General features: G+C 71.4%; 49 protein-coding genes (2 of these 49 cut by a window edge). 26 read left to right on the top strand and 23 right to left on the bottom strand.

From position 1 onward, the window contains the following. A protein-coding gene (locus PKF00_RS19400; protein ID WP_271218973.1) for a threonine synthase crosses the window boundary here: on the top strand, positions 1-1170 show its 3' portion. It extends 36 nt beyond the left edge of the window; only the last 1170 of its 1206 coding nucleotides appear in the window; its start codon lies beyond the left edge, outside the window; the stop codon is at positions 1168-1170. 51 nt (positions 1171-1221) lie between these two features. On the opposite strand, the gene PKF00_RS19395 is transcribed toward PKF00_RS19400, so the two are convergent. Further along, complete coding sequence (locus PKF00_RS19395; RefSeq protein ID WP_271218972.1) at positions 1222-2094, bottom strand: alpha/beta fold hydrolase; 873 nt, start codon at positions 2092-2094, stop codon at positions 1222-1224. Between the two features lie 121 nt (positions 2095-2215). Between PKF00_RS19395 and PKF00_RS19390 the strand changes: the two genes are divergently transcribed. Both PKF00_RS19390 and PKF00_RS19385 read left to right on the top strand, forming a co-directional pair. Next, complete coding sequence (locus tag PKF00_RS19390; protein ID WP_271218971.1) at positions 2216-4198, top strand: AfsR/SARP family transcriptional regulator; 1983 nt, start codon at positions 2216-2218, stop codon at positions 4196-4198. A 274-nt stretch (positions 4199-4472) separates the two neighbouring features. Next, positions 4473-6641 (top strand): sensor histidine kinase, encoded by a 2169-nt coding sequence (locus tag PKF00_RS19385; protein ID WP_271218970.1) that lies wholly within the window; start codon positions 4473-4475, stop codon positions 6639-6641. Positions 6642-6673: 32 nt separating this feature from the next. Here PKF00_RS19385 and PKF00_RS19380 read toward each other — a convergent pair whose 3' ends face one another. Next, positions 6674-7282 carry a response regulator transcription factor gene (locus tag PKF00_RS19380; RefSeq protein WP_271218969.1) on the bottom strand — a complete coding sequence of 203 codons (609 nt, stop codon included), beginning with the start codon at positions 7280-7282 and terminating at the stop codon, positions 6674-6676. Between the two features lie 98 nt (positions 7283-7380). Between PKF00_RS19380 and PKF00_RS19375 the strand changes: the two genes are divergently transcribed. The 7 genes from PKF00_RS19375 to PKF00_RS19345 all read left to right on the top strand — a co-directional run bounded on the left by PKF00_RS19375 (position 7381) and on the right by PKF00_RS19345 (position 16025). After that, the gene (locus tag PKF00_RS19375; RefSeq protein ID WP_271218968.1) at positions 7381-7869 is read left to right on the top strand and encodes an FtsE family protein; all 489 of its coding nucleotides are present in this window, start codon (positions 7381-7383) and stop codon (positions 7867-7869) included. A 232-nt stretch (positions 7870-8101) separates the two neighbouring features. Beyond that, positions 8102-9163, top strand: coding sequence for a right-handed parallel beta-helix repeat-containing protein (locus PKF00_RS19370; RefSeq protein WP_271218967.1), 1062 nt, complete (start codon positions 8102-8104; stop codon positions 9161-9163). Between the two features lie 382 nt (positions 9164-9545). After that, the gene (locus tag PKF00_RS19365; RefSeq protein WP_271218966.1) at positions 9546-10409 is read left to right on the top strand and encodes a class I SAM-dependent methyltransferase; all 864 of its coding nucleotides are present in this window, start codon (positions 9546-9548) and stop codon (positions 10407-10409) included. Positions 10410-10747: 338 nt separating this feature from the next. Then, a complete protein-coding gene (locus PKF00_RS19360; protein ID WP_271218965.1) occupies positions 10748-11632 on the top strand; it encodes a glycosyltransferase family 2 protein in 885 nt (294 codons plus the stop codon). A 111-nt stretch (positions 11633-11743) separates the two neighbouring features. Further along, a complete protein-coding gene (locus PKF00_RS19355) occupies positions 11744-12325 on the top strand; it encodes a hypothetical protein (RefSeq protein WP_271218964.1) in 582 nt (193 codons plus the stop codon). A 459-nt stretch (positions 12326-12784) separates the two neighbouring features. Then, positions 12785-14440, top strand: coding sequence for a fibronectin type III domain-containing protein (locus PKF00_RS19350; RefSeq protein ID WP_271218963.1), 1656 nt, complete (start codon positions 12785-12787; stop codon positions 14438-14440). A gap of 319 nt (positions 14441-14759) precedes the next feature. Further along, positions 14760-16025, top strand: a complete 1266-nt coding sequence (locus tag PKF00_RS19345; RefSeq protein WP_271218962.1) for a PP2C family protein-serine/threonine phosphatase — start codon at positions 14760-14762, stop codon at positions 16023-16025. Positions 16026-16414: 389 nt separating this feature from the next. Here the strand turns inward: PKF00_RS19345 and PKF00_RS19340 are convergent, their stop codons facing one another. The 3 genes from PKF00_RS19340 to PKF00_RS19330 all read right to left on the bottom strand — a co-directional run bounded on the left by PKF00_RS19340 (position 16415) and on the right by PKF00_RS19330 (position 19682). Further along, the gene (locus PKF00_RS19340; protein WP_271218961.1) at positions 16415-17320 is read right to left on the bottom strand and encodes a glutaminyl-peptide cyclotransferase; all 906 of its coding nucleotides are present in this window, start codon (positions 17318-17320) and stop codon (positions 16415-16417) included. A 160-nt stretch (positions 17321-17480) separates the two neighbouring features. Continuing rightward, a complete protein-coding gene (locus PKF00_RS19335; RefSeq protein ID WP_271218960.1) occupies positions 17481-18302 on the bottom strand; it encodes a hypothetical protein in 822 nt (273 codons plus the stop codon). A 180-nt stretch (positions 18303-18482) separates the two neighbouring features. Beyond that, on the bottom strand, positions 18483-19682 hold the full coding sequence (locus PKF00_RS19330) for a cytochrome P450 (RefSeq protein WP_271218959.1): 1200 nt from the start codon (positions 19680-19682) through the stop codon (positions 18483-18485). A 163-nt stretch (positions 19683-19845) separates the two neighbouring features. On the opposite strand from PKF00_RS19330, the gene PKF00_RS19325 reads away from it, so the two are divergent. Next, positions 19846-20514 carry a GbsR/MarR family transcriptional regulator gene (locus PKF00_RS19325; protein ID WP_271218958.1) on the top strand — a complete coding sequence of 223 codons (669 nt, stop codon included), beginning with the start codon at positions 19846-19848 and terminating at the stop codon, positions 20512-20514. Between the two features lie 130 nt (positions 20515-20644). On the opposite strand, the gene PKF00_RS19320 is transcribed toward PKF00_RS19325, so the two are convergent. Together PKF00_RS19320 and PKF00_RS19315 are read right to left on the bottom strand one after the other, a co-directional pair. Beyond that, positions 20645-21187, bottom strand: a complete 543-nt coding sequence (locus PKF00_RS19320) for a YdeI/OmpD-associated family protein (RefSeq protein ID WP_271218957.1) — start codon at positions 21185-21187, stop codon at positions 20645-20647. Then, positions 21184-21588 (bottom strand): VOC family protein, encoded by a 405-nt coding sequence (locus tag PKF00_RS19315; protein ID WP_271218956.1) that lies wholly within the window; start codon positions 21586-21588, stop codon positions 21184-21186. The genes PKF00_RS19320 and PKF00_RS19315 overlap by 4 nt, the downstream gene beginning before the upstream one ends. 89 nt (positions 21589-21677) lie before the next feature. On the opposite strand from PKF00_RS19315, the gene PKF00_RS19310 reads away from it, so the two are divergent. Next, positions 21678-22628 (top strand): helix-turn-helix transcriptional regulator, encoded by a 951-nt coding sequence (locus PKF00_RS19310; RefSeq protein ID WP_271218955.1) that lies wholly within the window; start codon positions 21678-21680, stop codon positions 22626-22628. 72 nt (positions 22629-22700) lie between these two features. On the opposite strand, the gene PKF00_RS19305 is transcribed toward PKF00_RS19310, so the two are convergent. Together PKF00_RS19305 and PKF00_RS19300 are read right to left on the bottom strand one after the other, a co-directional pair. Further along, positions 22701-23165 (bottom strand): hypothetical protein, encoded by a 465-nt coding sequence (locus PKF00_RS19305; RefSeq protein ID WP_271218954.1) that lies wholly within the window; start codon positions 23163-23165, stop codon positions 22701-22703. After that, on the bottom strand, positions 23162-25681 hold the full coding sequence (locus tag PKF00_RS19300) for a molybdopterin oxidoreductase family protein (protein ID WP_271218953.1): 2520 nt from the start codon (positions 25679-25681) through the stop codon (positions 23162-23164). The genes PKF00_RS19305 and PKF00_RS19300 overlap by 4 nt, the downstream gene beginning before the upstream one ends. A gap of 166 nt (positions 25682-25847) precedes the next feature. Here PKF00_RS19300 and PKF00_RS19295 point away from each other — a divergent pair, with 166 nt between their 5' ends. The 4 genes from PKF00_RS19295 (at position 25848) to PKF00_RS19280 (ending at position 30117) form a co-directional block, all read left to right on the top strand. After that, complete coding sequence (locus PKF00_RS19295; protein ID WP_271218952.1) at positions 25848-26432, top strand: YciI family protein; 585 nt, start codon at positions 25848-25850, stop codon at positions 26430-26432. Between the two features lie 421 nt (positions 26433-26853). Next, positions 26854-27447 carry a TetR/AcrR family transcriptional regulator gene (locus PKF00_RS19290; RefSeq protein WP_271218951.1) on the top strand — a complete coding sequence of 198 codons (594 nt, stop codon included), beginning with the start codon at positions 26854-26856 and terminating at the stop codon, positions 27445-27447. After that, entirely contained in the window at positions 27444-28970 is a 1527-nt protein-coding gene (locus tag PKF00_RS19285) for an MFS transporter (RefSeq protein WP_271218950.1), read from the top strand. The genes PKF00_RS19290 and PKF00_RS19285 overlap by 4 nt, the downstream gene beginning before the upstream one ends. A 235-nt stretch (positions 28971-29205) precedes the next feature. Continuing rightward, positions 29206-30117 (top strand): hypothetical protein, encoded by a 912-nt coding sequence (locus PKF00_RS19280; RefSeq protein WP_271218949.1) that lies wholly within the window; start codon positions 29206-29208, stop codon positions 30115-30117. 106 nt (positions 30118-30223) lie between these two features. Here PKF00_RS19280 and PKF00_RS19275 read toward each other — a convergent pair whose 3' ends face one another. After that, complete coding sequence (locus PKF00_RS19275) at positions 30224-30526, bottom strand: hypothetical protein (RefSeq protein WP_271218948.1); 303 nt, start codon at positions 30524-30526, stop codon at positions 30224-30226. A gap of 358 nt (positions 30527-30884) precedes the next feature. Between PKF00_RS19275 and PKF00_RS19270 the strand changes: the two genes are divergently transcribed. Both PKF00_RS19270 and PKF00_RS19265 read left to right on the top strand, forming a co-directional pair. Next, entirely contained in the window at positions 30885-32249 is a 1365-nt protein-coding gene (locus PKF00_RS19270; protein WP_271218947.1) for an acyltransferase family protein, read from the top strand. Between the two features lie 155 nt (positions 32250-32404). Beyond that, complete coding sequence (locus PKF00_RS19265) at positions 32405-33472, top strand: pentapeptide repeat-containing protein (RefSeq protein ID WP_271218946.1); 1068 nt, start codon at positions 32405-32407, stop codon at positions 33470-33472. 18 nt (positions 33473-33490) lie between these two features. Here PKF00_RS19265 and PKF00_RS19260 read toward each other — a convergent pair whose 3' ends face one another. The 3 genes from PKF00_RS19260 to PKF00_RS19250 are packed head-to-tail and all read right to left on the bottom strand — an operon-like array spanning position 33491 to position 36308. Further along, positions 33491-34969 carry a dihydrolipoyl dehydrogenase family protein gene (locus tag PKF00_RS19260; protein ID WP_271218945.1) on the bottom strand — a complete coding sequence of 493 codons (1479 nt, stop codon included), beginning with the start codon at positions 34967-34969 and terminating at the stop codon, positions 33491-33493. A gap of 41 nt (positions 34970-35010) precedes the next feature. Then, positions 35011-35451 carry a VOC family protein gene (locus tag PKF00_RS19255; protein WP_271218944.1) on the bottom strand — a complete coding sequence of 147 codons (441 nt, stop codon included), beginning with the start codon at positions 35449-35451 and terminating at the stop codon, positions 35011-35013. 29 nt (positions 35452-35480) lie between these two features. Further along, positions 35481-36308, bottom strand: coding sequence for an alpha/beta fold hydrolase (locus tag PKF00_RS19250; protein ID WP_271218943.1), 828 nt, complete (start codon positions 36306-36308; stop codon positions 35481-35483). A 399-nt stretch (positions 36309-36707) separates the two neighbouring features. Between PKF00_RS19250 and PKF00_RS19245 the strand changes: the two genes are divergently transcribed. The 3 genes from PKF00_RS19245 to PKF00_RS19235 all read left to right on the top strand — a co-directional run bounded on the left by PKF00_RS19245 (position 36708) and on the right by PKF00_RS19235 (position 39398). Further along, a complete protein-coding gene (locus tag PKF00_RS19245; protein WP_271218942.1) occupies positions 36708-38327 on the top strand; it encodes a DUF6351 family protein in 1620 nt (539 codons plus the stop codon). Positions 38328-38357: 30 nt separating this feature from the next. Continuing rightward, a complete protein-coding gene (locus PKF00_RS19240) occupies positions 38358-38915 on the top strand; it encodes a DUF308 domain-containing protein (protein ID WP_271218941.1) in 558 nt (185 codons plus the stop codon). A 279-nt stretch (positions 38916-39194) separates the two neighbouring features. Beyond that, entirely contained in the window at positions 39195-39398 is a 204-nt protein-coding gene (locus tag PKF00_RS19235; RefSeq protein WP_271218940.1) for a hypothetical protein, read from the top strand. A 69-nt stretch (positions 39399-39467) separates the two neighbouring features. On the opposite strand, the gene PKF00_RS19230 is transcribed toward PKF00_RS19235, so the two are convergent. Beyond that, the gene (locus PKF00_RS19230; protein ID WP_271218939.1) at positions 39468-40073 is read right to left on the bottom strand and encodes a TetR/AcrR family transcriptional regulator; all 606 of its coding nucleotides are present in this window, start codon (positions 40071-40073) and stop codon (positions 39468-39470) included. 265 nt (positions 40074-40338) lie between these two features. On the opposite strand from PKF00_RS19230, the gene PKF00_RS19225 reads away from it, so the two are divergent. Further along, positions 40339-42594: a transglycosylase domain-containing protein gene (locus tag PKF00_RS19225; RefSeq protein WP_271218938.1), complete on the top strand. Its 2256-nt coding sequence runs from the start codon at positions 40339-40341 to the stop codon at positions 42592-42594. 33 nt (positions 42595-42627) lie between these two features. Here PKF00_RS19225 and PKF00_RS19220 read toward each other — a convergent pair whose 3' ends face one another. Genes PKF00_RS19220 through PKF00_RS19205 form a run of 4 tightly spaced genes read right to left on the bottom strand, consistent with a single transcriptional unit; the run spans position 42628 to position 47328 of the window. Then, the gene (locus tag PKF00_RS19220; protein ID WP_271218937.1) at positions 42628-43803 is read right to left on the bottom strand and encodes an acyl-CoA dehydrogenase family protein; all 1176 of its coding nucleotides are present in this window, start codon (positions 43801-43803) and stop codon (positions 42628-42630) included. A 60-nt stretch (positions 43804-43863) separates the two neighbouring features. Further along, positions 43864-45195 carry a dihydrolipoamide acetyltransferase family protein gene (locus tag PKF00_RS19215; RefSeq protein ID WP_271218936.1) on the bottom strand — a complete coding sequence of 444 codons (1332 nt, stop codon included), beginning with the start codon at positions 45193-45195 and terminating at the stop codon, positions 43864-43866. 46 nt (positions 45196-45241) lie between these two features. Further along, the gene (locus PKF00_RS19210) at positions 45242-46201 is read right to left on the bottom strand and encodes an alpha-ketoacid dehydrogenase subunit beta (protein WP_271219150.1); all 960 of its coding nucleotides are present in this window, start codon (positions 46199-46201) and stop codon (positions 45242-45244) included. A gap of 8 nt (positions 46202-46209) precedes the next feature. Further along, complete coding sequence (locus PKF00_RS19205; protein ID WP_271218935.1) at positions 46210-47328, bottom strand: thiamine pyrophosphate-dependent enzyme; 1119 nt, start codon at positions 47326-47328, stop codon at positions 46210-46212. A 166-nt stretch (positions 47329-47494) separates the two neighbouring features. On the opposite strand from PKF00_RS19205, the gene PKF00_RS19200 reads away from it, so the two are divergent. Further along, positions 47495-47932 (top strand): Lrp/AsnC family transcriptional regulator, encoded by a 438-nt coding sequence (locus tag PKF00_RS19200; RefSeq protein WP_271218934.1) that lies wholly within the window; start codon positions 47495-47497, stop codon positions 47930-47932. Positions 47933-48069: 137 nt separating this feature from the next. On the opposite strand, the gene PKF00_RS19195 is transcribed toward PKF00_RS19200, so the two are convergent. Further along, positions 48070-49173, bottom strand: coding sequence for a winged helix DNA-binding domain-containing protein (locus PKF00_RS19195; protein ID WP_271218933.1), 1104 nt, complete (start codon positions 49171-49173; stop codon positions 48070-48072). Beyond that, on the bottom strand, positions 49170-49652 hold the full coding sequence (locus PKF00_RS19190; protein WP_271218932.1) for a VOC family protein: 483 nt from the start codon (positions 49650-49652) through the stop codon (positions 49170-49172). Before PKF00_RS19190 ends, PKF00_RS19195 begins: the two co-directional genes overlap by 4 nt. A gap of 135 nt (positions 49653-49787) precedes the next feature. On the opposite strand from PKF00_RS19190, the gene PKF00_RS19185 reads away from it, so the two are divergent. The 3 genes from PKF00_RS19185 (at position 49788) to PKF00_RS19175 (ending at position 53924) form a co-directional block, all read left to right on the top strand. Beyond that, on the top strand, positions 49788-50759 hold the full coding sequence (locus tag PKF00_RS19185; protein ID WP_271218931.1) for a helix-turn-helix transcriptional regulator: 972 nt from the start codon (positions 49788-49790) through the stop codon (positions 50757-50759). A 226-nt stretch (positions 50760-50985) separates the two neighbouring features. Next, positions 50986-51429, top strand: coding sequence for an SgcJ/EcaC family oxidoreductase (locus PKF00_RS19180; protein WP_271218930.1), 444 nt, complete (start codon positions 50986-50988; stop codon positions 51427-51429). 551 nt (positions 51430-51980) lie between these two features. Further along, entirely contained in the window at positions 51981-53924 is a 1944-nt protein-coding gene (locus PKF00_RS19175) for a primary-amine oxidase (RefSeq protein ID WP_271218929.1), read from the top strand. A 125-nt stretch (positions 53925-54049) separates the two neighbouring features. On the opposite strand, the gene PKF00_RS19170 is transcribed toward PKF00_RS19175, so the two are convergent. From PKF00_RS19170 to allB, 3 genes are all read right to left on the bottom strand, one after another. Next, complete coding sequence (locus tag PKF00_RS19170) at positions 54050-54514, bottom strand: cytidine deaminase (RefSeq protein ID WP_271218928.1); 465 nt, start codon at positions 54512-54514, stop codon at positions 54050-54052. A 290-nt stretch (positions 54515-54804) separates the two neighbouring features. Continuing rightward, positions 54805-55947, bottom strand: a complete 1143-nt coding sequence (gene alc, locus PKF00_RS19165; RefSeq protein WP_271218927.1) for an allantoicase — start codon at positions 55945-55947, stop codon at positions 54805-54807. Further along, on the bottom strand, positions 55944-56912 hold the 3' portion of the coding sequence (gene allB, locus PKF00_RS19160; protein ID WP_271218926.1) for an allantoinase AllB. Its footprint extends 372 nt past the window's final position; the window shows 969 of its 1341 coding nt (coding positions 373-1341); the start codon falls outside the window, past its right edge — the gene reads right to left on this strand; its stop codon occupies positions 55944-55946. The genes alc and allB overlap by 4 nt, the downstream gene beginning before the upstream one ends.

The raw sequence follows: 56912 nt of genomic DNA, 5'->3' as shown, positions 1-56912 counted from the left end.
CTGGGAGACCCGTCCGTCACGTACCCGCTGTGGCCGCCGCTGACCAGCGGATGCCCGCGCACCAGCACAGCCGAGCTCGCCTACCCCGTCGAGGTCGACTACGCCTACGACAGGACGCCGGACGACCTGTTCAGCCGGGGCCGGACGCGAAAGGCCGGCCTCGACCGGTGGGCGTCCCTGCTGCCGCCGCTGGCCGTCCCCACCCTGGGCGAGGGCGGCACCCCGCTCGTCGAGATCGGCGACGGGGTCTACCTCAAGGACGAGTCCCGCAACCCCACCTGGAGCCACAAGGACCGGCTGAACCGCTGCGCCGTCAGCGCCGCGGTGGGCGTGGAGGCCGAAGGAGTGGTGGTGGCCTCCTCCGGCAACCACGGCGCGTCCGCGGCGGCCTTCGCCGCCCGGGCGGGCCTGCGCTGCGTCGTCCTGGCCTCGGCGGGCGCGCCCCCGGCCGTCCGGTCGTTCGTGAACGCCTACGGCGCGGTGGTGCTGCCGGTGCCGTGGGAGTCGCGCTGGCCCCTGATGCGGCAGATCGTCGACCGGCTGGGCTACCACCCCGTCAGCAACCTCACGGTCACGCACACCGGGCACGCCTTCGGCCCCGAGGGCTACAAGACCATCGCCTACGAGATCTTCACCGACATCGGCGTCCCGGCGGCCGTGTTCATGCCCGTCGGCTACGGCGAACTGCTGTTCGGCGTCTGGAAGGGCTTCGCCGAGCTGCGGCGCCTCGGCCTCGCACAGCGCGTCCCGCGGATGTACGCCTGCGAGCCCGCCGCCGGAGGCCCGCTCGCCGCCGCCGTCCGGCAGGGACTGCCGGCCGCGGTCGTCCCTGTCGGCCCCACCTCCGCGTACGGGATCGCCTGCGCCGTCGGCGGCCATCGCGGCCTCGTGGCGATCAGGGAGAGCGGCGGCGAGGCCCTGCTGGTGAGCGACGAGGAGATGGCCGCGGCCCAGGCCGAGTTGTCCCGTCAGGGGATGTGGACGGAGTTGTCCGGCGCCGCGGGTCTGGCGGGACTGCGACGCCACGGCGTCGTCGACGGGCCGGTGGTCTGCATCTCGACCTCCAGCGGCTTCAAGGACCTCGCGGTCGGTTCGCACGGTCCCGAGGCGGTCGAACCCACCTGGGACGCGGTGAGCCGACGCCTGCGCTCGGCCGGCATCAGCACCTGACGTCCGGGCCGTGCGCGGGCGGCGTGGAGGAGCCCACGACGCGCCGGCTCGTCATCCTCCGGCCCGCAGGACCCCGGCGATCGCGGCGGGGGCCTCCTCGGCCATGAAGTGGCCGTAGGCGACGGTGGTGTGCCGCAGGTCGGGCGCCCAGGCGCTCCACAGCGCGGCGGCGTCGAAGCCGAGGGCGGCGCCCCAGTCCTGCTGGAGCACGGTGACCGGCATCCGCAACCGGTTGCCCGCGGCCCGGTCGGCCCGGTCGTGGTCGACGTCGACACCCGCGGAGGCGCGGTAGTCGGCGACGATCGAGGGCACCGCCTCGCGGCAGGCGTCCAGGTAGGCGGCGCGGACGTTGGCGGGGACGGCCCGCGGGTCGCCGGTCCAGATGTCGAGGAAGTGGCCGAAGAAGGCGTCAGGGCTGGCGGCGATCATCTGCTCCGGCAGGCCGGGAGGCTGGGCCATCAGGTAGAGGTGGAAGCCGACGGCGGCGGCGGTGCCGTGCATCACCTCCCACATGTCCAGGGTCGGCAGCACGTCGAGGCAGGTGAGGCGGGTGATCGCGGCGGGATGGTCGAGGCCGGCGCGGAAGGCGACCAGGGCGCCGCGGTCGTGCCCGGCCAGCGCGAAGCGCTCGTGCCCCAGCGCGCGGGCCAGGGCGACGACGTCGGCGGCCATGGTGCGCTTGGCGTAGACGGCGGGACCGGTCTCCGCGGGCTTGTCGCTGGCGCCGTACCCGCGCAGGTCGGGACAGATGACGGTGTGGTCGGTCGCGAGGTCGGCGGCGACGTGCCGCCACATCAGGTGGGTCTGCGGGAAGCCGTGCAACAGCACGATCGGACTGCCCGAGCCCGCGACGGCGACGTTCAGGGACACGCCCTCGGCGACGGGGACGCGCCGGTAGTCGAAGCCGGTGATGGCAGGTGTCATGGTTCCGCCCTTTCCACGGGTGACCGGATGAGGAGATGTCCCAAGCCTGCCGGGCGCGGATGAGCATCCGATGAGCGCGCTAGCGTGACGTGGGACGACGCCGGGGAGAGGACGGTCGAGGGTGCGGGTCGCGTTCGGGGTGCTGGGGCCGGTGGCGGCCTGGGACGCCGCCGGGGACGCGATCGCCCTGAAGGGGCCGCGGCATCGCGCGGTGCTGGCCCGGCTGATCGTCGCCCGCGGCCGTGTCGTCCCGGTCACCCGCCTGGTCGAGGATCTGTGGACGGATCCGCCCTCCGACGCGGTGGGCGCGGTGCGCACCTTCGTGGCCGCGCTGCGCCGCGCGCTGGAACCGCAGAGGCCGCCCCGGGCTCCGGCTCGGCTGCTGGTCACCGAGGGGCCGGGGTACGCGCTGCGCGCCGAGCGGGACGCGGTGGACGCCTGGCGCTTCGAGCGGGTGACGGCCGCCGACGCGACGTCTTCTCCCGCCGAGGGGCTGGCGCGGCTTGAGGAGGCGCTGGGATGGTGGCGCGGGCCCGCCTACGCCGAGTTCGCCGACGAGCCCTGGGCCCACGCCGAGCGCTCGCGCCTGGCGGAGCTGCGGCTGCACGCCGTCGAGCGCCGGGCCGAGGCACGCCTGGCCCTGGGCCTGGCGGCCGAGGCCGTGCCGGATCTGGACGCGCACGTGGCCGAGCACCCCTGGCGTGAGGACGCCTGGCGGCTGCTGGCCCTCGCCCTGTACCGCACCGGCCGTCAGGGGGACGCCCTCGCGGTGCTGCGCCGGGCACGAGCACTCTTGGCGGAGCAGCTCGGGCTGGATCCGGGCCCGCGGCTACGCCGACTCGAGGCGGACGTCCTCGCCCACGCCCGCCACCTCGACCCCGCCTCGGGACCGGCGGGCGCGGCCCAGGTGTGGGCGCAGGCGGCCGCCGACTACGACCGCACCGTGGCGTCCGGCGCGCGGGCGCGGCTGGAGTCGACGGTGGGCCTGCTGCGCAATCTCGCGGTGACCGGAGGCGGCGGTCTGGAAGCGGCCCGCCGACACCGTGTGGCGGCCGTCGCGGCGGCCGAGGAGCTGGGCGACGCGGAACTGACCGCCCGCGTGATCGGCGCCTACGACGTCCCCGCGATCTGGACCCGTGTCGACGACCCGGAGCAGGCCGCGCGGGTGCTCGCGGCGGCCGAACGCACCCTGGCCGCTCTCCCGCCCGGCGGGCACGAGGCGGCGCGGGCGCGGCTGCTGGCCACGATCGCCCTGGAGTCGAGAGGCGACCGTTCGGAGCGCGGGCCCCAGGCCGCCCGGCGGGCGGAGCGGCTCGCCCGTGGCCTCGACGATCCCGCGCTGCTGGCGTTCACCCTCAACGGAGTGTTCATGCAGAGCTTCCACCGGGCGGGTCTGGCCCCGCGCCGGGACGAGACCGGCGCCGAGCTGATCGCCCTGTCCGCCCGGCACGGCCTGTTCGCCTTCGAGGTGCTCGGGCATCTCATCCGCCTCCAGGCCCGCAGCGCGCTCGCGGACTTCTCCGCGGCCGACCGCCACGCGGCGGCCGCGGAGCGCTTGGCCGAGCGCAACGAGCTGCCGCTGGTGGGGGTGTTCACCCAGTGGTACCGGGCGCTGCGGCTCGCCGCGACCGGCCAGGCGCCCGCGGCCGAGGTGGAGGCCGCCTACCGGGCGGCCGCCGCGCGGCTGGACGGCGTCGGCATGCCCGGACTGGAGCGCGGCCTGCTGCCGCTCGCGCTGCTGTGCCTGCGCGTGCGGCGGGCGCGGCCCCTCCAGGTCGTCCAGGTGGAGGAGCACACCGACTGGGGACCGTACGATCCCTGGGCCCGCCCCCTGGTGCTGCTGGCCCAGGACCGCCGCGGCGAGGCCGCGACGGCGCTGCGAGAGGTCCCGGATCCGCCCCGCGACCTGTTGTTCGAGGCTCTGTGGTGCCTTGCCGCGCACGCGGCCGTCGCCGTCGGCGACCAGGAGACGATGCGGCGCGCCCACGCCGAGCTCGCCCCCGCGGCGGCGGAACTGGCCGGGGCGGGCAGCGGCCTGCTCACCCTGGGGCCGGTCTCGGAACACCTGGAGGACCTCGCCGCCGCCCTCCGACGCCTTCGGTGAACGGGGCCGCCTCCGTCCGTCAGGCTCTCACGGCGCCGGACGTTCGCGCTCGGAACGGATGACGGAAATCGAAGACGGGTAAGAGGTTTCCCACCCGTGGGTCCGCCGATTTCACCGCCGGTGATGATCGGATTGAAACGGGCGCGAGGGTTCTGCCGGTTCTTGCCGAGCCGGTGCGCGTACGGGCACGCAGACGATCTTGCTTTGCGAAAGGAGCACGGCCGGAAAGTTCAGCGAGTGGAACAATCGTTTCATCTGTTGCTGCGGAGGTGCGTTGTTTAAAAAATCGACGTGTCCGCGCGGAACCGATCTGGCGCCGCACATCGCGCGAGGGACCGTCGCCGCCATCCTGGCGGGATTCGCCGCCGTGTACGTCCTGGCGATCAACAGCCGGCAGTCCGGGGCGCTCCAGCTTCTCGCCGCGGCGGTGGTCGCGGCGGCGATCTTCGGGATCCAGCTCGCCTACGTGTACCCCAACCTGAAACGGCGTCTGGGCGTGCGGCTGCTCGCCCTCCAGGCGGTCCTCGTCTACCTGGCGGTGATCCCGCTGGGAACGTCGGTGGGAATGCTCGGTTTCCTCGTGGGTTCGCTGCTGCTGAGCTCGGCGTGGCCGGTGGCGATGGTCGTCGTGGGGAGCGCCGTCCTCGTCGAGACGACCCGGGCGCCGGATCTGGCCGCCACGGTCAGCATCACCATCGGCACCGTCCTGACCGGTCTGGTGATCTACGGTCTCGCCCAGCTCGCCGACCGGGTCGAGGACCTGTCCGCGGCCAGGCTCGCGCTCGCCATGGCCGCGGTGGCCGAGGAACGGCTGCGCGTCGCCACCGAGCTGAACGAGAAGATCGGCGTCGGGCTGGACGCCGTCAACCGCCTCACGGTCGAGCCGCCGGACGAGGTGATCGACGAGGTGCTGGAGGTCGCCCGGCGTTCCCTCGCGGACGCGCGCGCCGCGGCGGTCGACTACCGCAGCATGTCCCTGTCCCCCGAGATCGCGCGGGCACGGGCGCTGCTGTCGACGGCCGGGGTCGAGGTGGAGGGGCGGACCCGCCACACCGAACCTCTCGGTCCGCCGGGCGTTCTGCTCGGGGCCGTGCTCAGGGAGGCGGTCACCGGGATCGTCGATCTCGGACAGGCGCGGCGGTGCGTCGTCGAGACCACCGAGGACAACGGCCTCGTGGGGCTTCGCGTCGTCAGCGACGGAGCCCTGGACGTCGGATGTCTCGACGGTCTGGTCGGCCAGTTCCAGGACGCGGGCGGGCGTCTCACCGCCGGTTCCGAGGCCGACGGCTGCTCCGTGGTGAAGGCGACCATTCCGGTGTGCTCGAAACCGGCCGCGTCGCTGCCCGGCTCGGCCTACAGCCTGTCGGTCACGCTCCTGGTGGTGGTGCTCGCCGGCTTCGCCGCCAAGGTCCTGCTCTACGTCCCGGTGCGGGCGCTGGCGGGAGCCGCCGCCTGCCTGGCCGTGATGGCCGTCCTGCAACTCCGCGGCACACGGGACCGGCCCCTGCTCTCCCTGTCCGTCCAGGCGGTCCTGAGCTTCCTGCCCATCCTCTGGTTCGGGCGGGGATGGCTGAACGTTCCCGGTTTCATGGTCGGCTCCCTCCTGCTGGTCCTTCCTCCGGCGCTGTCCTGGCCGCTCACCGTGCTCGCGATGGCGGGTGTGGCGACGGCGGGAGTGCTGCTCTCGCTGGGCGTGACCGTGGTCGTCAATCTGACGATCGGCGTGCTCGTGACCGGGCTCGTGGTCTCCGGCCTGGCCAGGCTCACCCGGTTGATCAAGGAGCTTCAGGCCACGAGGGAGGAGCCCGCGCGGACCGCGATCGCCCAGGAGCGGCTCCGGGTCGCCCGTGACCTGCACGATCTGCTCGGCCACAACCTCGCGGCCATCCTGCTCAAGTGCGAGCTGGTCCGCAGGCTGCTCGACCGGGATCCCGGCCGGGCGCGGGCGGAGCTCGCCGACATCGTCGTGATCTCCGAACGGGCGCGCGCCGACATGAGAGCCGTCTCCGGAGGCCACCTGGAGCTGTCACTCGAGGAGGAGGCGGCCTCCGCCAGGGCGATCCTCACCACGGCCGGGATCGAGGTCAGGATCGACCTGGACCACGGTCCGCCGCCGGCGTTCGACGACCCCGCGGTCAACACGGTGCTGAGCGCCGTCCTCAGGGAGGCCGTCACCAACGTGCTGCGGCACAGCAGCGCCCGGCGGTGCCGGATCGAGACCGGGTACGCGCAGGGGCTGTTCCGGCTCATCGTCGCCAACGACGGGCTCCCCCACGACGCCGTACGGTCTCCGGCGGGTTCCGGGCTCGGCAACCTCACCGCTCGGCTGGCCATCGTCGGGGGACGGCTCACCGCGGCCCCGGAGGAGGACGGCTGGTTCCGGCTGCGGGTCGTGCTGGACCTGGCCCGTCTCTCGCCGGACCTGACGAGAGACGGGGCATGACCCGTCCGGGGAGGCGGGGCTCGGGCAGGCCGTCAGATCCAGCCCGCGTCGCGGGCGATGCGGACCGCGTCCGTTCTGCTCCTCGCGTTCAGCTTGCCCACGATCGCGGTGAGGTGGTTGCGCACCGTGCCGGCCGACAGGAAGAGCCTGGTGGCGATCTCCGCGACGTCGGCGCCCTCGGCGGTCAGCCGCAGCACGTCGGTCTCGCGAGGGGTGAGGGGGTCGTCACCCAGGTTCCAGGCGGTGACGGCGAGGTTGGGATCGAGCACCCGCCTGCCCGCCGCGACGGCGCGGACCGCGGTGATCAGCTCGTCCACCGGCGCGGTCTTCAGCAGGAAACCGGTCACGTGCGCTCTCTGGGCGCGGCGCAGATGACCGGCTCGGCCCTGTCCGGTCAGCACCAGCGTGCGGCACCCCGGAACCCGCCGGCTCAGCTCGGCGGCGGCGTCGAGGCCGTCGATGTCGCCGGGCATGTCGATGTCGAGCACGGCGACGTCCGGACCGTGCCTGAGGGCGGCGGGCACGACCTCGTCACCGGAACCGACCTCGGCGACGACCGTGAGGTCGGACTCCAACTCCAGGAGAGCGACCAGCGCGCCTCGTACCACCCGCTGGTCCTCCGCGATCAAGATCCGGATCACACCCCTATGTCTATCAGGACACACCCATGACGACGTCATGAGTGATTGGTGATCGTATCCCTGGCCCGTGTGACCCCAGGGTCAGAAGACTGGTCTCCATGAACGATGTGGTGCGTTTGGACACGGTCAGCAATGTCTACGGCAGGGGACGGAACACGGTGTTCGCCCTGCGTGAGGTGTCGATCGGTACCCCTCGTGGCGGCTTCGCCGCCGTGACGGGTCCTTCGGGGCCGGGCAAGAGCACGTTCCTGCGCTACGCCGCGGCGCTCGTCTGCGTCTGCGGCCTCCTGGCCGTCGCCGGTCCGCGCGGCGCGGCCGAACCCGCCGGACACGCCGTGCCCCTCGTCCTGGCCGCCGGAGACCGGAAGGTCCCCGAGGCGGGTGACGGGGACAAGGCCGGGAGCGAGGCGGGACGGGCGCCCACCGCAGGAGGGGCGGCGGCCGACGCGAACGCCGGGCTGTCGGCGGGCTCCCAGGGGAGTGTCCGGATCACGGCCGTCCCTCGCGGGAGTGTCCGGATCACGACCGCCCCCCACGTCCACCGGGTGGCCGGCGTCACCGCCGAGGCTCCCGGCAGGCGGGTCTGAGCGGTCTTCCCCACCGCCGGGACCCCCTGAAACCGGCGTGTCAAATACGGGCCTATAAAACGGTCACAGGCCCTGTTCGGGGTCTGATCTCCCCATTTTTGTCGCAGCGGCCGGCGCTAGTGTGCTCACATCGCTCCTGCGCCCGTACCGGCTCTCCCCGCGAGTCGCCGGTCCGGCGCAGGAATACGTCCTCACCACCCCCCACACCAGCCCGAAGGACGTGAGACATCACATGCGACGTGAACTTCTCTCCAAAGCCCTGGCCGCAGCGGGAGCCCTGCTGCTTCCGCTGGGCACGACGGCGGTCACGCAGAACGCGAACGCCGCGACCGCCGTCCCGATCCGCGTCAACGCCGGCGGAACCGCCTTCGCCGGCGCCTCCTCTCCCGCTTCGGCGTCGTCACCGGCCTCCAGGACGTCGCCCGGCGTCATCGAGGTGTCCACGGCCGCGGCGCTCAAGTCGGCGCTCGGCGCGGCCGTCCCGGGCGACACGATCCATCTCGCCGACGGCACCTACAGGGGCAACTTCAAGGCCTACACGGCGGCGACGCCCGGCTCCCGCATCACACTCACCGGCTCCTCCAGGGCGGTCCTCACGACCGGCGGCGGTTACGGCCTGCACCTGGACGGCGCCTCGTACTGGACCGTCAGGGGCGTCACCGTCACCGGCGGGCAGAAGGGCATCATGGTCGACTCGGCGAAGGGCGTCGTCATCGACACGGTCACCGTCCACGACCTCGACATGGAGGGCGTCCACTTCCGCAGGTCCAGCACCGACGGCGTCATCAGGAACTCGACGATCTACGACACCGGGAACGACGGTCGAGGCATGGGCGAGGGCGTGTACGTCGGCACCGCCAACACGCTCTCCGACAACAGCGATCGCATCCAGATCATCGGCAACACCATCGGCCCGGACGTCGGCGGTGAGAACGTCGACATCAAGGAGGGCACCACGGGCGCGCAGATCATCGGCAACACCTTCGACGGCGGCGGGCTCACCGGCGCCAACTACGACGACTCCTGGGTCGACGTGAAGGGCAACGACGTCCTCGTCAGGGACAACAAGGGCAGGAACACCAGCAACAACGGTTACGAGACTCACACCCAGCAGCCCGGCTGGGGGTGCGGGACCGTCTTCCGCGACAACACCTCGGATCTGACGGGCGCGACCGGCGCGAGGCAACTGGCGATCAACGTCACCAACCACGGCCCGGGCTGCGAGACGACGGTCCACAGCGGCAACACGGTGACGGGAGGAAAGGGCCTCACGAACATCCAGGTGACGCCGTGACCGTTGTGGACGGGCGCGCCGCGGGACCGGACGGATGAGCGAGGCAGGTCACGGGGGCTCCCCTCCCTGACGGCGTCGATCCCGGTCGTCTCCGGCGGGAAGCGCGCGACCGCGGCGAAACGGGCGGCCCGTTTCGCCGCGGTTCGGTCGGCACGGACCCGGCCGAGGACGTCAGGTCCTGCGACCTCGGCTGTCTCGACATGGACCGGGTTCCCACGCCGGGGCGACGGGGTGAACGAATTCCGGCGACGCAATGAGTCCTTGTTTTCATCTGTGCGTTATTGGAAATTTATTTCCGTCTGATAAGATGCCGAAGGTAATATTTTTGTGCGATTAGCATCGTCATTCACACGGCCTGAAAGTTGCGAAAGGAAATCAGCCGATGAATGACGAAGAGCCCAGCCGGACCGCGCTCATGGCGGCGGCAGGCCGCGCGGCACACCTGCTGGTGGACCGCGAACCCTTCATCTTCGAGGACACCGTCGCGCACGCGCTGCTGGGGGACGGCGCCGAGGAGCTGATCGGCTACCACCGTGCCTACGGCGACCACCTCATCCTGTCGGGCGTCCGGGCGCAGGTCACCATCCGCAGCCACTACGCCGAACGCCGCCTGACGGAGCTGGCCGGACTGGGCGTGACCCAGTACGTGATCCTCGGCGCGGGACTGGACACCTTCGCCCACCGTTCCCCGCTGACCGGTCAGGTCGCCGTTTTCGAAGTCGACCATCCGGCCACCCAGCGCTGGAAGCGCGGCCTGCTGGCGGAGGCGGGGATCACCCCGCCGGAGGCGCTGGCCTTCGTCGGGGTCGACTTCGAGACCGACGCCCTCGTCGACCGGCTCGTCGCCTGCGGGTTCGACCCCGCCAAGCCCGCCCTGGTGAGCTGGCTGGGCGTCAGCATGTACCTGACCGACCAGGCCGTCGTCGCCACGCTCGCGGAGATCGGCCGTCTGGCCCCCGGCACCGAGCTGATCATGGAGTACGCGCTCTCGCCCGTTCTCCGTGACGAGAAGGGGGAGGCCTACGCCCAGATGGCCATGGCCGCGGCGGCCGAGCGGGGTGAGCCCTGGCTGAGTCTCTTCGCCCCCGAGGAGCTGTCGGCGAAGCTGGCGGACCACCACCTGGACGTGGCCGAGCACGTCCGGGAGCAGGAGGCGGTAGACCCCGCGCTCTGGCGGCGGCACGACGCGCTGCAGTGCGCCGACGCGTGCCGCCTGGTCCGCGCGGTGGTGAGGACGCGGCCATGACGGTGCGCCGCCGCGCGCGGCGGGCGGACGGAACCCCGCGCCGTCCGTGAACTCCGGCCGCCGGCGTCCCCGCGAGGAGGCGCAGGCGGCTGGTGGAGTTCCTGTTCGGCGGCGGCACGAGCGCGCTGACGCCGATGGCGAGGACGCCGAGGTGAGGGCGGGCACGGCCTCGGAGGCGGTCTGGGCGATCGTGCGGTTGAAGCGGCGCTAAGGTAGGCCGGGAAGACGGCGAGCGCATGACGTCAAGACGAACGGAACGTGACAAGAGCACTTTGCCCGTCCCCCGGCAGACGGCACCGCTCCTGCGCGCCGAGCGCCTCACCCGTACGGGAGACGTGATGACCAGCCCGAAGACCACCGTCGACGTGGTGGTCCTCACCATGAACGATCGGCCTGTCGCGTTCCCGCAGGCGATGGACTCCCTCCTCGCCCAGCAGGACGTCGACCTGCGTGTGGTCGTCGTGGGCAACGGGGTCGAACCCGACCATGTGCCCGCCGGCGTGCGCACCGTGACCCTGCCCGTCAACGAAGGCATTCCCCAGGGCCGCAACGTCGGCGCCGACGCGCTGTCCGGTCCGGGCTGCGGCGAGTTCGTGTTCTTCTTCGACAACGACGCCGTCCTGCCCGCTCCCGACATTCTCGCCAGGCTCGTCGCCGAAGCCCGCCGTCACCCCGAGGCCGCCTACATCCAACCCCGCATCGCCGACCCCGACACCGGCGTCACCCTGCGCCGTTGGGTCCCGCGCCTGCGCGCGGGCGACGCCACCCGGCCCGGCACCATCACCGTCATGGCCGAAGGCGTGATCCTCGTACGCCGCGCCGACTACGAGCGGGCCGGCGGCTGGCCCGGCCGCTTCTTCCTCTTCCACGAGGGCATCGACCTGAGCTGGAGGCTGTGGGACCTCGGACGCACCGGCTGGTACGCGCCCGACATCGTCATCCACCATCCGGCCACCGACCCCGCCCGGCACGCCACCTTCTACCGCCTCGTCGCCCGCAACCGCGTCTGGCTCGCCTACCGCCGCCTGCCCGCCCCCCTGGTCCCCGTGTACCTGGCGACCTGGACGCTGCTCAGCGTCGTTCGGATCCGGTCCCGTGCGAACCTCGCCGTCTGGGCCCGTGGACTGTGGGAGGGCATCAAGGGCGGACACGGACAGCGCCGGCCGATGTCCTGGACCACCGTGCTGCGGCTGACCCGCGCCGGTCGCCCCCCGATCGTCTGAGCGTGCCCGGCCGCGCTTCCTCATCGGATTCTCAGTTCGGCACCAGGGACGTCTCATGAGGTCGGCCGATTCTCGGTGGCGGATCCATCGAGAATCGACCGAAGGAGTGCCATGAACCGCACCAAGCGTCTTGCCGTCGTCGCCGGGATCGGCGCCGCCGTGGCCGGCGGACTGCTCGCCCCGGTGGTGGCCTGGGCCGACCCGACGCCCGCGCCGTCCGCGACCGCCTCCACCGGTCCCGACGCTCCGTCCGACGCCGGGCGGCGCGGGCCGCACGGCGGCGACCGCGGCCAGATGGCCGCCAAGCTCGCCGAACTGCTCGGCGTCGACGAGCAGAAGATCACCACGGCCCTGGAGGAGATCCGTACGGCCGGCGGCCGCCCGTCCGGAGACGGGCGGCGGGGCGACCAGGGGCAGCTGGCCCAGGCCCTGGCCGCCAAGCTCGGCGTCACCGCGGAGAAGGTCACCACGGCCCTGAACACGCTGCGGCAGCAGCGTGCGACCGAGGCCGAGTCCGCCCTGAGTGAGCGGCTCAAGGCGGCCGTCTCCGCGGGCACCCTCACCCAGGCCGAGGCCGACGCCGTCCTCAAGGCGCAGCGCGCGGGGCTGCTCGGCGGCGGGCCGCGAGGCGGCCACAGGGGTTTCGGCGGCACCGGCAACGGCGCGGAGCAGGGGACCGGTCAGTCCTCCTGACCTGTTTCTTCGGCCGGCGCGTGCTTGATGGTCGAAGCGCGCGCCGGCCGTCGGGGTGTTCACGCCGGTGACGCCGACCGAGGCGAGGACGTCCGGCTGGTCGCGGGCCGCCTGCTTTACTCCTGTTGTCGAGAACGGCGAAGGAGTCTTGTGAACGGGGTCGCCGTGGGCTCTTGCGGGCTCCTGAAGGCGAGATTACAATCCGAATCTATTAGGAAAGTTTCCTAATGGAAAAGGAGGTGTGGGGGCGTCATCCTGCTCCCTCACACTCAACGAGGCCGCTCCCTGTGCTCGTGTAAACGCGGCCTCATTCGTTCCACATGCCGGCCAAGCGGTGCCGACGTGATCTCGGTGCGGCAGGGCCCGGCGGATGTGCACCCCGGTCTGTGGCCGCTTTCGCTCGCGAGGGCAGCCGCAGGCCTGCCAGAGCTTTCACCCCCCAACCCCCGGAAGTGTGACGTGAGATTTCGTGTCCTCATCCTCGCGCTCTTAGCCGTCTTCGTGACGGGCGCGGGCGCCCCGGCGCTGGCCGAAGCCGGCGCGCGGCAGGCGAGCGTCCAAGCCGCCGCGGCCGCGTGGGCCCCCTACACCGCCTACACGGCGGGCACCGTGGTCACCCACAACGGCGTCAACTACCAGTGCCTGCAGAGCCACACCTCTCTGCCCGGCTGGGAGCCCGACCGGGTCCCGGCCCTGTGGAAGGTCAGCACGGGCGGCCCGACCGACCCCACGCCCCCCTCGACCCCGGGCAACCTGCGCGTCACCGGAACCACCTCCAGCAGCGTCTCGCTGGCCTGGGACGCCTCCACCGACAACGTCGGCGTGACCGGCTACGAGGTGTACCGCGGCACGACCCTGGTGACCACCGTCACCGGCACCAGCCACACCGACTCGGGTCTGGCCGCCTCGACGAGCTACACCTACACCGTGCGCGCCCGTGACGCCGCAGGCAACCGTTCGGAGCCCAGCGCGCCGGTCACCGGGACCACGCAGGGCGACAACGGCGCGCCCGGCCAGCCCGGCACGGCCTCGGCGACCACGACCAGCAGCAGCATCATCCTGACCTGGGGCGCTTCCAGCGGCACCGTGACCGGCTACCGCGTCTACGAGGGCGCCACGCAGCGGACGCAGGTCACCGGGACCAACGCCACCATCTCGAGTCTCGGCGCCTGCGAGACGCACACCTACACGATCAAGGCCTACAACTCCAACGGCGAGTCGGCGGGCCGCGACGTGAGCGCCACCACCACCGGCTGCCCCCAGTCGCCCAGGCTGCCCGGCGCCCCGTACCTGTACATGGGCTGGGGCAACCCGCCCAACCCCGGCACGGTGATGGACGCGACCGGCGTCAAGGCCTTCACGATGGCCTTCATCCTCGCCCAGAACGGCTGCAACCCGGCGTGGGACGGCCAGCGTCCGCTGACCGGCGGCTCCGACCAGACCGCGATCAACACGATCAAGTCCAAGGGCGGCAGCGTCGAGATCTCCTTCGGCGGCTGGAGCGGCAACAAGCTCGGCCCGAACTGCTCCACCCCTGAGGCCTTCGCCGGCGCCGTGCAGAAGGTCATCACCGCGCTCGGCCCGGCGGTGGTCGACTTCGACATCGAGAACACCGACGAGTTCGAGAACTACACCGTCCAGGACCGCATCCTCAACGGTCTGAAGATCGTCCGGCAGAACAACCCGAACGTGAAGATCGTCGTCACGATCCCGACGTTCAAGACGGCCCTGAGCGCCGCGGGTGTCCGGCTGGTCAACCGGGCCAAGGAACTGAACGTCCCGATCGACAACTACACGATCATGCCGTTCAACTTCAGCGGCACCGAGATGTACCAGGACACGGTCAACGCCTCCGAGGGGCTGAAGAGCTCGCTGAAGAGCGCGTTCGGCTGGAGCGACGCCGAGGCCTACGCTCACATGGGCATCTCCGGCATGAACGGTAAGTCCGACAACAACGAGACGACCACCCCGGCCCAGTGGACCAAGATCCGTGACTGGGCCATCGCCAAGGGGCTGACCAGGTTCTCCTTCTGGGCGGTCAACCGTGACCGGGTCAACGGCGGCGGCGTCCCGCAGGCCGAGTGGGAGTTCACCAAGATCACCGCGGGCTTCTGACAGCCGCGTAGGGGAACCGCGGACCTCTGACAGCCGCGGAGGAGAGGGGACGGGTCATCACCCGTCCCCTCTCGTCTTTTCCGGAGCGTCTTTTCGGGAGCGTCTTTTTCTGGACGTCTTTTCCGGAGGCGTCTTTTCGCGGGCGTCGCCTTTCCCGGGAGCGCCGCAGGAAGGCTCCCTCCTCCCGCTGTGCTCGCCGCCGTGGTGGTCGAGGGCGTGTTTCGATCTGAGGAGATGGGCAATGCCTGGGTAGGAGGCGACGGCCGGTCGAGTGGTTCACGGCCCACCCTGGCGGTCACGACGCGGACGGGGGTGACCGATGTCCTCCTCTCACGGTGTCGAGTCGATGCTGGTCGGGTTGCTGGAGGCCAGTCACCTGACGACGCTGGAGGAACTGCCTGCCCTGGTCGACGAGTACGCCGCCCGCGTGGGTCTGCACGGCGTGTCGATCTATCTGGCCGACCTGCAGCAGAACGTGCTGCGCCCGCTGGCCGGGCACGGGGAGAGACCCGGCGAGGAGTCGGCCGTGCTGCGCATCGACGGCACCCTGGCGGGACGGGCCTACCAGGAGGTGCGCACGCTGGCCAGGTCGGGTGCCGACGGTCAGGCGGAGCAGTGGTGGGTGCCGTTGCTGAACGGCACCGGCCGTCTGGGGGTGCTGCGCGTCCGTTCCGCGGAAAACGGTCAAGTCGCCCGGGGCAGCATGTGGCACCTGGCTTCGATGGTGGCGTTGCTGCTGGTCAGCGTGCGCGACTACAGCGACTCCTATGCCCGGCTGGTGCGCACCCAGCCGATGAACGTGGCCGCGGAGATGCAGTGGAACCTGACGCCGCCGCTGACCTTCGCCAACCACAGGGTGACCGTCAGCGCGGCCGTCGAGCCGGCCTACGAGGTCGGCGGGGACGCCTTCGACTACGCCATCGCCGGCGACGTGCTGCACCTGGCCGTCTTCGACGCGATGGGCCACGACACCTCCGCGGGGCTGACCGCCAACCTGGCGATGGCCGCCTGCCGCAACCACCGCCGCCAGGGCATGAGCCTGGTCGACAACAGCGAGGCGATCGAGCGGGTTCTGATCACCGAGTTCGGCAGGAGCACCCGCTTCGTCACCGCGATCATGGCCGACCTGGACATGACCACCGGCCGGCTCAGGTGGGTCAACCGCGGCCACCACCCGCCGGTGGTGATCCGCCACGGCCGCTGGGTCGCCCTCCTGCAGTGCCCGCCCGCCCATCCCATGGGGCTGAACCTGAGCCTGCCGGTCCACATGTGCCAGGAGCAGCTCGAACCCGGTGACCGGGTGCTGCTGTACACCGACGGCATCACCGAGGCGCGCCGCCCCGGCGCCCAGGAGTTCGGCCTGGAGCGCTTCGTCGACTTCGTCATCCGCCGCCACGCCGACGGTCTGCCCGTTCCCGAGACGCTGCGCCGGCTGATCCACGCCGTGATGGAGTATCACAACGGGCAGCTTCAGGACGACGCCACCGTCCTGATCGCCGAATGGCACAGCCCCGTCATCCGCCACCGGCTGGACCCGCGCTCCCTGCTGACCGGCGAAATCACGGCGGCGGAGAATCGACCATGACTCCACGAGACGGCGGGCGCCCGGGTGCACCGTCCCGCCCGCGCCGCGACGGGGTGAGCGTCGTTCCTCGCGGGGACGGAACGGCCTCGCGGGCCGTTCTCGCGCCGGGCCTCCTCCGGCACGGCCGGGGGTGTGCGTCGCCGGGCGACTGGGGCGTCCGTGCTCGGGGACCGTTCCGCGGCGGCGGGAGTTGTCAGGTCACGGAATGGTAGAGGAGGTGTTTCGCGTTACCTATGCCGTGAGCTGCGTTCATGGCAGAGCGTATGCCTATGGTTTCGATTTTTTGAGGGAATGCGTATGTTCGCGGTGCTCGTCACGATGATCTCAGGAGCACTCGTCTCGATCACACTGGTCCTCGCGGCGATGGCCGCTGGGCGGGCTCGGCGTCACTAGCGGACCGGCCCCACAGGGACGCGCCCTCGTGAAACTCGCGAAAGGCCACCCCGGCGGTCTCCGCGGTCGGCTTCGACCTCGGGGACGAACCGCACGCGGAACATCCTGGGCCACGACTTGCCGGTCAGCAGGAACTCATCGGTTCCGGGGACGGCCGCGATGCCGTTCAGGACGCTCGCCTTCCTGGCTTCCGCCGGGGTGAGCAGGCCGGCGGCGTCGACGCTGCCGGTCACCGCGCCGGTGCCGGTGTCGATCCGCACGATCCGGTCGGTCCAGTAGACGTTGGCGTAGACGGTGTCGGGGCCCACGCATTCGAGCTCGTTGAGCTGTGGGACGGCCTGGCCGTGCTCGGTCACGGTGAGCGTGCCGGTCGCGGCGAACGTGACGGGGTCGCGAAACGTGAGGCGGGCGGAACCGTCGCTCATCACCAGCCGGTCGCCCTGTCGCTGGTGGCACAGCCCCCAGCCTTCCCCGGTGTAGGCGACGCGGCGGCGTTCGGCGAGGGTGCGGCTGTCCCGTTCGACGGCGACGCCCTCGCGCCAGGTGATCTGCCACAGCGTCGGCCCCAGGACGGTGATCCCCTCCCCGAACAGCCGGGCCGACAGTCGCGCGCGGGCGGTGGGCGGCTTCCCCGCGGGCCCGGCCATGACCACCGACTCGCCGTACTCGCCGGTGCTCTCGTACAGCCTGCCGCCGGCCATCTCCAGTCCCTGGGTGACGGCGCGGGGATCGTGCGGCAGGCTCTGGAGGACCTTGACCCGCAGCCGCTCCACCGGCTGCCGCCCGCCCGTGCCCGACACGGCCGAGGCGTCCTCCGTCTCCACGCGGGCAGGACAGGCTCGGTGGCCGCCGAGCAGGACAAGCGCGACCGATCCGATGGCGACGGACATGACGCGGCACATCGTCTCTCCTCCATGACGTCGTCCGGGTGATCCAACGGGAGCCTTCCCCCGCGCGCCGCCCACCACCCGCGAACCGTCCCGCGTCCAGCCGAGGCCGCCGGGCGGCCTGCCGTGGGTTCCCGGGGGATCGGACGGAGACCCGAGAACCCTGAGAACGGGGTCAGACGCGCCGGTTCCGGTCTCCGCGCATGTGTTCGCAGGGGACAGGATCGGCGCTCGCCCGGGTGTGAGCACCTCCTGTCCGGCGGGACACCCGGTGCCAGAACGTCCGGTCCGTGTCGTGTCGGCCGCTCGCGCACCAGCGGAATCCGGGGGATCTCCGGCGGGTCAGGTCGAGCGCGCGTGCGCCGATTCCCCGTCCCCGCAGCTTCGGGTCGAGCGAGATCCTGGCGATGTATCCCAGCTCGCAGCTGTCGCAGACCTGGTAGGTAACGCGGCCGATCTCCCGTTCGCCCAGGAGGATGTCGATCCGCTGGACGTCGCAGGGCTGGTCGGTCGCCGGTGGCCGATGGACGAAGCGAACCTTCCTCCGCGCCCATCGGCGGCGTAACCAGTACCGCGGGGTGAGGCGCCGCAGCCTTCTGCGATATGCGGCTATATGCCGGTATGCGGTTGGTTTTCGGGCATTTTCGGCCTCAGCTCTCCGCGGGCACGGCTCTCCCGGACCCGCGGTGACGTCGTCGCCCGCCTGGCGGAGCATCTCCAGGGCCATCTCGGCCAGCCTGGCGGTTTCGAGCCAGCCGCGGGTGTTGCCGCCGCCCGCCTCCCGCTCCGCGAGGCGGGCTCTCGCCGCCGCGGCTATGGCGGAGATCCGCTCCGGATCCGCGCGGAACTCGTCGAGGACGAAGCGGGCGTAGGTTCTGAAGCGCTCGGAGGCCGGGCCGCCTGCCGCCTCGTCTCCGGTGGGAGCCGCGTCGACCGCGTAGGACCAGGCGAAGTGGAGGTCTTCGTCGAGCCGACCGTCCGACCCGTCCTCGCGCATCGGCGCCTCCTTCGGTGAGAGGTCCTGTGGCCAAGATCTCACCACGGGCGGCCGTGCGCCCAGGTCCAATCCGAAGGATTTTCATGAGTTATCCGGCGCGGGACACTCCGACGCGAAGCCTACGCCGGAGCGCCTCCGCCGGGACAGGCCCTGTCGCCGGTGCGCTGATCCGCGCGAGGTTCACTCCCAGGTGACCGGCAGGCTGCGCACGCCGTAGATCTGGACGGGGTCGCGCAGCGGCACCTCTTCGGCCGGTACGGCAAGCCGCAGCGACGGGAAGCGGGTCAGCAGTGCCGGGAAGGCGACGCGCATCTCGACACGGGCGAGTTGCTGGCCGAGGCACTGGTGGACGCCGTGGCCGAAGGCCAGGTGCCCGGCGGTCGAGCGGCGGATGTCCAGCACGTCGGGGTCGGAGAACTTGGCCGGGTCCCGGTTGGCGGCGTTGACCGCGATGATGACCGTGTCGCCGGCCCTGAGCGGTGCGCCGCCGAGCTCGACGTCCTCCAGCACGCCGCGCATGCCGGTGGTGGCGATGGAAAGGTGACGCAGCAGTTCCTCGACCGCGCCGTCGACCAGGCTCGGGTCGTCGCGCAGGGCTGCGAGCTGCGAGGGGTGCCGCAGCAGCGCGAAGGTCCCGAGCGCCAGCATGTTGGCCGTGGTGTCCAGGCCGGCGCTGAGCAGGAAGGCGGCCACGCCACCGAGCTCGTCTTCGGTCAGGTCGCTCGCGGTCAGGTCGCTGAGCAGGTCGTCGGTGGGGTCGGCGCGCTTGGCCCGGGCGAGGTCCCGCAGGTACTCGCCGAGCCGGGTGAAGGCCGCGAGCTGCGCTTCGGGGTCGTCGTCGTTGGAGACGGACTGGGTGAAGCCCGCGAAGTCCGCGCGCTCGTCGTACGGCACGCCGAGCAGCTCGCAGATCATCTGAGCCGGGACAGGATGGGCGAAGGCCTGAACCAGGTCGGTCGGCGGCCCCTGCCTCTCCATCTCGTCGAGCTGGGCCCGGGTGACCTCGGTGACCCGCTCGGTGAGCTGGTTCATCCTGCGGACGGTGAACTTGCCCGCCAGCATCTTGCGGATGCGGGTGTGCTCGGGCGCGTCCATGCCGGTCAGGTCGCCGAGCGGAGCGGGCGGCATGTGCGCGTCCATGAGCGGGTGGTACTGCGTCTCGTAGCGGGAGCTGAAGCGTGGGTCGGCGAAGATCTTGCGGACCAGCTCGTAGCCGGTGACCAGCCAGACGCCCGGTGCGCCCTCGGGCGCGGCCAGGCGCGCGATCGGCAGCTCACCGCGCAGCGCGGTGAGCTCCGGGGACGGGTCGAAGGGGCAGCCGGTGGGGCGGTCGAACGACGGCATGACCGGCTCATGTTCGCGATAGTACGCGTTCGTCATATTTTGAACGCTACGTTGCGTTCAAAACAATCGTCAATCGATGAATACGTGAAACTCCAGGTAGAAGCCGGAAAACTGATGCAATGACGATGGATCCAAATGCAATTTCGTGTTGCAATGGAATGAAGGCGAACGCAACAATGGCGCCATGCCAGGAGGAAGGTTGACCCAGCGGGACCGTCAGCGCATCGCGGTGGGGCTCGCGGACGGTCTCTCCTATGCCGAGATCGCCCGGCGGCTTGACCGGCCGACCTCGACGATCAGCCGGGAGATCCACCGCAACGGCGGCCCGGGCGGTTACCTGCCCGAGCAGGCGCACCAGGCGACGGAGCGGCGGGCACGGCGCGGCACGCCCGCTTCCCCGCTCGTGGCCGGAGAGCCGGGCGGCGCGGCGGGCGAGGTGGGCGACGAGGCCGTGACGATGGCCGTCAGGATGGGCCTGCCGAGGATGACGGCGCGCGTGCTCATCTGCCTGTTGCTGACCGACGACGGCAGACTCACCGCGGCCGAGCTGGTCCGCAGGCTCAGGGTCAGCCCGGCGTCGGTCTCCACGGCTGTCGGCTATCTGACGGACCAGGGGGTGATCAGACGCGAGCGCGATCCGCGGCGGCGGCGCGACATCTACGTGATGGACGACGACGCGTGGTACAGCTCGGCGGTGCACAGCTCACGGCGGACGCTGGAGGTGGCCGAGGTCACGAAGAGGGCGGCGGAGGACTTCGGGCTCGACACGCCGGTGGGGCGCCGGCTGTTCGCGGGCGGGGCCTTCCTGGAGCGGATCAGTCTGGACATGCTGGTCTCCGCCGAGCGCTGGCGCGATCTCCTGCTGTGACGGCGGGGTGTTCGCCAGGCGCTCGGCGACGGCCGTCTGCTGTGACGGCGGGGTGTTCGCCAGGCGCGCTCGGCGACGCCCGCCTGCCCGAAACCGGCGGCGAGGCCGTACGGCTCTCGACCGCCGGCTTTCACCGGTCCAGCAGGCCGGAGATCGTCTTCCGCAGGCGGGCGGCGCGTCCGGCCGGGGTCCTGGCCTTCAGCAGCGGCAGGACCAGCAGGTAGCGGCCGGACCTGCCGAGCGCCTCGAAGCGGGCGGCGGCCTCCGGGCGGGCCGCCAGCGCCTCGGCCAGATCGGGCGGGACGGCGGCGTCGCGCTGGGCGGCGTAGGCCGCCGCCCAGCGGCCGTCGGCCTGGGCGGCGGCGACCTCCGCCAGGCCGGGCGGCCGCATGCGCCCGGCGGCGGTCAACGCCTCCACCCGCTCGATGTTCACCTGCGACCAGGGGCTGCCCTTACGGCGGCGCGAGTACCGCTGCAGGAAGCTGCGCTCGTCGCAGGCCTTGCGGTGGCTGTCGATCCAGCCGTGGCACAGCGCGACCTCCAGCGCCTGCTCGATCGTGATCAGCGCCTCGGCCGACCCCTTCCTGGCGATCCGCAGCCAGACGCCGCCCTCGGTCCCATGATGCTCGGCCAGCCACGACTCCCACTGGGCCGCGTCCTCGAAGTGCATCATCGGCCCAGGATCTCCAGGTAGTGCCGGTTGTACATCACGCCGAGGACGTTCCCGAACGGGTCGACGACGGACGCGGTGACGAATCCGGGGCCGCGCTCGACCGGCTTGTCGTGCACCGTGGCGCCCATGGACAGCAGCCGCTCGAAGCAGGCCTCGACATCGTCCACGTGCCAGTAGACCACCGCGCCCCCGGCCCGGTCAGACCGGCTGTGGGCGGCGAAACGGCTGTCGACGAGGCCGAACTCGTGCTGGTAGTCGCCGACACGGAACTCGACGTACGCGGGCGTTCCCTCGATCGGCCGCACGAAGTACGGCTCGACGCCGAACAGTTCGGCGTACCAGTCCCGGGCGGCCGCGACGTCGTCGGCGAAGAAGTTGACGGTGGTGAGTCCCCGCAGCATCGGTGGTCCCTCTCTTCGGTCGGTGACAATGACCATCCTCCGCCCTAAAGTGCTCATCAATTGAGCACTTTTAGCGGGAAGCCGGGGACATGCGCGCTGATCGACTCGTTGCCGTTCTCCTCCTCATGCAGGCCCGTGGCCGGGTGACCGCCGCCGAGCTGGCCGACGAGCTCGAGGTGTCCGTCGCCACCGCCCGCCGCGACCTGGAGGCGCTGTCCGCCGCGGGCGTCCCGGTGTACCCGCAGCCCGGACGCGGCGGCGGCTGGTCGCTCGTCGGGGGCGCCCGCACCGACCTCAGCGGCCTGTCGGCGACCGAGGCGCAGGCGCTGTTCCTTCTCGTCGGCCCGGCCGCCGCCGTCTCGGGCGAGGCCAAGGCGGCGCTGCGCAAACTCGTCAGAGCGCTGCCGCGGACCTTCCGGGCCGACGCCGAGGCCGCCGCCGACGCCACCATGATCGACCCCACCCGGTGGGGCGAGCGCGACCGCCGCAGGCCCGAGATGGTCGACCTGCTGCAGACCGCCGTGGTCCGCCGCAGGAAGGTCCGGCTGACCTATGCCAACGCCTCCCGGGAGCGGACCGAACGGCTGGTCGACCCGTGGGGCCTGGTCGACAAGGACGACATCTGGTACCTGATCGCCGGGACCGAACGAGGACAGCGGACCTTCCGGGTCGACCGGATCGTCGAGGCCGAGCCGACCGACCGGCCCGCCGAGCGCCCGGACGACTTCACGCTCGCCGCCGCGTGGGAACAGGTCGTCGGCGAGGTGGAGCGGCGGCGTTCGCAGACCTGGGCGACCGTGCTCATCGCGGCCAGGTACGTGCCGGTGCTGCGCGACCAGTTCGGTCGGCACTGTCACACCGACGGCGAGCTCGACGACGGGCGAGTCCGGGTCCGCCTCGCCGCGCCCACCCCGTTGGACGTCGCCCGGAACCTCGCCGGCTGGGGGGCGATGGTGGAGGTGGTCGAACCGCGATCCGTCCAGGCCGAGCTGGCGCGGATCGGCGCCGAGCTCACCGGCCGCTACGCGGGCGGACACTGACACGGAGCTCGGCGGCGACATCCTCGACCTCGGCGGACCGCCGAGCGCGCGAGGTCTCCCTCACCCCGGGGCCTATGAGGCGACCACCAGGGCCTGGGGGGCGGCCTGCTTCATGCGGGTGCGCAGCCACAACAGCTGGGTGGCGGTCTCCCCTTCGCAGACTCCGACGACGCCGAGCAGGTCCTCGTCCCGTGCTCCCTGTGCGGCCTGTCCGATCAGCGTCCAGGAGATGTCGCACTCGGCGGCCATGAGATACAGGTCGTGCAGATCCCGCAGCAGCCCCAGCCCGCCGGTGCGGGTACCGGAGAACAGCGTGGCGTGCAGCCGCTCGGGCTCCTTCGGGGCCTCCTCGGAGTAGCGCCGGACGAACGGCGCCAGCTTCCGGGCGTGCTCGTCGCACTGCCCGGCCAGCCGTTCACAGAGGTGATGGACGTCGGGCTCGTCGAGGTGGCCCCGCCCGACCTCGCGGAAGGCCTTCGCCAACTCGTTCTGCGAACGGTGCAGCAACCCCAGATAGTGGGCCAGGTGCATGGTCACGCCTCCTCGACGTGCTGCCGGGCTCGCGCGGCGGGCCCGCCCGCCGTCGCCGGGACCTGTGGGTCGGCGGGGGCGGCGGCGCCGGTGGTGGGGGCGGCCGACGGCACGCCGTCTCCGCCGGCCACCCTGGTCACCCGGACCGCGGCGACCTTGAAGATCGGCTGTTTGGACACCGGGTCCCAGCTGGTGATCGTCAGCTCGTTGGCGGCGCGGGGAGCCTCGCCGGTCCGCGGGCCGCTGTCGTCGTGGTCCCAGTAGCCGTAGTGGAACGGCACGAACACCACCCCGGGGCGGGTTCCGCACACCCGGGCCCTGGCCTCGAGCGTCCCCCGGGGAGATTCGAGGCGCAGCAGGTCTCCCTCGGCGACGCCCAGCGCGGCGGCGTCGCCGGGAGCGATCTCCACCCAGGACTCGGGGGCGGCGTCGTTCAGCTGGGGGGCGCGGGCGGTCTTGGTGCGGGTGTGGAAGTGGTACACGGTCCGGCCGGTGGTCAGCAGCATCGGGTGGTCCTCGCTGGTCACCTCGGGCGAGGGCTGGTACGCCGCGGCCTTCAGGAAGGCACGTCCCCCCGGGTTCAGGGCACGGTGGTGCTCCGCGTCGTAGGCGGCGCCGGTGACCAGGTCGTGCCCGTAGTCCTCGCAGAAGTCGGGGTCGGTGTTGAACCGTCCGTCGGTGTACAACCGCTCGGTACCGCGCGGCGCGGCGGGGGTGCACGGCCACTGGACGCCGCCGGCGCCGCGCAGGAGCCCGTAGGTGACGCCGGTGTAGTCGCACGGCCGCCCGGCCGAGCAGGCCTTCCACGCCTCGAACGCCGACTCCGGGTCGTGCCACGCGACCAGCGGCGCGCCGTCCTTGTCGCGGAAGTCCATCCGGCGGGCGTAGTCGAGGAAGATGTCCAGGTCGGCGCGGGCCTGGCCGGGTGGCTCGACCGCCTTGTCCGCCAGATGCACGGTGCGGTCGACGCTGGTGAACGTGCCCTGCTTCTCACCCCAGGTGGCCGCCGGCAACACCACGTCGGCCAGCATCGCGGTCTCGGTCAGGAAGACGTCCTGCACGACGAGGAACAGGTCCTCCTTGGCGAGGATCCGGCGGACGCGCGCGAGGTCGGGCAGCGAGACGGCGGGGTTGCTCGCCGAGACCCACAGCAGCTTGATCGAGCCCTGCTCGGCGTAACGGAAGATCTGCATGGCGTGCGTCGGAGGAGCCCAGTGCGGGATGATCGAGGGCTCGACGTTCCACAGCTCGGCGAGCTCGCGGATGTGCTCGGGGTTGTTCCAGTTGCGCATCCCGGGCAGGTCGCCGTCGGCCCCGGTCTCACGGGTGTTCTGCGCGGTGGGCTGGCCGTTCATCTGGTACAGCCCGGCTCCGGGACGGCCCAGCATGCCGCGCAGCAGGTGGATGTTGTTGACCTGGCAGGCGGCGGCGGTGGCCTGGTTGGACTGGTAGAAGCCCTGCAGCACGGTCGACAGCAGCCGCTCGCTGGACCCCAGGATGTCCGCGGCGTGCTCGACGGAACGCAGCGGCACGTCGCAGATCTCCGCCGCCCGCTCCGGCGGGCAGTCCTGTACGACCCCGCACAGCTCGTCGAAGCCGATCGTGTGCGCCCTGACATACTCCTCGTCGTACCAGCCCCTGTCGATCAGCCGGTGGATCAGGGCGTTCATCAGCGCCATGTTCGTGCCGGGCCGGACGGCCAGGTGCACGTCGGCCTCGCGCGCCACCGGGGTGTCGCGAGGGTCGACGGCGATCATCGCGGGAGGCCGGGGGCCGCGGCGGCGGTCCAGCATCCGCATCCACAGCACCGTCTGCGTCTCGGCGACGTTGTGGCCCCACAGCGCGATCGCGTCGCAGTGGTCGACGTCGGTGTAGGAGCCGGGCTGGCCGTCGGTGCCGAAGCTCTCCTTCAGCGCCGCGGCGGCGGTGGCCGTGCACAGGCGGGTGTTGCCGTCCATGTGCGGGGTGCCGATGCCCGCCTTGCCGATCACGCCGAGGGTGTAGTACTCCTCGAGGAACAGCTGGCCGCTGGTGTAGAAGCCGAAGTGGCCCCAGCCGCCCGGCCCGTCGAGCAGCTCCTTGGAGCGGGCCACGATCCGGCCCATCGCGGTGTCCCAGTTGGTCTCGACCAGCCGGCCGCCCTCACGCACCAGGGGACGCCTGAGCCGTTCGGGGCTGTGGTTGGCCTGCCAGCCGTACAGGTCCTTGGGGTCCAGCCGCCCGCGGTTGACCCTGTCACCGGCTCGGCCGCGCACCCCCACGATCCGGCCTCCGGCGACGGCGATGTCCATCGCGTCGCCGTTGGAGTGCAGGATCGAGGCCGCCTGCACCCACGCCTCGACGTCGGACTCCTCGAAACCGTCGTCGAGGAACATGTCCACGCGCACCGGCCAGGAGCCGTGTCGGCCCGGCTCCTCGCCGGGCACGGCGTGCGTGCTCTCGGCGGGCGACACGGCCTCCGCCGGGACAGGAGGGCCGTACGGCGTGCGCCGCCCCCAGAGGTCGGCGATTCGGTCAACCATCCTGGCGACTCCTTCCGGGAGAAGACGGTGGGGGACCTCAGGCGCCCTACCCTGCCCGGCTCCCGCCACACGAGGCGGCTCCACTCGCCCGGCTCCCGGGGCGTCCCGGCTGGGAGGCGGACTCGGTCAGGAGGGGGGCAGTCATGATCTTCTAGGCTGAACGACCGTGGAGTATTTCGTGTACGGACGTGACCGCCCCGGCGCCTTCGGGCTCAAGATGAGTCTGAACGACGACCACTGGTCCTTCATGGACGGATACGGCGAACTGCTGGTCGCCCGCGGCCCCACGCTGACCGGCGACGGAGAGGAGGCCGAGTCGACGGGCAGCCTGCACATCGTCGACCTTCCGGACGCGGAGGCCGCCCGGGCGTTCGCCTACGAAGAGCCGTACCACCGCGCCGGCGTCTTCGAGTCGGTGCTGCTGTGCCGCTTCCGCAACATCCTGGGCCGCACCATGTGGGACTTCACCGAGGCCGTCGACGGCTACGGCCGGTTCCTGGTGATCACCATGGGCGAGTCCACCCCTGCGCCGGTCGCGTCGGAACACATGATCGTGTGCGGCGAGTTGCTCGCTCTCGACCGCGAGGCGCGGCTCGGCTGGGCGGCCGCGGTGGAGGCGCCGGACCGGGAAGCCGCCGCGACGCTGCTGCCGGCCGACGGTGGAGGCCGTACGGAAACGCACCACTGGCGCTTCGGCGGCAGACCCGCTCCGCTTCCGTCCCGGCCGAAAGCTAAGGATAGTCTTACCTGAATTATTGGGCCGAGACGGCACGGTTCGGAGAACACGCGAGCCGTGGCCGCTCGCGTGTTCCGGCCCTCCTGGACGTCGCCGACCGCGTCCTCGTCCTGGACGGCGGCGTCATCACCGCGGACGACACCCATCGGAACCTCCTCGCCGGCGACGAGAACTACCGACTGGCCGTGGCCCGGTGACGGAGAGCGACTGTCCTGTTCCGGTCCGGGCGCTGTCGGCCGGCGCCGGACCGCGTCGGCCGTCGACGTCCACCTGATCGACTTCGCCGGCGACGAGACGCCCCCGCGGTGCGGCGAGCAGGTCGTGGAGCCGCTCGCCGCGTCGGGCGTCAAGCGGGTCACGGTGCTCGGCGGCGTTGTGCCCCTGGACCCTAAGATGTACTTTTGTACATGTACATCAGTCCATTAACGAGGGGATCATGTCCGATGAGAGCGCGTCGCCGGAGAGGTCCCGTCGCCGACGCGATCCTGAGGGGCGTCGCCGTGTGATCGTGGAGGCCGCGGCCGCGCTGATCGTCGAGGTGGGTTCGGAGGGGCTGACGCATCGGCTGGTCGCCGGGCGAGCGGAAGTGCCGCTGGGGTCCACGACGCAGTACTTCGCGACTCTGGAGGATCTTCGCGAGGCGGCACTGCAACATCTCGCGGCCGAGATCGACGCGGAGCTCGCGGTCGTGCGCGCGGCGATGGAGGACATGAGCACGGCGCCGGCCGCACTCGCGTCCGCGTGGCACGCGTTTCTACGGGACATGCGTCTCGTCCAGGCGGACAACGCGCTGTCCTGGGCCGCGGTGCACGACCCTCACCTGCGCTCGCTGGCCCTGCGCTGGTTCGACGAACTGGTCGTCGTCCTGTCCGCGCACATCGGGGTCCGCCGGGCGACGGCGGTCGCGGTGTTCGCGGACGGCGCCACCTGGCACGCCGCGCTCCATGACGAGCCCCTCGACGTGCGGCTCCTGGCCGACGCCATCACGGCCCTCTTCGCGGCCCCCGAGCCGCAGGAGGAGGAGCGGTGAGCCTCGCCACGCACACGCCCCCGGTCTCCGCGCGACGGCGCTGGGCGTCCGCCGTCGTCCTTTCGGCGAGTCTGCTGGTCATCACGATGGACATGACCATCCTCAACATCGCGATCCCCGACATGGCCGCCGCCCTGCGGCCGACCTCGGACCAGCTCCTGTGGATCGTCGACGTCTACTCCCTGGTCCTCGCCGGCCTGCTGGTGTCGATGAGCGCCGTCGGAGACCGGTGGGGACGCAAGCGCATGTTGCTGACCGGCTATGCCGTCTTCGGCGGCGCGTCGGTCCTCGTGCTGCTCGCCGGGACGGCCGAGACGACGATCGCCCTGCGTGCCGCCCTGGGGGTCGGCGGCGCGATGATCATGCCGACCACCTTGTCCATGATCCGTACGGTCTTCGCCGACCCCGCCGAGCGCGCCAGGGCCCTCGGGCTCTGGGCCGCCGTGTCGGGGCTCGGCGCGGCCGTCGGACCGATAGTGGGCGGACTCCTGCTCGAGTACTTCTCCTGGCAGGCGGCGTTTCTCGTGAACGTGCCCCTCATGGTCCTCGCGCTGGTCGCCGGCGCGCTCATCCTGCCCGAGTCGCGCAGCTCGCGCCCCGGCCGCTGGGACGTCGTCGGCGCGTCGCTGTCGCTCGTCGGCATGGTCCTGCTCGTGTGGGCGCTCAAGCGCTTCGCGAAGGAGGAGAGCCTTGCCGTCCTCGACGGCTGGATCGCGCTGGTCGCGGCGGGGGCGGCGCTGACGCTGTTCGTGGTGCGCTGCCTGCGCCGCCCCGATCCGCTCCTGGACATGCGGCTGTTCACGAGCCGGCAGTTCACGGCGGGCGTGGTCGCGGCGCTGGGCTCGACCTTCGCGATTGCCGCCGCGTTCCTGCTGCTCGCGCAGTGGATGCAACTCGTCGAGGGGCTCGGCCCGATCCAGACCGGTGTCCGGCTGCTCCCGGTGGCCGCGGCCGGAACCCTCGCCTCCCTGCTCGCGCCGTGGCTCGCCCAGAGGACGGGGGCGAGGAGCGTGCTCGCCGGAGGACTCGCCGTGGCGGGCGTCGGCCTGCTCGTGCTCTTCCTCGTGCCCGGTGATCTGACCTACGTGCACGTCCTGCTCGCCCTGTGCCTGGTGGGAGCCGGCATCGGGTCGCTCGCCATCGGCTCCGCGATGATCATGTCCGGCAGCCCGGACGACAAGGCGGGCAACGCGGCGGCGATCGAGGAGACCTCCTACGACCTCGGCAACGTCCTCGGCGTGGCGATCCTCGGCAGCCTCGCGGCCCTCTTCTACCGTGCCGGTCTGAACGACCTGGGCATGTTCGAATCCTCGGCCGCCGACGCCGCACGCGAGTCGCTGGGCTCCGCCGTGGCGATCGCCGACAGGCTCGCCCTGCCCGACCTCGCGGCCAGGGCGAGCGCCGTGTTCACCGACTCGATGCGGATGACGAGCCTGTTCGGCGGCCTCATGATGCTGGCCGTGGGCATCGCCGTCTTCGTGATCACTCCGAAGGGCACCGACATCAACAGGCAGCAGCACTGACCGGAGACGGCCGGAGCACTTCAGGTCGTGGGATGAGCTCGGGGCGGGGGAGTGGCTGATCACAGGGCTCGGGGGTTCGCCGAAGTTATGCCGAAGTGGGATTAGGCGTCATAAAACGGCGGTCATTACGATCGCCGTGACGACGAGAGAGCGGCGGCTGCCCCTGCCCTGCTTGCCGGCGGCACGTCCGCTCAGGAATGAGGTTCCGGTGAGTCGAACGCGCGCTCTGTCTCTCGTGACCGTACTCCTCGCGCTGCCGCCGGTGGCGGTGACCACCGCCGCCTCAGGCTCTGTCACGAGCCTCGCCGCGCCCTACTGTTATGAGGAACCGTCGCAGCCCACCGCGGACGTGAGCGACCTCAAGGCGAGATTCACCTCCTCGAACTGGATGCAGACCCTCCAGGCGATGTACCAGCGGCGGTGGCCCAGCGGCCAGGCGCTGGCCATCGCCCAGGCCAAGGACCAGTACTGGAACCAGTTCGTGCGCAAGAACAGCTTCGAGGCGTTCGCCGAGTCGATGATGGTGGCGATCCACGAGGAAACCCACATGTGGGATCTCGACCCGGCGCGGACCAGGTGGAACGTGCACACCGCGGCCTGGATCAACGCCTCCCGGCAGGACACGACGGTGCCGCTGCATGACGGCTTCCCCCGCAAGGAGATCCTGCCGCTGATCAAGGACCGGCTCAGCGACTCCATGGACGGCATCTACCTGCGCGACCAAACCCAGGGCGAGTACCACCTCCAGGGCGTGCTGGCGGAGTTGAACGCAGGACTGACGGGCCTGCCCGCGGTGACGGTGGTCCAGGAGTACATCAAGGGCGTCGGGGCCAGCAACGCACGCGACATCGCCGCCACCAACCTGCGCTACCTGCTGCTCTACCTGCGCGTGGCCAAGGACCGGCACCCCGCCTACTGGGCGAAGATCAAGAACGAGCCGAAGCTGCGCGAACTGGTCCTGACCCAGTTCCTGCGCACGGCCTACTGGCTGGAGAAGTCGGCGCCCTACACGGGCAAGCTGGGCGGCCCCAACGCCGACAAGATCACCGTGACCAACTACGCCCCGGAGAACCTCGCCATTCTGGAGGAGTTCACCGGCAGGAAGGTCCGCACCGACACCCAGAGACACTGCACCCTCACGTCCTGAGGCGTCCGTCGGCGGTCTGCTCACCCTCGTCGACGCCGTCTCGCCGGCGACCGAGCAGCACGCCGACGCGCGCGGTGCCCGCTGATGTCCGGGGCTTCGCCCTCCTTCACTCTTCGCCGCGGTAGGCGCGCAGCTCACGGCGTGCCCGGTGACGGTCGCGGCGGCGCTCTTCGCGGCGGATGCAGGAACCCTCCCAGCCCCCATGGCCGTACCCGAACCAGTAGTACGCGTAGGGGGTGGCGCTCCAGTGACAGCCGCCCGTGCGGTGGCTCAGGGAGGCGCTGTCGGCGGTGATCTCGTTCGGCAGCGTGCAGGGCCCGAACCGGTGATCATGCGCGGGCAGGCAGGTCACCATCGGCGTGTCGGCCATCCGCACCCACCAGGGCCGGGTCTTGTCGGTCTTGCTCATACGGTCACCTTTCGGCTCCGCGACGCCCCGGGGTGGGGCTGTCACAAGATCGGATGCACCGTGATCACCTCCGATTTCGCGCACGATGTATCGGGACCGAAAGCGACGTCGCCGCTCAGAGAAACCGATTCCGACTCCCGTGTTCGCTGATGCGCACGAAACAATCCCTTCGCGTCTCAGGCGGGGCGGTCCTTCCGTCACTGGTTAGACACAGGCGGTCGGTGAATTGTTGGGAGAATCGGCGTCGAATTCGAGAACGGCGCGACCCTTCGCCTCGCGAACGGCGACACGACGGCGGTGGTCCGTGACGACATGGAGGACGGCGGGGAATGTTCTCATCATGTCAAGCGTCGGTGGCATGGCGACACGCCCTGTCCGGGTCGTTCAGCGGATGACACGGCGAGTGCGGTGGCTGGCCGGGCACACACCGCCGCAGCGGGAGCGCTATGTCGACCTGCTGCGCGCCGTAGCGATCACGGCGGTCGTCGTCGGCCACTGGCTGGCGATCTATGTGACTCGTGACGGCGGAGGCTTCCAAGGGGGGAGCGTTCTCGAGATCCTCCCGTGGACCCGCCCGCTGACGTGGCTGTTCCAGGTGATGCCCCTGTTCTTCCTGGTCGGGGGCTTCGCGAACGCCGCGTCCCTCACCTCCCATCTCGACCGGGGCGGCAACGCCAGGGGCTGGGTGCTGGGCCGGACGACCCGGCTCCTGCGCCCGACGACGGTGCTGCTGGGGGGACTGGCGGTGGGAGCCCTGACCGCCCGGGTTCTGGGAGCCGAGCCCGCCCTGATCGGCGCGGCGGTCTGGCTCGCCTCGATCCCGTTGTGGTTCCTTGTCGCCTACCTCGCCGTGATGGCCCTCACCCCGTGGACGCACGCGCTGCACCGGCGTGCGGGGCCGGCCGTGCCGATCGTCCTGGCGGCCCTGGTCGCCGGGGGAGACCTGGCCCGTCTGGTGCTGGCCGTTCCCTACGTGGGGCAGGCGAACTTCCTGCTCGCCTGGCTGGCCGTACACCAACTCGGCTTCGCCTGGCAGGACGGACGCCTGCCGCTCCGGCGGAGCGCGGCTCTGTCGATGGCGGCGGGCGGGTTCGTCGCTCTCGTGCTCCTCACGGTGGTCGGCCCCTATCCGGTCAGCATGGTGGCGTTCGAAGGAGAGAAGGTGCGCAACACCTCTCCGCCCACGCTGGCTCTCCTGGCGCTGGCCGTCACGCAGACGGGAGTCGCCCTGTGGATGCGCGGCGCGGGAAATCGGTGGCTGCGGCGACCGGGGCCGTGGGGCGTCGTGGTCGCGGTCAATCTGGTGATCATGTCGCTTTTCCTGTGGCACATGGTCGCTGTCGTGATCGGCGTCCTGGTGCTCCACGGAACGGCGGTGATTTCCGGTGCCGCGCCCGGATCGGAGCCCTGGCTGCTTCTCCGCGTTCCCTGGCTTGCCTGCCTGGCGTTGATCCTCACCCTTCTTCTCGCGGTGTTCGGCCGTTTCGAGCAGCGTACGAGGTCACGGATCGATCCTGTGGGCACGGTGACCGGCGTGTGGCCCACCACCCTGGTGATCATCGGGCTCGGAGGCGTGCTCGCCGCTCTGCTGGCCCTCGCACTGGCGGGCATGGGCTATCACGGACCTACGGGCCTGCCGGTGAGAGTGCTGGTCGCCTACTTCGGCGGGGTCGCCCTCCTGAGGTTCGTCCGATGGCGGGGTTCGCGTCCGGCTCAGGGGTAGGACACGTTGCATCTTGATCGTCTTTTGGGCGACGCCTAGGCTTTCATGCCGTGGAGACGGGGGAGACGGGAAGGTCGGGCCGCGGCCGCCGGCCGTGGCGCGACCGACTGGTCAGGCGTCGTGCGATCACAGCCCTGTTGACGGGGGCGACGGGATTGGCCGTTCTGGGCGCGGTGCTCGTCGTCCTGCCGGGTGAGTTGGTCGCCCACGACCTCGCCGGGGCGAGCGTCGCCGCGCAGGACCGGCTGAAAGCGGTGAACGACGTCCGTACGACACTCGTGCAGGCCGTCGGCGGCATGGTCCTGCTGTTCGGCGCGTACGCCACCTGGCGGCAACTGCGAGTCAGCCAGGACGGCTTGCGCGCCACCCAGGAGGGCTACGTCACCGACAGGTTCAGCCGGGCCGTCGACCAGCTCGGCAGTGACAAGCTGGAGACACGCATCGGCGGACTGCACGCGCTGTGGCGGATCGCGGAGCACTCCGCTCGCGACCGTGAGGCCGTCATCTCCATCAAGGCCGCTTACCTGCGTACACACCTGCCGTGGCCGCCCACCGGGCCGGAGGCGCCGGCGGCGGACACGCCCGTCAACGACGTCGCGCCACTGGAGGTCCGCGCGGCCGACGCCCAGGTGGCGCTGACCGGTCTCGGCGTGCTGTGCCGGCATCGGGAGCAGTCCTGGGTCAACCTCAGCGTCACCGACCTGCGCCGGGCCGACTGCGACGGGCTCTGGCTCCCCGGGGTCAACCTGGATCGCTCCTGCATGGAGGCGGCGGGCCTGTACCACGCCAACCTGACGCAGACCTCCCTCGTCTCGGTCAACCTGCGGCACGCCGACCTCAAGACCGCGACCCTGCGCCGTGCCCGCTTCGCTCTGGCCGACCTGCGAGGCGCACGGCTGGTCGAAACCGACTTGCGCGAGGCGGACTTCACCGAGGCCGATCTGCGCGAGGCGAACCTGCGCAAGGCCGACGCGGGCGGCGCCGTCTTCCGCCGCGCCGACCTGCGCCTGGCCGACCTGCGCGGGGCCGACCTGCGCACGGCCGACCTTCTCCAGGCACGTCTGACGGGCGCGGTGGCCAGCGAGCGCACCCGCTGGCCCGCCGGCTTCGACCACTCGGCCGCCGGCGTCGTCCTCACCGAGGATCCCGGCCCCGAACCCCCGCCCCTGCTCCAGCCGCCGGGGATAACGACGCAGCATCCGCCCCTACGGTCCACACCGTGACCGAGGGGCGCGGCAGGCTCACGGTTCCAGCTCGTGGCGCGGACTTCCGTTCCCCCGGCTGTGCTGGTCCCGGTACGCCTCGAGCAGCCGCAGCCACACCTCGCTGATGGTGGGGAAGGGCGGCACGGCGTGCCAGAGGCGTTCGATGGGGGTTTCGCCGGTGATGGCCACGGTGGCGGAGTGGAGGAGCTCGGCGACGCCTGGTCCGGCGAACGTGGCGCCGACGACGGTGCGGCGATCGGGGTCGATGAGGACGCGGGCTCTGCCGCGATAGTCCGGGGTGTGCTGGAGGGCGCCGGCGACGTGGCCGAGGTCGTAGTCGACGACGTGCACGCGGCGGCCGGTGCGCCGGGCTTCGACGGTGGTGAGGCCGACGCCGGCGATCTCGGGATCGGTGAAGACGACCTGGGGCACGGCAGTGGTGTCGGCGGTGGCGGCGTGAGGGCTCCAGCGTCCGGTGTCGAGCGGGGTGCCGCAGGCTCGGGCGGCGATGACGGCGCCGGCGATGCGGGCCTGGTACTTGCCCTGGTGGGTGAGCAGGGCCCGCCGGTTGACGTCGCCCACGGCGTAGAGCCAGTCGCCGGGGACGGCGGTGACGGTGAGGGTGTCGTCGACGGTGAGCCAGTCCCCGGGGATCAAGCCGACGGTCTCGAGGCCGATGTCGCCGGTGCGGGGTGCGCGGCCGGTGGCGAAGAGGACCTCGTCCGCGGTGAGCCGGCCACCGTCGGAAAGGATGATGTGGACCTCGCCGCCTGTACGGGCGGCGGCGGCGACGGTCACGCCGAACCGCAGGTCGACGCCCGCTTCGCGCAGGCGGTCGGCCACGAGTTCGCCGACGAAGGGTTCCATCTGGGACAGCAGGCGGGTGTCACGGGCGAGGAGGGTGACCTCGCTGCCGAGGGCCTGCCAGGCGGTGGCCATCTCGGTGCCCACGACGCCTGCGCCGACGATGACGAGTCGTCCGGGCGGCCGTGGGGCGCTGGTGGCTTCGCGGCTGGTCCATGGACGCAGGGCGGTGAGCTCGGGAAGGGCGGGAAGGGCGGCGCCGCTGCCGGTGCACACGGCCACGGCGTGGCGGGCCCGCAGACGGACGGTGCCGCCGTCGGGGGTGGTCACGGCCACGCGTCGTGGCCCGTCGAGGCGGCCGTGGCCGCGTTGGAGGTCGACGCCGGCCGACTTGAGCCATTCGACCTGGTCGTCATCGCTCCAGTGGGCGGCCATGCGGTCGCGATGCGCCAGCACGGCGGCGGTGTCCAGCGGTCCGGCGGCGGCCGGGGCCAGGCCGGGCACCCGGCCCGCGTCGGCCCGCAGGAGTGCGGGCCGCAGCAGGGCTTTGCTCGGCTCGCACGCCCAGTACGAGCATTCGCCGCCGACGAGTTCGCTCTCCACGATGACGGTGCTCAGCCCGGCGGCGGTGGTCCGGTCGGCGACGTTCTCGCCGACCGGACCGGCCCCGATCACGACCACGTCATAGGTACGGGTGTCTTCGGTGGTCACTTGTCCTCCATGGTGTGGCCGTGTCTCGGGGGTGCCGTCGGTCAGCGGCCGGGCAGCCGTTCGGTGATCTCCTGCAGGAACCAGCGGTTGCCGTCGGGGTCGGAGAACGCGGCGAAGGAGCCGTAGCTGGCACGCTGCGGGTGCGGGCCCAGGACGCGACCGTTCTCGCCGGCCTGGTGGAAGGCGCCGGTGACGTCGTGGAACGGGCCGGTGACGTCGACGCCGCGGCCGGTCAGCTCCTTGTGGGCCTGCTCGATGTCGGACACGATCAGGTGCAGTCCCTGGACGGTGCCGGGTCCGGCGTCGGTGAGACCGTCGCCGAAGATGATCGAGCAGGCGGAGCCGGGCGGGGTGACCTGAATGATCCGGTAGCCGTCGTTGATGGGGAAGTCCGCGTCGAGGCGGAAGCCCAGCTGTCTGGTGTAGAAGTCCTTGGCGCGGTCGACGTCGGAGACGGGCAGGACGACGACTTCGAGCTTCATGTCCATGGTCGTGATCTTTCTTTCGGGGGCTAGCGGGTGGCGCGCGCGGCCTTCTCGATGACGTCGGCCACGGTCTTCGGGTGGGAGACGGCGACGGAGTGGGAGGCGCGGACTTCGGTGACGTGCGCGCGGGCGCGCTTGGCCATGTAGCGCTGGGCGTCGACGGGGATGTTGAGGTCCTGGGTGGCGATGACGGCCCAGGAGGGCTTGTCCTGCCAGGCGGCGGCCTCGGCCTTCTCCTCCAGGGCGGACTGGGCGATGGGCCGCTGGGTGGCGGCCATGAGGGCGGCGGTGCCGGCCGGGACGTCGGCGGCGAACTGGTGGTGGAACGTGCCGGGCTTGATGTACAGGTCGGTTCCGGTGGCGCCGCCGGGGAGGGTGAAGGGGACGGGGTCGAGGGCGTCGGGGAGGGTGGAGCCGGGGTACTTGTTCGTCAGCTCCAGGGCGGTCTCGCCGGGGGCGGGCAGGAAGGCGGCGACGTAGACGAGGGCCTTGACCTGGGGGTCGTTCGCGCCGGCCGCGCTGATGACCGAGCCGCCGTAGGAGTGCCCGACGAGGATCTTGGGTCCTTCGACGTGGTCGAGGACGCTGCGCAGTGCGGCGGCGTCGTTGGCCGGTCCGCGCAGCGGGTTGGCCGCGGCGACGACGGGGTAGCCGTCACGGCGCAGTTCCTTGATCACGTCGTTCCAGCTGGAGGCGTCGGCGAAGGCGCCGTGTTCCAGCACGACGGTCGGCTTGGCGGGCTTGTCCGCCGCGAAGGCGGGCGTGGCGGCGGCGGTGGCGAGGAGACCGATCGCGATCGTCGACACGGCGCCCAGCCTGAGCCGCCGCCTGCGTACACCCTTGATGCTGACCACGATGTTTCCCTTTCAAGAAGCTTCCGACGAAGGTGGTGGATCTGCTGCCATCACTGTCGTCCGGGAAGGACCGCGGTCACATCGGTCACTTGACGGTCAGTCATCACGAGTCGGCCGGGCCGTCGCTCAGCACCGCAACGGCGCTGGTCGGTCGGCTGCCCGGCCTCGTGTGGCGGCCGTCCACGCGCCTGTGCGCGCCTCGGCGCGTTAAGCCATTCAACTCTTCAGTCAGTGACGTGAGTATGGGCGGCGCTGCGCGGACGCCCCGTACGCAGGCCGCCGACCTGTGCCCGGAGTGACTCACCGGTGCTGACCGTCAACTGACTGATGTGCCGGTGCCGGCCGCGAACGACAGTGGGACACACCCCAACAGCTGACGACTTCAGCAAGAGGAACGTCATGAAACGAATACTGGCCGTCCTGGCCGCCGCCGTGCCGCTGGCCGCCGCGCTGTACGCGCCGAGCGGCGCCGCGGCGGAGACCGGCAGCCTGGCCGCCGCCCCGTTCACGTGCTCGTCCGTCTCCGTGAACGCCCCGGTCGGCACCACCGTGGAAGCCGTGACAGCCGCGCGCCGCGAGGCGGGGACCGTGCACGTCCCCGCGGTGCCGCCGCTGGGCGCCGTCGAGATCCCCGACGTCCCGGCCCACTGCGACGTCACGATCACCCTCACCCACCCCGGCGCCGACGACCACGCCAAAGTACGCGTCTGGCTGCCCGAGACAGGTTGGACCGGCCGCTTCCAGGCGGTGGGCGGCAGCGCCTACGCCGCCGGCGACTACGGCACAGGCCTGGCCGCCGCGATCAAGAACGGCTACGCCGCCGCGACCACCGACGCCGGCGTCGGCCCCTACCTCGACACCTCCTGGGCCCTGACCGGCGAGGGCAAGGTCAACACGCCACTGCTGAAGAACTTCGCCGACCGCTCCCAGCACGAGATGACACTTCTCGCCAAACAGGTCATCGCCAAGGTCTACGGCAGACCCGCCGCCTACTCCTACTGGAACGGCTGCTCGACCGGCGGTCGCCAGGGCTACATGGAGGCCCAGCGCCACCCCGGCGACTACGACGGCATCCTCGCCACCGCCCCCGCCGTCAACTGGGACGAGTTCGAGGTCGCCACCCTGTGGCCCCAGGTGGTGATGAACCAGGAGAACACCTTCCCCGCCCCGTGCGAGTTCGACGCCTTCACCCAGGCCGCCGTCAAAGCCTGTGACCGGCTCGACGGCGTCTCCGACGGATTGATCGGCGACCCCGCGAAATGCGCCTTCGACCCGCGCCGGCTCATCGGCAAGACGGTCGAGTGCGACGGAAAGCAGGAGACCATCACCGCGGCCGACGCGGCCGTCGTCCGCAGGATCTGGGACGGCCCCCGCACCCCGACCGGCAGGAAGCTGTGGGCAGGAGTCCCGGTCGGTGCCGGCTTCGACCTGGCCGGCACCCGCGTCGACGCCGACGGCGACCGCGTGGGCGCGCCGTTCCCCGTCCCGGCCGCCTGGGTCTCGACGTTCCTGAAGCGCCAGCCCTCCTTCGACGTGTCGACGATCACCTACGCCGAGTTCGCCGAACTGTTCGCGCAGTCCCAGGCCGAGTACGACACGATCATCGGCACCGACGACCCCGACCTGTCGGCCTTCCGCAGGTCCGGCGGCAAGCTGCTCACCTGGCACGGCCAGGCCGACCAGCTCATCCCCGCCCAGGGCACGGTGAACTACTTCCAGCACGCCCAGCGGGCCACGGGCGGCCGCCTCGACGACTTCTACCGGCTGTTCCTGGCGCCGGGCGTCGCCCACTGCGCCGGCCCCACGAGCACCGGCCCCGTGCCCACCGACGCCCTGGGCGCCCTGACCGCCTGGGTCGAACGCGGCAAGGCCCCGCGGACCCTGAGCGCCGCCATCACGAACGCCTCCGGCGCGACGGTCACCCGCGAACTGTGCCCCTACCCGTCCGTCTCCCGCTACACCGGCCACGGCGACCCGGCCGACGCCGCAAGCCACCGCTGCGTCCCCGTCCGGCGCTGACAACCATCCACTCGTCCGGAAAGGCCGTTCATGACGAACACGAAGACGTCATCCCTGCTGAAGCTGTACCTGGGCCGTGGAGTGCTGGCCGTGGCGTGGGCCGCCGCGTTCGCCGTGGCCCACAACCCCGTCGACGCCCTCGCGATCACCCTGCTGGTCGTCTATCCGCTGATCGACGCGGTGTCGTCGTTGATCGACCTGCGTGCGCTCCCTGACGGATCGGAGCGTCGTCTGACGCTGTTCAACGGGGTGCTCAGCGCCCTGGCCGCCGTCGGCGTCGGCGTGGCGGGGACGAGCGGGGTGGCGGCGGTGCTGCACGTGTTCGGCGCCTGGGCGGTCGTCTCCGGCGCGGCGCAGGCGCTGGTCGGGATCCGGCGGCGCGGCCCGGAGCTGGGCAGGCAGTGGCCGATACTGATCGCGGGTGGCCTGTCGTTCCTCGTGGGCATCTTCTACAACATCCAGGCCCTCGGGGCCGACGCCTCGCTCGACGTGCTGTCGGTCTATGCCACAGGCGGCGGCGTGTTCTTCATCGTCCAGGCCGGGCTGCTGGCCTGGCGTGCCCGCCGGCCGCGGACGCAGACCGTCTGACGGCACTCTGAGCTCGACACGACCACGAACACACCGACAGCCTGTCGGATCGCGTCCGGCAGGCTGTCTCGGCATCGCAGGCGGTGGACCGGACATCGCGTCCGTCATAGGCGGTCCGCACCCTTCTCCGGAGCAGAGCGTCCCGGCAGGCCGCGCCGGACCGGCTGCGCAAGGCGGGCAGGAGCATTGAGTCATTCGACTGTTCCTGCCCCGGGCGCGTCTGGACGATCCTTGAGCCACGGCCCGTACGACCTGGTTCTGGGCCTTTCCGGAGAATCCGTGAACCCCATTCCAGGCCACTCGCGGCAACATCCCGGTCACCGTCCGGGCGACCGCCGCCGCCTGACACGCCGCCGTTCCGCTTCGGCGGGCTTCACCACGGAAGGGAGCATCCCGTTGTCCATATCGAGTCTCATGAAGGCGTTGTCGGTGGCCGTGCTCGTGATGGCCGTCGTCATCGCCTGCTTCGCCGGCGTGTTCTGAGCGCGAAGAGGCCGGACGGCGGGCGGGGCGACAGGCCGCGTCCGCCGCCCCTGGAGGCGGAGCCCCCTGTCAAGACGGCGCGGGCCTGCCGGCGCGCAGATGGGCGATGCCCATGTCCAGGGCGGCTTCCAGATGGTCGGTCTCACCGGTGGACATCTGGATCAGCACGCCGCCCTGGATGCCGGCGAGCAGGGCGGCCGCCGCACGGTCGGGGTCCAGGGCCGGGTCGATCTCGCCGGCGTCCTGCATGTGCCGCACGCCGGTGGCGATCTCGGCCTGCCAGCGGTGCATCAGCTCGGTGACCACGGCCTGGGCGCCGGGCGTGCGAATGCCCAGCTGTGACGTGACGGCGTTGAGCGGACACAGGCGGCCCTGCCGCCGGTAGCGGTCGACGACCTTGTCACGCCACGACTGCCAGGCGGACCAGGAGGTGAGGTCGCCGAGCTGGGGTCGCTGGTCCTCCAGCACGCGGTCGGCCTCGAAACGGGCCACGGCCAGCAGCAGCTCCTCCCGGCCGTCCGGGAAGTAGTGGAAGAGCTGGCTCTTGCTCGTCGCCGTCCTGGCCAGCACGTCGTCGAGCGTCATGTCGGCCACGCCGTGCTCCCGGATGTGCGCCGCCGCGCCCTCGAGAATGCGCTGCCGCGTCGCGGCCCCCTTGCGGGTCAGAGTGCGCATGACCGCCCTCCAGACTGGACTTGCCGATCCATGCTAGCCGGGCCCCGCGTCGAGCGGGGCGCCCACCGGCGAGCGGCGAACAGGAGCGGCCGCCTCAGGCCCCGGCGGTGCCATGCCGGGCGCGCTCCGCCTGTCCGTGAGGTGTGCGGACCGCCGGGATATGGGGTGGTTCGCCCAGATGAGCTTGGTATGGGGAAGGTTTTCCAATTTTCCGGAGGAACGGCTGTGTAACGGGGGACGTCTTGGGGCCCCATAGTCTTGTCCCATGCCAAGACGGGGTGAGGTCCAGCCGGGAGTCGTGTCGAAGATCGGGCTTCTCGCAGTCACGGGGGTGGCGGCGGGCGCGGTGGTCGCCGGGCTCGCGTTACCGGCCGTGGGAGGGGTGGGCGTCGGTCTCATATCGGCGACCAACGAGGTGAACCTCGCGCCCGAGGACCTGGTCGAGCCGCCTCCTGCGGAGGTCACGGTCGTGCAGGACGTCAAGGGCAACGAGATCGCGCGGTTCTACGAGCAGTACCGCGAGGTCGTCAAGCTCGACCAGATCGCCCCGATCATGAAGACGGCCATCGTCTCGATCGAGGACTACCGCTTCTACGAGCACGGCCCGATCGACGTCGAGGGCACGATCCGGGCGTTCGCCAAGAACCTGCAGGCGGGCGGGGTGGCCCAGGGCGGCTCCAGCATCACCCAGCAGTACGTCAAGCAGGTGCTGCTCAACTCCGCCGACACCGACGCCGAGCGGAACAAGGCGCTTGAGGCCAGCTACGCGCGCAAGCTCAAGGAGCTGCGGTACGCGATGGCGGTGGAGAAGAAGTACCCCAAGGACGAGATCCTGGGCAAGTACCTCAACATCGCCTACTTCGGTGCGGGCGCCTACGGGGTCGAGGCGGCGGCCAAGCGATTCTTCGGCGTCAAGGCGGAGGCGCTCACCCTGCCGCAGGCGGCGACGCTGGCGGGCGCCGTGCAGAACCCCAACGCCACCGACCCCAACCTGGGCAAGAAGCAGCGTGAGCGGCTGCTGAGCCGGCGCAACGTCGTGCTGGACCGGATGGCCGAGCTGGGCAAGATCACTACGGACGAGGCGGCTAAGGCGAAGGCCACCGGCCTCGGCTACAAGGGCACGAAGCTGCCCGGCGGCTGTGAGTCCAGCAAGTATCCGTACTTCTGCATCTACGTCCGCAACGACATCCTGAAAAATCCTGACTTCGGGAAGACGGCCGCGGATCGTCTCAAGCTTCTCAACCGCGGCGGCCTGACGGTCAGGACCACGATCGACCCGGCCATGCAGGCGGCGGCGGACAAGGCGATCAGCAAGTGGGTCCACTCCTCCGACAACCCGGTGGCCTCCGAGGCGCTGGTCCAGCCGGGCACCGGGGCCATCAGGGCCATGGCGGCCAGCCGGCCGTACGGTCAGAACGCGGCCAAGCACGAGATGGCCTACAACCTCATCGCGGACGCCGCGCACGGCGGCGGCATCGGCTTCCAGGCCGGATCCACCTTCAAGACCTTCACCCTGCTCGCCGCCCTGAGCAAGGGCATGAAGATCAACGACGGTTTCACCGTCGGCGCGGGTTACCGCGCGCCGGCCTACTCGACGTTCAAGAACTGCAAGGGCGAGAGCATCGGCGACCCGAACCACACCGTCACCAACGACGAGGGCTCTCCCGGCTGGCGGACCCTGCAGACGGGCACGTGGGGTTCGGTGAACACGTTCTTCATGACGCTGGAGCAGCAGGTCGGGCTCTGCGACACGGTCAAGATCGCCAAGTCGCTGGGCATCCACCGCTCCGACGGGAACAAGCTCCAGGAGTACGAGACGTTCACGCTCGGCATCAACGAGATGGACCCGGTGACCGTGGCCAACGCCTACGCCGCGATCGCCGCCCGCGGCAAGTACTGCGCGCCGACGGCGATCGCCCAGATCACCGATCGCGACGGCAAGACCACCACCTACAGGCCCAAGTGCCGTCAGGCGCTCGACCCCGAGGTCGCCGACGCGGCGGCCGACGTCCTGTCCGGAGTGTTCACCAAGGGCACCATGCGCGGCGTCGGCGGCATCGGCCGTGACGCGGCGGGCAAGACCGGCACCACCGACAGCTACGCCACCGCCTGGTTCGCCGGATTCACCCCGGACCTGGCCGGCGCCGTCAGCATCGGTGACCCGCGCGGCTCGCAGAACCACAAGCTGACCGGCGTCACCATCGGCGGCCGCTATTACGGTGTGGTGGCCGGCGCCAGCATCCCGGGGCCGATCTGGAAGGACACGATGCTGGCGGCGCTGAAGAACGTCAGCCCGACGTCGTTCACCCCGATCAACGCGGCGCGGTTCGGCGGCTGCGGCCAGAGCTGCCAGCCCGCGCCGCCTCCGTCGAACGACGGCGGCCCCGACCGGAACGCCGACGTCGACGGCCCCGGTCAGGGCCGCAACGGCCCCGACCGCGGCGGCCCTGACGGCGACAACGGTCCCGGCGGTGACCGTGGCCGTTCGAACGGCAACGGCCGTTCGAACGGCCGCGGCTAGGCAGTACCCGTCGGCGACGGTCCGATCTCCTGGTCAGAGCCGGGTGATCGCGCCGGCGTTGTCGCGGTCAAGGTGCCGTCCGATGACCATGCGCTGGATCTGGTTGGTGCCCTCGAAGATCTGCATGACCTTGGCCTCGCGCATGTAGCGCTCCACCGGGAACTCCCGGGTGTAGCCCGCACCCCCGAGGACCTGGACGGCGTCCGTGGTCACCTTCATCGCGTTGTCGGTCGCCACGAGCTTGGCGATCGACGCCTCGCGGCCGAACGGGAGGCCGGCGTCCTTGAGCCGTGCCGCGTGCAGCAATGTCGCACGCGCGGAGACGACGGCGGCCTCCATGTCGGCAAGTACGAAGCCGAGTCCCTGGTGGTCGATGATCCGCCGTCCGAAGGTGTGGCGCTGCTGGGCGTAGGCGAGAGCGGCGTCGAGAGCCCCCTGGGCGAGACCGGTCGCGACCGCGGCGATGCCGAGCCTGCCCGCGTCGAGACCGGCGAGGGCGATCTTGAGACCGTCACCCTCCGCGCCCAGCCGCCGTTCCACCGGCACCCGGACCCCTTCGAGCCGCAGGGCGGCGGTGGTCGAGCCGGTGAGGCCCATCTTCCGCTCCGGTACGTCCGCGACCAGGCCGGGCGTGTCCGCGGGGACGAGGAAACAGGAGATGCCGTGGCGGTCGCCCTGGACGGCGCCGGTGCGCGCCATGATCTTGTAGAAGTCGGCCTGGCCGCCGTGGGTGACCCAGGCCTTGGCGCCGTTGAGCACGTAGCCGTCGCCGTCGCGGCGGGCCGTCGCGGTCATGGCCGCGGGGTCCGAGCCGGCGTGCGCCTCGGAGAGGCAGTAGGCGCCGAGGAGCTCGCCACCGAGCATCTCGGGCAGCCAGCGCTGTTGTTGCTCCGGAGTGCCGCGCGTCGCGAGGCCGAAGCAGGACAGCGCGTGGACGGAGACGCCGACACCGACTGAGGCCCACACCGCTCCGATCTCCTCCAGCACCTGGAGGTAGACCTCGTACGGGAGACCGGACCCGCCGACCTCCTCCGGGTAGGGCAGGCCGAGGATGCCGACCTCGCCGAGCATGCGGAAGACGTCGCGGGGGAACTCCTCGTCGGCCTCGGCCTGCGCCGCTCGGGGCGCGAGCTCGTCGGCGGCGATCGTGCGGACGAGCTGGATCAGGTCGGCGTGCTCAGCCGAGCGGAAGGTACGTCGGGCCGACATCGGCGGTTCTCCTGGAGTTCTGGGGGTGGTGGATGGTGGTGACGGCGACCTGGTTCGTCATCACAGCACCGCCAGTCCCGGCTCGGCGAGCAGGGCGGCGGTGTCGCCGAGGACCTGGGATCCTTCGGCGCCGTCGAGCACGCGGTGGTCGAAGGAGAGCGCGAGCTGGAGGATCGAGCGGGGCTCGATCCTCTCACCGGCGGCGTCCTCGACGACCCAGGGCTGCCGACGGATGGCGCCGACGGCCAGGATCGCCGTCTCGCCCGGGTTGAGGATGGGGGTGCCGGTGTCGACGCCGAAGACGCCGACGTTGGTGATGGTCGTCGAGCCGCCCGCCATCGCCTCCGGCGTGGTCCTGCCGGCGCGGGCGGTGGCGGCGAGCTCATTGATCGCGTTGGCGAGGTCGAGCAGGCCGAGGGTGTGCGCGTCCTTGACGTTCGGCACCATCAAGCCACGTGGAGTGGCGACGGCGAAGCCGAGGTTGACGCCGGCGGGGACGACGATCTCCTGGGCGGCCTCGTCCCAGCGCGCGGTCGCCGTCGGGATCCGGGCCAGGGCGCGGAGGTAGGCGCGGGCGACGAACGCCAGGGGCGTGAGCTTGGTGTCGCGGAACTCGCGGCGCCGCTGGACCAGCTCGCGCAGTTCCAGGGTCTTCGTCACGTCGACGGTGACGAACTCGGTCACGTGCGGTGCGGTGAAGGCGGAGGCGACCATCGCGGCCGCGGTGTGCTTGCGCACCCCCTTGATCGGGATCCGGGTCTCCGAGCCGTCGGCGGCCACGGCGGGGGCCGGGTCCGCCGACGCAGGCCGGCCGCCGGACTCCGAGGCCCGCAGCACGTCGGCGCGTACGACGGTCCCGTCCGGGCCGGTCGGCTCGACCGCGGCGAGGTCCACCCCGAGGACCTTCGCCAGCTTGCGGACCGGAGGCTTGGCCCGTGGCCTGTCCCGGCTGGGAGCGGCGGGCGGCGTGACCGCGGGGGCGGCGGGCGGCGTGACCGCGGGGGCGGCCGCGCCGCTCGGGGCGGCGCCACGGCGGCGCCGGCTGCGGCCGGCGTCCCTGGCGCCGTAGCCCACCAGCAGCTTGGGCTCCGGCCCGCCGGCCTCGCCCTCGGCGGGAGCGGCCGGAGCGGCTGCCTGCGCGTCGGCGGTGCGGATGGCGATGATCGGCGAGCCGACGGCCACGACCTGGCCCTCGGCGGCGAGCAACTCGACGACCTCGCCGGCGTACGGCGAGGGCAGCTCGACCACGGACTTGGCGGTCTCGATGTCGACGATGATCTGGTTGACGGTGACCGTGTCGCCGACGGCGACGCGCCAGACGACGATGTCGGCCTCGGTGAGGCCCTCACCGACATCGGGCAGCAGAAAGGTCTGTGCAGTCGCGGTGGTCAAGGTGTGCTCCTGCGGGCAGAACGGATGGGGCTGTCTCGGGATGGCGTCAGTGGCTCAGGCTGAGGTCGCAGGCCTCGAGGATCCGGTCGACGTTCGGCAGCCACTCCTCCTCGAGGCGGCTCGCCGGGTACGGCGTGTCGTACCCGGTGACCCGCAGGATCGGCGCCTCGAGCTCGTAGAACGCCTGGGCCTGCACCCGGGCGGCGAGCTCGCCGCCGATGCCGCAGGTCTGGGAGGCCTCGTGGGCGATGACGAGGCGGCCGGTCCGTCGTACGGACTCGACGACCGTGGCGTCGTCGATGGGCGAGAGCGAGCGCAGGTCGATGACCTCGACCTCGCGTCCCTCCTCCGCCAGCACCCCGGCGGCCTTGACCGCGACCGGCACCAGGGCGCCGTAGGCGACCAGGCTCAGGGCGTCCCCGGGCCGCACGATCCGGGCGCGCTCCATGTCGACCGCCGGGGCCGACGGGTCGACGTCTCCCTTGGACCAGTAGGACCTCTTGGGCTCAAGGAAGATGACCGGGTCGTCGCACCGGATCGCCTGGCCGAGCAGGTCGTAGGCCTCCTGCGCGTCGGACGGGCAGAGCACGCGCAGTCCGGGGGTGTGCGCGAAGTAGGCCTCGGGCGACTCGCTGTGGTGCTCGATCGCGCCGATGCCGCCGCCGACGGGGATGCGGATGACGACGGGGAGCGAGATCCGGCCCTCGGAGCGGTGGCGGTACCTCGCGAGCTGGGTGACGATCTGGTTCATCGCCGGGAAGACGAAGCCGTCGAACTGGATCTCGCACACCGGCCGGTACCCGGCCAGGGCGAGACCGATCGCGCTGCCGACGATGCCGGCCTCGCCCAGGGGCGAGGTGACGACGCGGTCGTCGCCGAAGTCCTTCTGCAGGCCGTCGGTGACGCGGAAGACGCCGCCGAGCGGGCCGATGTCCTCGCCGATGAGGAGCACCTTGTCGTCGGCCCTCATCGCGTCGCGCAGGCTCGCGTTGAGGGCGTGCGCCATCGCGGTGCTCACGAGTGGTCTCCTTCGGCTGCGGCCACGAAGGCCAGGTGCTCGTTCATCTGCCGCTCAAGGTCGCGCGGCATGCTCCCGAGGGAGTGGAGGAACGGATCGCCCGCCGCGGGCACGGGGAGGGCACGGCAGCCGCCGCGCAGACGCTCGGCCAGCTCCTCCTCCTCACGGGCCAGGTCGGCCAGGAACGCCTCGTCGATCTGCGGCGAGTGGTCACCGCCGGTCAGGAGGGCACGGAGCCGGTCGATCGGGTCGCGGGTCGCCCACTCGTCGTTCTCCGAGCCCGCCCGGTAGCGCAGGTCGTCGTCCGACGTGGTGTGCGGGTTCCGGCGGTAGGTGACCGCCTCGATCAGGGTCGGGCCGCCACCGGCGCGGGCGTTCGCAAGCGCCGCCTGGGTCACCGCGTGACAGGCGATGACGTCGTTGCCGTCGACCCGCACCCCCGGGAAGCCGAAACCCCGGGCGCGCTCGGCCGCGGGAACGCGGCTCTGCACCGAGAAGGGCGCCGAGATCGCCCACTGGTTGTTCTGGCAGAAGAACACCACCGGCAGGTTCTGCGCGGCGGCCCACACGAACGCCTCGTTGGTCTCGCCCTCGCTGAGCGCTCCGTCGCCGAGGAAGACCAGCACCGCTCGGTCCCGGTCAGGGTCGCCGGTGCCGACGTCGCCGTCACGCACGATGCCCATCGCGTAGCCGACGGCGTGCAGGGTCTGGGCGCCGATGACCAGGGTGTACAGGTTGAAGTTACGCTCCCGCGGGTCCCAGCCGCCCATCGTGGTGCCGCGGAAGAGCCCCAGCAGCTGGACCGGGTCGACGCCGAAGCACCAGGCCACCGCGTGCTCGCGGTAGGTGGGAAACACCACGTCCTGCGCCCGCAGCGCGGAACCCGCGCCGACCTGGGCGCCCTCCTGGCCCAGCATCGAGGGCCACAGCCCGAGCTCTCCCTGCCGCTGCAGCGCGATCGCCTCGGTGTCGACGCGCCGGGCCAGGACCATGTCACGGTAGGCGGCCCGCAGGTCCAAGGCGTCGGCGCCAAAGGGGACGCGGTCGTCCTGGCGCAGCCTGCCCGCTGCGTCGAGGACCGACCAGGGCTCGGTCGTTGGAGTCGCGGAGGTCATGGTGCTCCCTGAATCGTCGTGCGGAGCACTTTCGCAACAGCTGGATCCAGAACGCAATCAATGAGTGCAAGATGAGCGTAAGACGCTGACATTATGCGTCTGTCTCGGAACAAATCCCTATAATCGCGCGTGGTGCGGCATGTTCTTTCGCACTCAAGGAGGCGTGATGGACAGCATCGACCGACAGATCCTGGACCTTCTCCGCACCAACGCGCGCATGCCGGTCAGCGAGATCGCGCGACGCGTCGGCCTGTCCGGAGCCCCCGTCTCGCGGCGCATCGAGCGACTGGAGGCGGACGGGGTCATCCAGGGCTACGTCGCGCTCGTCAGCGACGCGGCGGTGGGCGAACTCGACGCCTTCACCGAGATCCGCCTCACCGGGGACACCGACACCCGGGAGATCGAGGAGATCGCGCGCCAGGTCCCGGAGGTCCAGCAGTACTACACGATCGCCGGCGACCCGGACGCCCTCGTGCGGTTCCGGGTCCGCAACGTCGACCACCTGCAGCAGGTGGTCAACGCCATCCGGCGCACGGGGATCGTGGCCGGCACCAAGACGCTCATCGTCATGTCGACGTGGGACCGCACCCGCTCACTGGACTGAGGGCGCAGCCGGGCGGGCCGGTCACCTACCACTGACCCACAAGCCGTGGAGCGCCGCCGGCTCCGCCCGGCCCCGACCCGCCGGCCGATGTCGCCGCGCGTGAGAGGTGCGCAGGGCCTTGTTGCCTGTCGGCCCGCTCACCGAGGGGTGATCCGCACGCGATCGCTGTCTCCGTCGGAGAGGAACGAAGCCAGCGCGCTCCCCTCCTCGGCCACCGCCGTACGGTCGGCGGGGGAGAAGCCGTTCAGCGGGGCGACGACCACGGTGCCGGTCTCGACGGTCCAGGTGCCGGCCACCCGGCCGTCGACCAGGACGACGCGAGCGCCGGCGACCGACAGGCCGCGGTGGGCGTCGTCGATGATCCGGCCGCGGTCGTGGTAGCCGAGGATCGCGTTGTCGAACGCCGGCAGGAACCGTACCGGCGCGGGCGTGTCCGGGTCGGGCCGCGGCCCGCCGGGCAGGTCGAGCAGCTCCCGGCCCCGCTCGTCGCGGAAGGCGACCAGCTCGTCCCGGATCGCGGCCACCGCGGCGGGCAGCCCGGTCAGGCCGGACCAGGCACGCAGGTCGGCCACGGCCGCGGGACCGAACGCCGCCAGGTAGCGCCGTGCCAGCTCCTGCCCCACCGGGTCGGAGCCGTCCTGCGCCGGCGGGTCGACGTCGCGCCCCAGCCAGGCGGAGAGCAGCACGTTGCGCACTCCTCCCTTCGCCCGCCACAGCCCGCGCGGCGGGAGCTGCGCCGCCGGGACGAGGGCCGGGATCAGCATCTCTCCCAGCGCCCGCGGCCCCGGCCCTGACCAGCGGTCGGCCAGCGCCCGTACGAGCTCGGCCATCGAGCGGGGCTCGCCGTCGGCCATCACCGCCAGGCCCGCCGCGGCGAGCCCGTCGAGATCCACCCCGGCCAGCTCGCGACGGTAGGTCCCGAGCACCCGCTGGCGCAGCATGAGGTCGTGGCGGGCCCGCCAGGCCAGCACGTCCTCGGTGGTCAGGAGGTGGACGGTGCGGCGCATGAGGTGGGTGCGCACCACTCCGCGCCCGACCAGCAGCTCCGACAGCACCGCCGGGTCGAACGCGCGCAGCCGTGACCAGAGTCCGACGAACGGCTCCTGGGGTTCCTGCGCCTGCATGCCGCACAGGTGTGCGACGGCGTCGAGCACCGGCACGTCGGCGCGGTCGAGCAGCAGTTGCCGGGCCAGCGTCGCGCGGTTGAGCGCCCGGGTGTCCAGAACGGTCGTCGGGGTCACGCCGCGGCCCGCCCGCCGGCCGCCCGCGTGATGGCCGGCGGGTCGCAGGACACGTCGGCGGTGTCGACGACGTCGATCCCCGCGTCCACGGCCCGGTGGACGGTGCGCACGCAGCCGTCGTGGCCGGGACCGCCGACCCGGCCGAACATCACGGTGCCCATGCGGGAGGGGCTGACCGGTGTCCCGGTCCGGCCCAGGGGGCGCGTTCTCATTGTGGGGTGTTCCCTTCGCTTCGATCGACGGAAGGCCGGCGAAGACGGGGGCAACCGTGAGGGCACGTCGTACGCCATGACGTGGAAGCCGTTGCCGGCGGTCAGCTGGCCCCACATCACCTGATCCGCCTCGGCGGGGTCCTGCACGTCTCCCGAGTCCTTGTACGTGACGACGGCGACGTCGCCGCCGAACACGGACTGATAGAACTCCAGTGCCGCACGGGCGTCACCCCGGAAGTTCACATGCGCCACAGACTTGACGGACATGTTCGACCCCTGATTTCTGCTCATCGTCTCCGGACGCCGTCAGGCGCGCCCGGCCGGCGGACTTGCTCGGCTGGGGACAACAGTCGCAGGCAAAGCGGCCAGGATGTGTCCTCTTCTTCCGGCAAGATGGATGCCATGCCGAAAACCTCAGCGCGGCTGCTGGCGCTGCTCTCGCTGCTCCAGACCCGCCGGGACTGGCCGGGAGCGCTGCTGGCCGAGCGGCTGGACGTCAGCCCCCGCACCGTACGCCGTGACGTCGACCGCCTGCGCGAGCTCGGCTACCCCATCACGGCCTTCAAAGGGCCCGACGGCGGGTACCGGCTCGACGCCGGCTCGGAGCTGCCCCCGCTGCTGTTCGACGACGAGCAGGCCGTCGCCCTGGCCATCGCCCTGCGGCTCGCCACCACCAGCGGCGCCGCCATCGAGCAGGGCGCGGCGCGCGCCCTGCACACCGTCTGCCAGGTCATGCCCGCACGGCTGCGCCACCGCGTCGACACCCTCCAGGTCACCGCCGTCGAGCGGCCGGAGCTCCGGCCGGACCCGCCGGTCGACAGTGGCGTGCTCATGGCGCTCAGCGCCGCCGTCCACGTCCACGAGGAACTGCGTTTCGACTACGCGTCAGGAGCGGACGACGGCGGCGCGCCGGCCCCGCCGCGCCGGGCGCAGCCCCATCACCTCGTCACCTGGGGCGGGCGCTGGTACCTCGTCGCCTGGGACCTCGACCGCGAGGACTGGCGCACCTTCCGCGTCGACCGGATCACCCCGCGCACCCCCACCGGGCCCCGCTTCACACCGCGAGAGCTGCCCGGGGGCACGGTGGCCGCCTTCGTGACCGCCAGGTTCAGGGGCTCCGACGGCTCCTCCGCCGACTGGTCGTGCCGCGGCGAGGTGATCCTCGACCTGCCCGCCGCCGTCGTGTCCCGCTACACCCGCGAAGGAGTCGTCGAAGAGCTCGGCCCCGACCGCTGCAGGCTCGTCCTGGGGTCATGGTCGTGGATCGGCCTGGCGTCCGCCATCTGCAGGTTCGACGCCGACATCGAGGTCGTCGGCCCGGCCGAGCTCAAGGACACCTTCGCCCGCCTGGCCCGCCGCTTCGCCAAGGCATGACGTTCGGAACACCGTCGCGACGCACGCTCGCGCGGATCCCACGCAGGCGCTCGCCGCTCACGACACCGGCTGTCTCATGACCCTCCTTCTTGACTCCATGACCTGACCGCGAACGTCCACGGGTTCTCGCGGTCGGGGCGGCCATGATTCCGGGCGATGTAGACATGCACGTTTCTATAGTGCAGGCTGCAATAGAGAGTTTTGCATCTAAATAGAGAGGAACCTCATGACTGCGGGAACCGGACAGACCACGGAAACCGTCGACGTTCGCCAGATCCGCGAGTTGCTCGACCGCATGACGGAGGCATGGAACGCGGGGGACGCCACCGCCTACGCCGCGCAGTTCACCGAGGACGCCGACTACATCACCTTCTTCGGCATGCACGTCAAGGGCCGCGCGGCGATCGAGGAGGGACATCGTGCGCTCTTCGACGGTCCGCTGAAGGGGTCCCGGCTCACGGGCGGGACCGGAGAGACCGCCCTGTCGATCCGGTTCCTCCGGCCCGACGTCGCCCTCGTGATCTCCACCGGCAACTCGTCTCTCGGTGAGAAGCCGGATCCGAGCCGGAACTCCGTCATCACGCTCACCGCGGTGAGACAGCCGGACGCGTGGCGCTTCACGTCGTTGCAGAACACCCGCAGGACCGACATGGGCAAACCGGTCGCCTAGGCGTCGTCTGGTGTTCGGCGGCGGTGTTGTGGCCGCCGTTGTGGCCGATTGTGGCCAGTTCGCCGTCGATCACCATCGGCCTGCCCGGCAGGGAGTCCACGCAGCGGGTGCCGCGACCAGCACGAACGCGCGCTGTCGCCCGCGGTCTGCTTCCCTCGCGTCGGCGCCACTCCTGTCGGGGGCGGATGCACGGTCAAGGTGGGGATTGCCCCGCCGGTGCGGTCATGGTCAACTCAAGGTCTCCCTCACGTTTCGAGAACGGATGGTCACGTGGCGCGATTCGGCCGCGCGTCAGCGGCCACGACGAGCACTGTGCCGCCTGTTTCAGAGCCGCTTCCGGCGCGGGCGGGGTGGACGGGGAATCCCCGGGCGTGTGAGGACGCCATCCCGTGCGACCTGCTGACTTTCGTCTCGATGAGGGAGATCCATGCGTCCGCCGTTCGCTTCGTCATGCCCTTACGGCGGCGCACCCCGGCGGCCCATGGCCTGCACGACGGTCTCAAGAGCGTCGAGTCGAGCGGCTCGACGCGGCCCACCCGAGAGAGGATCCCATGACCACCCTGACCACCCCGGTTTCCAGCCTCACCGCGACCGAGATCGAGCGGACCGCCGCCCTGGTACGCGAGGCCGGCCTGGCCGGCGAGAGCGTCCGCTTCGTCTACGTCGGCCTGCTCGAGCCGCACAAGCAGGAGGTGCTCGCGTTCCAGGCCGGCACCGGGCCAAGGCCCGACCGCCGGGCGCGGGTGCTGCTGCTCGACACCGCGACCGGCGACGCCCGGGACGTGACCGTCGACCTCACCGCCGACGCGGTGGCCGCGATCGTCGACGTCGACGGCTCCCAGGGCGGGATGCCGGTCCTGGTCGAGGAGTTCATGTCGGTCGACGGGATCCTCGCCCAGGAGCCGGCCTGGGTCGACGCGCTGGCCAAGCGCGGTCTGACCGCGGAGCAGGTGAGATGCGCGCCGCTCTCCGCCGGCGTCTTCGACCTGCCCGGCGAGAAGGGCAGGCGGATCATCCGGGTGCTCTGCTTCGCCGCGGCCGACCCCGACGGTCACGTCTGGGCGCACCCGGTGGACGGGCTGAGCGCCTACGTCGACCTGATCGAGAAGAAGGCGACCGAGATCGTCGACATCGGCGTCTTCCCGCTGCCGGAGGAGCCGAGCAGGTTCCACCTCCCGCAGGGGCGCCCGGCGCCGCTGGAGACCCTGAGACCCATCGAGATAACCCAGCCCGACGGGCCGTCGTTCCAGGTCGAGGGCGACCAGATCACCTGGGCGAACTGGTCCTTCCACTTCGGGTTCGACGCCCGCGAGGGCCTGGTGCTCCACCAGCTGGCCTACGCCGACCCCGACCACGACGGCGAGCTCCGGCCGGTCGTCTACCGCGCCTCCATCGCCGAGATGGTGGTGCCGTACGGCGACCCGGCGCCGGTCCGGTTCTGGCAGAACTACTTCGACACCGGTGAATACCTCTTCGGCCGGTTCGCGAACTCGCTCACCCTGGGCTGCGACTGCCTCGGCGAGATCCACTACGTCGATGTCGACCTGGCCGACGAGGCCGGGGACGTGCGGCGGATCCCCAACGCGATCTGCCTGCACGAGGAGGACTACGGCACGCTCTGGAAGCACACCGACATCTACACCCCGAACTCGGCCGAGGTCCGCCGCCAGCGCCGCCTGGTGATTTCGTTCTTCACCACGGTCGGCAACTACGACTACGGCTTCTACTGGTACCTCTACCTCGACGGCAGGATCGAGTGCGAGGCCAAGCTCACCGGCATCCTCTTCGCCTCGGCCTACCGCGGGCTGGAAGAATGGCCCTACGCCAGCGAGGTGGCTCCGGGCCTGGCCGCCCCGTTCCACCAGCACCTGTTCAGCGCGCGCCTCGACATGATGGTCGACGGCCTCCGGAACGCGGTCGACGAGGTCGACGCGGTCCGGGTGCCGGTCTCGCCGGAGAACCCGTACGGCAACGCCTTCAGCTACGCCCGGACCCGGATCGCGAGCGAGGCCGAGGGGGTGCGCAGTGCGGACGCCTCGGTCGGGCGGACCTGGCACGTGGTGAGCACCGAGCGCACCAACCGGCTCGGTCAGCCGACCGGCTACGTGCTGCGCGCCGAGCAGAACCCGACCCTGCTGGCGGACCCGTCGTCGTCGATCGCCGCGCGGGCGGCGTTCACCACCCGGGATCTGTGGATCACCCGGTACACGCCTGAGGAGCGGTACCCGGCCGGCGAGTTCGTCAACCAGAACCCGGGCGGCGACGGTCTGCCCGCGTACGTCGCGGGTGACCGGCCCCTGGACGGCGAGGACGTCGTGCTGTGGCACACCTTCGGCGTGACCCACTTCCCGCGGCCCGAGGACTGGCCGGTGATGCCGGTCGACCATGTCGGGTTCTCGTTGACGCCGTACGGGTTCTTCGACCGCAACCCCACGCTCAACGTGCCCGCCAACGAGGCCGAGCACCGTGGCGGGCACTGTCACCACGGCGACTGAGAGGCGGAGAGCGGGTACCGGCGGCCGGGGGGTGCTTCCGGCGGCGTTCGGCGCCGCCCGCCGCGCGGTCGCCCGCGGGAGGGGCCGGGCCGTCGCCGACGCCCTTGTGGGCCGGGGCCTGTCTGTCAGGAGGAGTGGACTTCAGGGGAAGGCCAGGCGCCGTCTTCGGTGAACTGCGATCCCCAGTAGAACGGGTTCACGTCGCGAAGAGTGCGAACGCCCCACCCCGTCACGGTGGAGTCGTCAGGCACCCCGACCTGTACGTCAGGCCCCCACAAGGCCAAGCGCTCCTGGCAGATGCCGCACGGAGGAAGGACGAGGACGCGGTCACGTTCGGAGGCCCGATAGACGCACACGGAGGCGGTGATCTTCTTGTTGAGCGTGTAGGCCTGGCAGATGGCGCCAGTCTCATGACACAGGGACACTCCGCCGTTGAGATTGTCCAGGCCGACGCTGGTGAGGATCTGCCCGTCCTCCAGGTAGACGGCCGCGGCGCCGCCCGGCTCATCAGCCGGCCATCGCCGATCCATCTGTGCGACGGCCGCGTCGACAAGGGTTTGATCAAGCTGCATGCAGGCATCGTGCCACATCGAGGCGGTCGGATCCTTGCCGCCCCGGGCTCGGAACCGCTCCTGACCTGGGCCTTCTTGCTTGGAGCGGGTGGCGGGAGTCGAACCGGACGGGCGAGAGGGTTCTCACCCGTCGACGAAAGCGGGCGCCGCGGTCTGACAGGCCGCGGCGCCCAGCGGGATCAGTCGACGACGTTCAGCCGGTTCGGGACGGTGTTGAGCTCCTCCGGGCCGTCCGCGGTCAGCAGCACGGTGCCGCCGACGCAATCGAAGGCGCCGCCTTCTCGTGCGTGAAGCCGGAGACCCTGAACTTACCGGGGTTCTCCCAGGAGGGCGGAGAGAACCGCTGAGGGCAGTACGCCGCCGTCGGCGAACGGCCGTCGGCGAAGGAGCTCCTCGGCGGATCGACGGGGCACGCCGGCCCCGTGAATCACCTGGACGGCGTGTCCGGCGGGGAGCAGGTCGAGCCAGCGGAGCACGGCCGCCCGGTGGGCGTCGGCGACCAGCTCACCGTGCACCCTGAGCCTGGCCAGACCGCCGTCGGGGAAGACGTCGAGGCGGACGTGCGTCACGGGCGCGGCCGACACCGAGCGGAAGAAGTGACGCGTGTCCGGCTGCAGCCGGGTCTTCGGAACCAGGTCGAACCACTGCGCGTCCTCGTCCGGACGGTCGGCGTCGGTCCCGCTCAGCGAGGCCCAGCCTGCCGCGTTGCCGACGAAGTACGACGTGTCGATCTCCACCCGGCGGACCCGCCCACGGGCCGCCAGCCTGATCGACACATGGTCGTTGCCGCCGTCGCGGCGGCGGGCGTTCTCCCAGCCGTCGCCCATGATCCTGGCCCTGCCGGGCAGCAGCAGCTGCACCGGCGAGGAGTAGAACGTGTTCGAGCAGTCCACCACGTCCCCGCCGTGCTCCAGCGCGGCCAGGTCGATGGTGCCGTCCAGGAACCGCGGGTCCGGCACCGGCTCGCCGTGCACCCGGAACCGGGCCACCCCGCCGTCGGGGTAGATGCTCAGCCGGACATGCGTCCAGCGCCGCCGGTCCGCCACCTCGAACGCGTTCTCGGCGTCGCCCTTGATCGCGCTCTTCCCGACGATCGTCTCCCAGCTCGCCCGCTCCAGCTCGGCCGGTGACGGCGCTCCCTCGACGCTGGTCGCCTCCACCGAGGCGTACGGCGGATAGTTGCCCTTGAACCAGGCGGTGTCGATCACCACACCGTGCACCACGCCGGGGACGCCGAGCCGGACGATCGCGCAGTCGTTCCCGGGCTCGCGCCGGCGACGGGTCTCCCAGCCGTCGTACACCTTGCCCTTGTGGCCGAAGTCCTCCGCCGAGAACACCGCGGGACCGGCCTTGATCAGGTTCTCGCGCTCGGCGAACAACTCGTCGTTGGCATACACGACACTGCCGGCCAGCGCACGCGAGGCCAGGTCCGGAAAGCGGGTGAAAGTCATATTTCTCCTCGGTTGAGCAGCCGGCCCCGCGGCGGGCCGTCGATGTCGATCCGTACGCCGCGCAGCCAGCTGCCGCGGACCACGCCGGTGAGCCTGCGGCCGTGGTAGGGCGTCACGGGGTTGCGGTGGTGCAGCCGGTCCCTGTCGACCGTGAACGCCTGGTCGGGCGCGAACACGCAGAAGTCGGCCTGGTAGCCCGGCGCGATCCGGCCCTTGCGGGACAGTCCCGCCACCTCCGCGGGGCGTTCGGCCATCCAGCGCACCACGTCGGCCGGCGTGTGGCCGCGGCGTCCGGCCTCGGTCCACACCGCGGGCAGGCCGAGTTGCAGTGACGCGATGCCGCCCCAGGCGGCGCCGAAGTCACCGGTGTCGAACCGCTTGAGCTCCGGTGTGCACGGCGAGTGGTCGGAGACCACGCAGTCGATCGTGCCGTCGGCGAGTCCCTGCCAGAGCGACTCGCGGTTGGCCGCCTCGCGGATCGGCGGGCAGCACTTGAACTGGGTGGCTCCCTCGGTGATCTCCTCGGCGCTGAACGTCAGGTAGTGCGGGCAGGTCTCCACGGTGATCCGGACGCCGTCGTGCCGGGCGGAGCGGATCATCGGCAGCGCGTCCGAGCTGGACAGGTGCAGGATGTGCACCCGGCAGCCGGTCCGGCGGGCCAGCTCGATGACGCGCGCGACCGCGAGGTTCTCCGCGTCGCGCGGCCGGGAGCGCAGGAAGTCCCGGTAGCTCGCGCCGTGCGCGGGCGGGGCGTGGTCGATCACGTGCGGGTCCTCGGCGTGCACGATCATCAGCGCGTCGAACGCCCTGATCTCCCGGAGCGCGTCCGCCAGCTCGCCCGGCTCCAGATGGGGGAACTCGTCCACGCCCGAGTGCAGCAGGAAGCACTTGAACCCGAACACGCCCGCGTCGTGGAGCCCGCGCAGCTCGCGCAGGTTGCCCGGTACGGCGCCGCCCCAGAAGCC

This window comes from Streptosporangium carneum (assembly GCF_027922005.1).
GTDB classification, from domain to species: Bacteria; Actinomycetota; Actinomycetes; order Streptosporangiales; family Streptosporangiaceae; genus Streptosporangium; species Streptosporangium carneum.
Note: the sequence above shows the minus strand (reverse complement) of the source record. Positions and strands in the feature narration are given on the sequence as shown.

Excerpts from the sequence above, each read along its gene's own strand:
- PKF00_RS19395 (WP_271218972.1), bottom strand. The coding sequence starts at position 2,094 with ATGACACCTGCCATCACCGGCTTCGACTACCGGCGCGTCCCCGTCGCC.
- PKF00_RS19375 (WP_271218968.1), top strand. The coding sequence starts at position 7,381 with ATGAACGATGTGGTGCGTTTGGACACGGTCAGCAATGTCTACGGCAGG.
- PKF00_RS19370 (WP_271218967.1), top strand. The coding sequence starts at position 8,102 with ATGCGACGTGAACTTCTCTCCAAAGCCCTGGCCGCAGCGGGAGCCCTG.
- PKF00_RS19365 (WP_271218966.1), top strand. The coding sequence starts at position 9,546 with ATGAATGACGAAGAGCCCAGCCGGACCGCGCTCATGGCGGCGGCAGGC.
- PKF00_RS19360 (WP_271218965.1), top strand. The coding sequence starts at position 10,748 with ATGACCAGCCCGAAGACCACCGTCGACGTGGTGGTCCTCACCATGAAC.
- PKF00_RS19355 (WP_271218964.1), top strand. The coding sequence starts at position 11,744 with ATGAACCGCACCAAGCGTCTTGCCGTCGTCGCCGGGATCGGCGCCGCC.
- PKF00_RS19345 (WP_271218962.1), top strand. The coding sequence starts at position 14,760 with ATGTCCTCCTCTCACGGTGTCGAGTCGATGCTGGTCGGGTTGCTGGAG.
- PKF00_RS19340 (WP_271218961.1), bottom strand. The coding sequence starts at position 17,320 with ATGTGCCGCGTCATGTCCGTCGCCATCGGATCGGTCGCGCTTGTCCTG.
- PKF00_RS19335 (WP_271218960.1), bottom strand. The coding sequence starts at position 18,302 with ATGCGCGAGGACGGGTCGGACGGTCGGCTCGACGAAGACCTCCACTTC.
- PKF00_RS19330 (WP_271218959.1), bottom strand. The coding sequence starts at position 19,682 with ATGACGAACGCGTACTATCGCGAACATGAGCCGGTCATGCCGTCGTTC.
- PKF00_RS19320 (WP_271218957.1), bottom strand. The coding sequence starts at position 21,187 with ATGATGCACTTCGAGGACGCGGCCCAGTGGGAGTCGTGGCTGGCCGAG.
- PKF00_RS19315 (WP_271218956.1), bottom strand. The coding sequence starts at position 21,588 with ATGCTGCGGGGACTCACCACCGTCAACTTCTTCGCCGACGACGTCGCG.
- PKF00_RS19310 (WP_271218955.1), top strand. The coding sequence starts at position 21,678 with ATGCGCGCTGATCGACTCGTTGCCGTTCTCCTCCTCATGCAGGCCCGT.
- PKF00_RS19300 (WP_271218953.1), bottom strand. The coding sequence starts at position 25,681 with ATGGTTGACCGAATCGCCGACCTCTGGGGGCGGCGCACGCCGTACGGC.
- PKF00_RS19290 (WP_271218951.1), top strand. The coding sequence starts at position 26,854 with ATGTCCGATGAGAGCGCGTCGCCGGAGAGGTCCCGTCGCCGACGCGAT.
- PKF00_RS19275 (WP_271218948.1), bottom strand. The coding sequence starts at position 30,526 with ATGAGCAAGACCGACAAGACCCGGCCCTGGTGGGTGCGGATGGCCGAC.
- PKF00_RS19270 (WP_271218947.1), top strand. The coding sequence starts at position 30,885 with ATGGCGACACGCCCTGTCCGGGTCGTTCAGCGGATGACACGGCGAGTG.
- PKF00_RS19255 (WP_271218944.1), bottom strand. The coding sequence starts at position 35,451 with ATGAAGCTCGAAGTCGTCGTCCTGCCCGTCTCCGACGTCGACCGCGCC.
- PKF00_RS19245 (WP_271218942.1), top strand. The coding sequence starts at position 36,708 with ATGAAACGAATACTGGCCGTCCTGGCCGCCGCCGTGCCGCTGGCCGCC.
- PKF00_RS19240 (WP_271218941.1), top strand. The coding sequence starts at position 38,358 with ATGACGAACACGAAGACGTCATCCCTGCTGAAGCTGTACCTGGGCCGT.
- PKF00_RS19230 (WP_271218939.1), bottom strand. The coding sequence starts at position 40,073 with ATGCGCACTCTGACCCGCAAGGGGGCCGCGACGCGGCAGCGCATTCTC.
- PKF00_RS19225 (WP_271218938.1), top strand. The coding sequence starts at position 40,339 with ATGCCAAGACGGGGTGAGGTCCAGCCGGGAGTCGTGTCGAAGATCGGG.
- PKF00_RS19220 (WP_271218937.1), bottom strand. The coding sequence starts at position 43,803 with ATGTCGGCCCGACGTACCTTCCGCTCGGCTGAGCACGCCGACCTGATC.
- PKF00_RS19210 (WP_271219150.1), bottom strand. The coding sequence starts at position 46,201 with ATGGCGCACGCCCTCAACGCGAGCCTGCGCGACGCGATGAGGGCCGAC.
- PKF00_RS19205 (WP_271218935.1), bottom strand. The coding sequence starts at position 47,328 with ATGACCTCCGCGACTCCAACGACCGAGCCCTGGTCGGTCCTCGACGCA.
- PKF00_RS19200 (WP_271218934.1), top strand. The coding sequence starts at position 47,495 with ATGGACAGCATCGACCGACAGATCCTGGACCTTCTCCGCACCAACGCG.
- PKF00_RS19190 (WP_271218932.1), bottom strand. The coding sequence starts at position 49,652 with ATGTCCGTCAAGTCTGTGGCGCATGTGAACTTCCGGGGTGACGCCCGT.
- PKF00_RS19185 (WP_271218931.1), top strand. The coding sequence starts at position 49,788 with ATGCCGAAAACCTCAGCGCGGCTGCTGGCGCTGCTCTCGCTGCTCCAG.
- PKF00_RS19180 (WP_271218930.1), top strand. The coding sequence starts at position 50,986 with ATGACTGCGGGAACCGGACAGACCACGGAAACCGTCGACGTTCGCCAG.
- PKF00_RS19175 (WP_271218929.1), top strand. The coding sequence starts at position 51,981 with ATGACCACCCTGACCACCCCGGTTTCCAGCCTCACCGCGACCGAGATC.
- PKF00_RS19170 (WP_271218928.1), bottom strand. The coding sequence starts at position 54,514 with ATGTGGCACGATGCCTGCATGCAGCTTGATCAAACCCTTGTCGACGCG.
- alc (WP_271218927.1), bottom strand. The coding sequence starts at position 55,947 with ATGACTTTCACCCGCTTTCCGGACCTGGCCTCGCGTGCGCTGGCCGGC.